The organism is Streptomyces hydrogenans, assembly GCF_014656075.1.
In the GTDB taxonomy this organism is placed as follows: Bacteria; Actinomycetota; Actinomycetes; order Streptomycetales; family Streptomycetaceae; genus Streptomyces; species Streptomyces hydrogenans.
This window is the reverse complement of record NZ_BNBS01000046.1, coordinates 1-55462: the sequence shown is the minus strand read 5'-3', so window position 1 is coordinate 55462 and position 55462 is coordinate 1. Positions and strand designations below refer to the sequence as shown.

Annotated in this window: 55 protein-coding genes (1 of these 55 cut by a window edge); 24 read left to right on the top strand and 31 right to left on the bottom strand. The window is 73.9% G+C overall.

What is annotated here, in order from left to right; translation table 11 throughout:
• The 5 genes from IE321_RS20600 to IE321_RS20580 form a co-directional block, all read right to left on the bottom strand.
• On the bottom strand, positions 1 to 1367 hold the start of the coding sequence (locus tag IE321_RS20600; protein WP_190224036.1) for an SDR family oxidoreductase. The gene continues 4399 nt to the left of window position 1, outside the view; the window shows 1367 of its 5766 coding nt (coding positions 1–1367); its start codon is at positions 1365 to 1367; the stop codon falls past the left edge of the window.
• The gene (locus IE321_RS20595) at positions 1364 to 2749 is read right to left on the bottom strand and encodes an acyltransferase domain-containing protein (RefSeq protein ID WP_229916478.1); all 1386 of its coding nucleotides are present in this window, start codon (positions 2747 to 2749) and stop codon (positions 1364 to 1366) included. The genes IE321_RS20600 and IE321_RS20595 overlap by 4 nt, the downstream gene beginning before the upstream one ends.
• 317 nt (positions 2750 to 3066) lie before the next feature.
• Positions 3067 to 3354 (bottom strand): hypothetical protein, encoded by a 288-nt coding sequence (locus IE321_RS20590; protein WP_043225281.1) that lies wholly within the window; start codon positions 3352 to 3354, stop codon positions 3067 to 3069.
• Positions 3351 to 3941 (bottom strand): GNAT family N-acetyltransferase, encoded by a 591-nt coding sequence (locus IE321_RS20585; RefSeq protein WP_190224034.1) that lies wholly within the window; start codon positions 3939 to 3941, stop codon positions 3351 to 3353. The genes IE321_RS20590 and IE321_RS20585 overlap by 4 nt, the downstream gene beginning before the upstream one ends.
• 7 nt (positions 3942 to 3948) lie before the next feature.
• Positions 3949 to 4824 (bottom strand): class I SAM-dependent methyltransferase, encoded by an 876-nt coding sequence (locus tag IE321_RS20580; RefSeq protein ID WP_229916476.1) that lies wholly within the window; start codon positions 4822 to 4824, stop codon positions 3949 to 3951.
• 138 nt (positions 4825 to 4962) lie between these two features.
• Here IE321_RS20580 and IE321_RS20575 point away from each other — a divergent pair, with 138 nt between their 5' ends.
• Positions 4963 to 5394 carry a hypothetical protein gene (locus IE321_RS20575; protein ID WP_190224033.1) on the top strand — a complete coding sequence of 144 codons (432 nt, stop codon included), beginning with the start codon at positions 4963 to 4965 and terminating at the stop codon, positions 5392 to 5394.
• A 19-nt stretch (positions 5395 to 5413) separates the two neighbouring features.
• Here IE321_RS20575 and IE321_RS20570 read toward each other — a convergent pair whose 3' ends face one another.
• Positions 5414 to 6250, bottom strand: a complete 837-nt coding sequence (locus IE321_RS20570; RefSeq protein WP_190224032.1) for an NAD-dependent epimerase/dehydratase family protein — start codon at positions 6248 to 6250, stop codon at positions 5414 to 5416.
• A gap of 107 nt (positions 6251 to 6357) precedes the next feature.
• Here IE321_RS20570 and IE321_RS20565 point away from each other — a divergent pair, with 107 nt between their 5' ends.
• A complete protein-coding gene (locus IE321_RS20565) occupies positions 6358 to 7095 on the top strand; it encodes a hypothetical protein (RefSeq protein ID WP_043225286.1) in 738 nt (245 codons plus the stop codon).
• Positions 7096 to 7103: 8 nt separating this feature from the next.
• Here IE321_RS20565 and IE321_RS20560 read toward each other — a convergent pair whose 3' ends face one another.
• The 3 genes from IE321_RS20560 to IE321_RS20550 form a co-directional block, all read right to left on the bottom strand.
• The gene (locus IE321_RS20560; protein WP_043225287.1) at positions 7104 to 7613 is read right to left on the bottom strand and encodes a cupin domain-containing protein; all 510 of its coding nucleotides are present in this window, start codon (positions 7611 to 7613) and stop codon (positions 7104 to 7106) included.
• A gap of 9 nt (positions 7614 to 7622) precedes the next feature.
• Positions 7623 to 8915 carry a hypothetical protein gene (locus IE321_RS20555; protein WP_190224031.1) on the bottom strand — a complete coding sequence of 431 codons (1293 nt, stop codon included), beginning with the start codon at positions 8913 to 8915 and terminating at the stop codon, positions 7623 to 7625.
• A gap of 128 nt (positions 8916 to 9043) precedes the next feature.
• Complete coding sequence (locus IE321_RS20550; RefSeq protein WP_190224030.1) at positions 9044 to 9637, bottom strand: helix-turn-helix domain-containing protein; 594 nt, start codon at positions 9635 to 9637, stop codon at positions 9044 to 9046.
• Positions 9638 to 9733: 96 nt separating this feature from the next.
• Between IE321_RS20550 and IE321_RS20545 the strand changes: the two genes are divergently transcribed.
• On the top strand, positions 9734 to 11182 hold the full coding sequence (locus IE321_RS20545; RefSeq protein WP_190224029.1) for an MFS transporter: 1449 nt from the start codon (positions 9734 to 9736) through the stop codon (positions 11180 to 11182).
• Positions 11183 to 11223: 41 nt separating this feature from the next.
• Here IE321_RS20545 and IE321_RS20540 read toward each other — a convergent pair whose 3' ends face one another.
• Positions 11224 to 12156 carry an NADP-dependent oxidoreductase gene (locus tag IE321_RS20540; RefSeq protein ID WP_190224039.1) on the bottom strand — a complete coding sequence of 311 codons (933 nt, stop codon included), beginning with the start codon at positions 12154 to 12156 and terminating at the stop codon, positions 11224 to 11226.
• 95 nt (positions 12157 to 12251) lie between these two features.
• On the opposite strand from IE321_RS20540, the gene IE321_RS20535 reads away from it, so the two are divergent.
• On the top strand, positions 12252 to 13208 hold the full coding sequence (locus IE321_RS20535) for a GlxA family transcriptional regulator (RefSeq protein ID WP_190224028.1): 957 nt from the start codon (positions 12252 to 12254) through the stop codon (positions 13206 to 13208).
• 62 nt (positions 13209 to 13270) lie between these two features.
• Here IE321_RS20535 and IE321_RS20530 read toward each other — a convergent pair whose 3' ends face one another.
• Positions 13271 to 14215 carry an SMP-30/gluconolactonase/LRE family protein gene (locus IE321_RS20530; RefSeq protein ID WP_190224027.1) on the bottom strand — a complete coding sequence of 315 codons (945 nt, stop codon included), beginning with the start codon at positions 14213 to 14215 and terminating at the stop codon, positions 13271 to 13273.
• Between the two features lie 124 nt (positions 14216 to 14339).
• Between IE321_RS20530 and IE321_RS20525 the strand changes: the two genes are divergently transcribed.
• Both IE321_RS20525 and IE321_RS20520 read left to right on the top strand, forming a co-directional pair.
• Positions 14340 to 14792 carry an Lrp/AsnC family transcriptional regulator gene (locus tag IE321_RS20525; RefSeq protein WP_043225297.1) on the top strand — a complete coding sequence of 151 codons (453 nt, stop codon included), beginning with the start codon at positions 14340 to 14342 and terminating at the stop codon, positions 14790 to 14792.
• Between the two features lie 32 nt (positions 14793 to 14824).
• Complete coding sequence (locus IE321_RS20520) at positions 14825 to 15475, top strand: HAD family hydrolase (RefSeq protein ID WP_190224026.1); 651 nt, start codon at positions 14825 to 14827, stop codon at positions 15473 to 15475.
• A gap of 56 nt (positions 15476 to 15531) precedes the next feature.
• Here the strand turns inward: IE321_RS20520 and IE321_RS20515 are convergent, their stop codons facing one another.
• A complete protein-coding gene (locus IE321_RS20515; protein WP_190224025.1) occupies positions 15532 to 16143 on the bottom strand; it encodes a TetR/AcrR family transcriptional regulator in 612 nt (203 codons plus the stop codon).
• Positions 16144 to 16210: 67 nt separating this feature from the next.
• Between IE321_RS20515 and IE321_RS20510 the strand changes: the two genes are divergently transcribed.
• Positions 16211 to 17632, top strand: coding sequence for a DHA2 family efflux MFS transporter permease subunit (locus IE321_RS20510; protein WP_190224024.1), 1422 nt, complete (start codon positions 16211 to 16213; stop codon positions 17630 to 17632).
• Complete coding sequence (locus IE321_RS20505) at positions 17629 to 18417, top strand: SGNH/GDSL hydrolase family protein (RefSeq protein ID WP_190224023.1); 789 nt, start codon at positions 17629 to 17631, stop codon at positions 18415 to 18417. The genes IE321_RS20510 and IE321_RS20505 overlap by 4 nt, the downstream gene beginning before the upstream one ends.
• Positions 18418 to 18599: 182 nt before the next feature.
• On the opposite strand, the gene IE321_RS20500 is transcribed toward IE321_RS20505, so the two are convergent.
• Complete coding sequence (locus IE321_RS20500) at positions 18600 to 19556, bottom strand: ankyrin repeat domain-containing protein (RefSeq protein WP_190224022.1); 957 nt, start codon at positions 19554 to 19556, stop codon at positions 18600 to 18602.
• Between the two features lie 219 nt (positions 19557 to 19775).
• Between IE321_RS20500 and IE321_RS20495 the strand changes: the two genes are divergently transcribed.
• Entirely contained in the window at positions 19776 to 20171 is a 396-nt protein-coding gene (locus IE321_RS20495; protein ID WP_229916474.1) for a hypothetical protein, read from the top strand.
• 204 nt (positions 20172 to 20375) lie between these two features.
• Here the strand turns inward: IE321_RS20495 and IE321_RS20490 are convergent, their stop codons facing one another.
• The gene (locus IE321_RS20490; protein WP_190224020.1) at positions 20376 to 21101 is read right to left on the bottom strand and encodes a dienelactone hydrolase family protein; all 726 of its coding nucleotides are present in this window, start codon (positions 21099 to 21101) and stop codon (positions 20376 to 20378) included.
• A gap of 338 nt (positions 21102 to 21439) precedes the next feature.
• Between IE321_RS20490 and IE321_RS20485 the strand changes: the two genes are divergently transcribed.
• Positions 21440 to 22201 carry a hypothetical protein gene (locus IE321_RS20485; protein ID WP_190224019.1) on the top strand — a complete coding sequence of 254 codons (762 nt, stop codon included), beginning with the start codon at positions 21440 to 21442 and terminating at the stop codon, positions 22199 to 22201.
• A 5-nt stretch (positions 22202 to 22206) separates the two neighbouring features.
• On the opposite strand, the gene IE321_RS20480 is transcribed toward IE321_RS20485, so the two are convergent.
• From IE321_RS20480 to IE321_RS20465, 4 genes are all read right to left on the bottom strand, one after another.
• On the bottom strand, positions 22207 to 23139 hold the full coding sequence (locus IE321_RS20480) for an aminoglycoside phosphotransferase family protein (protein WP_190224018.1): 933 nt from the start codon (positions 23137 to 23139) through the stop codon (positions 22207 to 22209).
• Positions 23140 to 23194: 55 nt separating this feature from the next.
• On the bottom strand, positions 23195 to 23701 hold the full coding sequence (locus IE321_RS20475; protein ID WP_190224017.1) for a DinB family protein: 507 nt from the start codon (positions 23699 to 23701) through the stop codon (positions 23195 to 23197).
• 76 nt (positions 23702 to 23777) lie between these two features.
• A complete protein-coding gene (locus IE321_RS20470; protein WP_226652925.1) occupies positions 23778 to 24644 on the bottom strand; it encodes a PaaX family transcriptional regulator in 867 nt (288 codons plus the stop codon).
• A 65-nt stretch (positions 24645 to 24709) separates the two neighbouring features.
• Complete coding sequence (locus IE321_RS20465; protein WP_190224016.1) at positions 24710 to 26056, bottom strand: MFS transporter; 1347 nt, start codon at positions 26054 to 26056, stop codon at positions 24710 to 24712.
• A 190-nt stretch (positions 26057 to 26246) separates the two neighbouring features.
• Between IE321_RS20465 and IE321_RS42870 the strand changes: the two genes are divergently transcribed.
• Positions 26247 to 27815: an ankyrin repeat domain-containing protein gene (locus IE321_RS42870; protein WP_264202516.1), complete on the top strand. Its 1569-nt coding sequence runs from the start codon at positions 26247 to 26249 to the stop codon at positions 27813 to 27815.
• 270 nt (positions 27816 to 28085) lie between these two features.
• Here the strand turns inward: IE321_RS42870 and IE321_RS20455 are convergent, their stop codons facing one another.
• On the bottom strand, positions 28086 to 28664 hold the full coding sequence (locus IE321_RS20455; RefSeq protein WP_190224015.1) for a TetR/AcrR family transcriptional regulator: 579 nt from the start codon (positions 28662 to 28664) through the stop codon (positions 28086 to 28088).
• A 178-nt stretch (positions 28665 to 28842) separates the two neighbouring features.
• Here IE321_RS20455 and IE321_RS20450 point away from each other — a divergent pair, with 178 nt between their 5' ends.
• From IE321_RS20450 to IE321_RS20440, 3 genes are all read left to right on the top strand, one after another.
• Positions 28843 to 29658, top strand: a complete 816-nt coding sequence (locus IE321_RS20450; protein ID WP_190224014.1) for an SDR family NAD(P)-dependent oxidoreductase — start codon at positions 28843 to 28845, stop codon at positions 29656 to 29658.
• A 198-nt stretch (positions 29659 to 29856) separates the two neighbouring features.
• Positions 29857 to 30231 (top strand): FKBP-type peptidyl-prolyl cis-trans isomerase, encoded by a 375-nt coding sequence (locus IE321_RS20445; protein WP_043225318.1) that lies wholly within the window; start codon positions 29857 to 29859, stop codon positions 30229 to 30231.
• 161 nt (positions 30232 to 30392) lie between these two features.
• Positions 30393 to 31061 carry a hypothetical protein gene (locus tag IE321_RS20440; RefSeq protein ID WP_190224013.1) on the top strand — a complete coding sequence of 223 codons (669 nt, stop codon included), beginning with the start codon at positions 30393 to 30395 and terminating at the stop codon, positions 31059 to 31061.
• A 259-nt stretch (positions 31062 to 31320) separates the two neighbouring features.
• On the opposite strand, the gene IE321_RS20435 is transcribed toward IE321_RS20440, so the two are convergent.
• Positions 31321 to 31980: a TetR/AcrR family transcriptional regulator gene (locus tag IE321_RS20435; RefSeq protein WP_190224012.1), complete on the bottom strand. Its 660-nt coding sequence runs from the start codon at positions 31978 to 31980 to the stop codon at positions 31321 to 31323.
• Between the two features lie 188 nt (positions 31981 to 32168).
• Here IE321_RS20435 and IE321_RS20430 point away from each other — a divergent pair, with 188 nt between their 5' ends.
• Positions 32169 to 33287, top strand: coding sequence for a serine hydrolase domain-containing protein (locus IE321_RS20430; RefSeq protein WP_226652924.1), 1119 nt, complete (start codon positions 32169 to 32171; stop codon positions 33285 to 33287).
• A 157-nt stretch (positions 33288 to 33444) separates the two neighbouring features.
• Here the strand turns inward: IE321_RS20430 and IE321_RS20425 are convergent, their stop codons facing one another.
• Entirely contained in the window at positions 33445 to 34437 is a 993-nt protein-coding gene (locus tag IE321_RS20425) for a GlxA family transcriptional regulator (protein ID WP_190224011.1), read from the bottom strand.
• Between the two features lie 52 nt (positions 34438 to 34489).
• On the opposite strand from IE321_RS20425, the gene IE321_RS20420 reads away from it, so the two are divergent.
• Positions 34490 to 34906 carry a cupin domain-containing protein gene (locus IE321_RS20420; RefSeq protein WP_043225324.1) on the top strand — a complete coding sequence of 139 codons (417 nt, stop codon included), beginning with the start codon at positions 34490 to 34492 and terminating at the stop codon, positions 34904 to 34906.
• Positions 34907 to 35016: 110 nt separating this feature from the next.
• On the opposite strand, the gene IE321_RS20415 is transcribed toward IE321_RS20420, so the two are convergent.
• The gene (locus IE321_RS20415; protein ID WP_190224010.1) at positions 35017 to 35430 is read right to left on the bottom strand and encodes a DUF4345 domain-containing protein; all 414 of its coding nucleotides are present in this window, start codon (positions 35428 to 35430) and stop codon (positions 35017 to 35019) included.
• A 92-nt stretch (positions 35431 to 35522) separates the two neighbouring features.
• On the opposite strand from IE321_RS20415, the gene IE321_RS20410 reads away from it, so the two are divergent.
• Positions 35523 to 36152, top strand: a complete 630-nt coding sequence (locus tag IE321_RS20410) for a TetR/AcrR family transcriptional regulator (RefSeq protein ID WP_190224009.1) — start codon at positions 35523 to 35525, stop codon at positions 36150 to 36152.
• A gap of 11 nt (positions 36153 to 36163) precedes the next feature.
• On the opposite strand, the gene IE321_RS20405 is transcribed toward IE321_RS20410, so the two are convergent.
• On the bottom strand, positions 36164 to 36811 hold the full coding sequence (locus tag IE321_RS20405; protein WP_190224008.1) for a CoA transferase subunit B: 648 nt from the start codon (positions 36809 to 36811) through the stop codon (positions 36164 to 36166).
• Positions 36811 to 37587: a CoA transferase subunit A gene (locus tag IE321_RS20400; RefSeq protein WP_190224007.1), complete on the bottom strand. Its 777-nt coding sequence runs from the start codon at positions 37585 to 37587 to the stop codon at positions 36811 to 36813. The genes IE321_RS20405 and IE321_RS20400 overlap by 1 nt, the downstream gene beginning before the upstream one ends.
• Positions 37588 to 37902: 315 nt before the next feature.
• Between IE321_RS20400 and IE321_RS20395 the strand changes: the two genes are divergently transcribed.
• From IE321_RS20395 to IE321_RS20370, 6 genes are all read left to right on the top strand, one after another.
• A complete protein-coding gene (locus IE321_RS20395; protein WP_190224006.1) occupies positions 37903 to 39360 on the top strand; it encodes a tannase/feruloyl esterase family alpha/beta hydrolase in 1458 nt (485 codons plus the stop codon).
• Positions 39361 to 39475: 115 nt separating this feature from the next.
• Entirely contained in the window at positions 39476 to 40270 is a 795-nt protein-coding gene (locus IE321_RS20390; RefSeq protein WP_043225335.1) for a 3-hydroxybutyrate dehydrogenase, read from the top strand.
• Positions 40271 to 40329: 59 nt separating this feature from the next.
• Entirely contained in the window at positions 40330 to 41700 is a 1371-nt protein-coding gene (locus IE321_RS20385) for an MFS transporter (RefSeq protein ID WP_043225336.1), read from the top strand.
• Positions 41701 to 41848: 148 nt separating this feature from the next.
• Positions 41849 to 43819 carry a helix-turn-helix domain-containing protein gene (locus IE321_RS20380; RefSeq protein ID WP_190224005.1) on the top strand — a complete coding sequence of 657 codons (1971 nt, stop codon included), beginning with the start codon at positions 41849 to 41851 and terminating at the stop codon, positions 43817 to 43819.
• 124 nt (positions 43820 to 43943) lie between these two features.
• Positions 43944 to 45422 carry an extracellular catalytic domain type 2 short-chain-length polyhydroxyalkanoate depolymerase gene (locus tag IE321_RS20375; protein ID WP_190224004.1) on the top strand — a complete coding sequence of 493 codons (1479 nt, stop codon included), beginning with the start codon at positions 43944 to 43946 and terminating at the stop codon, positions 45420 to 45422.
• Positions 45423 to 45520: 98 nt separating this feature from the next.
• The gene (locus IE321_RS20370; RefSeq protein WP_190224003.1) at positions 45521 to 46153 is read left to right on the top strand and encodes a flavin reductase family protein; all 633 of its coding nucleotides are present in this window, start codon (positions 45521 to 45523) and stop codon (positions 46151 to 46153) included.
• Between the two features lie 15 nt (positions 46154 to 46168).
• Here the strand turns inward: IE321_RS20370 and IE321_RS42865 are convergent, their stop codons facing one another.
• The 7 genes from IE321_RS42865 to IE321_RS20335 form a co-directional block, all read right to left on the bottom strand.
• On the bottom strand, positions 46169 to 47659 hold the full coding sequence (locus IE321_RS42865; protein WP_190224002.1) for a hypothetical protein: 1491 nt from the start codon (positions 47657 to 47659) through the stop codon (positions 46169 to 46171).
• 40 nt (positions 47660 to 47699) lie between these two features.
• Positions 47700 to 48107 (bottom strand): type II toxin-antitoxin system PemK/MazF family toxin, encoded by a 408-nt coding sequence (locus IE321_RS20360; protein ID WP_190224001.1) that lies wholly within the window; start codon positions 48105 to 48107, stop codon positions 47700 to 47702.
• A gap of 101 nt (positions 48108 to 48208) precedes the next feature.
• Positions 48209 to 48553 carry a hypothetical protein gene (locus IE321_RS20355; RefSeq protein ID WP_190224000.1) on the bottom strand — a complete coding sequence of 115 codons (345 nt, stop codon included), beginning with the start codon at positions 48551 to 48553 and terminating at the stop codon, positions 48209 to 48211.
• Between the two features lie 177 nt (positions 48554 to 48730).
• A complete protein-coding gene (locus IE321_RS20350) occupies positions 48731 to 51124 on the bottom strand; it encodes a beta-xylosidase/alpha-l-arabinosidase (protein WP_190223999.1) in 2394 nt (797 codons plus the stop codon).
• Positions 51121 to 51939: a carbohydrate ABC transporter permease gene (locus IE321_RS20345; protein ID WP_190223998.1), complete on the bottom strand. Its 819-nt coding sequence runs from the start codon at positions 51937 to 51939 to the stop codon at positions 51121 to 51123. Before IE321_RS20345 ends, IE321_RS20350 begins: the two co-directional genes overlap by 4 nt.
• Positions 51939 to 52886: a carbohydrate ABC transporter permease gene (locus tag IE321_RS20340; protein WP_190223997.1), complete on the bottom strand. Its 948-nt coding sequence runs from the start codon at positions 52884 to 52886 to the stop codon at positions 51939 to 51941. The genes IE321_RS20345 and IE321_RS20340 overlap by 1 nt, the downstream gene beginning before the upstream one ends.
• Positions 52887 to 52903: 17 nt before the next feature.
• Positions 52904 to 54208 (bottom strand): ABC transporter substrate-binding protein, encoded by a 1305-nt coding sequence (locus IE321_RS20335; protein WP_190223996.1) that lies wholly within the window; start codon positions 54206 to 54208, stop codon positions 52904 to 52906.
• Between the two features lie 153 nt (positions 54209 to 54361).
• Here IE321_RS20335 and IE321_RS20330 point away from each other — a divergent pair, with 153 nt between their 5' ends.
• Positions 54362 to 55381 carry a LacI family DNA-binding transcriptional regulator gene (locus tag IE321_RS20330; protein ID WP_190223995.1) on the top strand — a complete coding sequence of 340 codons (1020 nt, stop codon included), beginning with the start codon at positions 54362 to 54364 and terminating at the stop codon, positions 55379 to 55381.
• Positions 55382 to 55462: the final 81 nt, after the last annotated feature.

Below are 55462 nucleotides of genomic sequence, written 5' to 3'. Positions count from 1 at the left end.
GCGGTGGGCCAGTGCGCCGCGAGGCCCTCGGCGGCGGCTTCGGCCAGCAGGCTCTCCTCGACGTGCTGGGACCCCTCGCTCCACGCGCCGACGAAGCAGGCCGCGCGGGCACCGGCGGCGGAGCCGAGTGCGACGGCCCCGCACTGGACGAGGGCGGTGTGCGTCCAGGCCGTCAGGAAGTCCTCGCCGTCGGGCGGCACCGGCCGGACGTAGCCGGCGACCCGGCTGTACGTACGGTCCGGCGCGTCCCGGTCCGACCAGAAGTGGTCGAGCCCGAACCTCTCTCCCGGTTCGCCGAACTGCGGCACGCCCTCCACCAGCCGCCGCCAGAACGTGTCCGGTCCGTCCGCCCCGGGCGCGACGAGCCCCATGCCGACGACGGCGACGGTCCGGTCCTCGGCGGGGGGCGCGGAGCGCGTCCGGGGCACCGGGACGGGCGGGAGCACGGGCCCGGACGGGGGTGGCACGGGGGAGGGCTCGGGGACCGGGCCGGCGGCCGGCGTCGGAGGCGGGCCGGCGGGTGGCGCGGGGGAGGACCCGCGGACCGGACGGGCGGCCGGGCTCGGGGTGAGCATGGCCCGTCCCACCGAGAGGCCGCCGTCCGCGAGCAGGCACTGTCCGGAGATCCACTCCGCCTGCGGCGAGGCCAGGAAGGCGACGAGCCGGGCCAGGTCCTCCTCGGTGCCGAGGCGCCCGAGGGGCGAGGCCGCCCGGCAGGTGTCCCGCAGCTCGGCCGCTCCGGGGAACAGCGCGGCGGTGGGGTTGTCCAGCAGACCGGCGGAGGCGGTGTTCACCCGGATGCCCTGGGGGCCGAGGTCGGCGGCGAGGTAGCGGGTCATCGCCTCCAGCGCGGCCTTGCAGACGCCCACCAGCAGGTAGTTGTCCATGGCCAGGCCCGCGCCGATGGACGAGACGTTGACGATGGCCCCGCCGCCGCGGGCGGCCATGAGCGGCGCCGCCGCGAGGGCGCACCACCGGGCCCCGTGGAGGTTGGTGTCCAGGGCCCGCCGCCATTCCACGTCGGTGAGGTCGTCGTAGCGGGCGAAGACGCCGCGGGCCGCGTTGTTCACGAGGACGTCCAGACCGCCGTGCTCGTCGGCGACGGACGCGAACAGCGCCTCGACCTGCTCGCGCTTGGCCACGCTGGCCCGTACCGCCCGGGCGAGCCCACCGGCCCGGCGGATCGCGGCGACGGTGTCCTCGGCGGCCCCCGACGAGTGGAAGTGGTTGACGACGACGTACGCGCCGCGCGCGGCGAGTTCCCGGCTGATGGCCGCGCCGACGCCCTTGCCCCCGCCGGTGACGACGGCGACCTTGCCCCGCAGGTCGGTCGCGGCCGGGGCGCCGGGAGAGCGGTCCCCGCTCATGCCGACACCTCCCGCGTGCCCGCGCCGCGCGCTCCGGCGTCCTGGGCGGGCAGCGTCGCGAGCAGTCCGGCCAGCGCGTCGAGGGTCGTGTAGCTGGTCAGCCGCGAGCCTTCGGCGGGCAGGGTGCGCCCGTAGCGTGCGGCGGCCTGGGCGAAGAGTTCGGTCTGCTTGATGGAGTCCACCCCCAGGTCGGCCTCCAGGTCCGCGTCCTCGGTCAGCACCTCGGGGGGATAGCCGAGCGCGGTCGCGTACAGGGAGCGCAGCGTCTCGACGACGGCCTCCCGGTCGCGGACGCCGTCCCCGTCGGCCCCGACCCCCGCCCCGGGCCCGCCGTCGCCGTCGCCGTCGACGCGAGACGCGCGCGGGAGCGGCGCGGGGTCCCTCTCCGGCGGCGGGAGCGACACGACGGCTCCGGGGAGCGCCCCCGTGCCGGCGAGGGCGTCGGCCACGGACCGGCCCCCCACCCGCCGTCGCAGCGGCGCGACGACCCGCACGCCCGGCACGGTCGTCTCGACGAGATCGCTGAGCACACCGCGAGGCCCGCACTCCACGAACAGGTCCACCCCGTCCGCGTGCAGCCGGCGCACGGCCTCGGTGAACCGCGTGGGCCGCACGAGATGGGCGGCGACCAGATCGGCCACCCCGTCGGGTCCGTCCAGGCGGCGGCCCAGGATCGCCGAGTGCAGGACGTGCCGGGCCTGCCCGGTCCGCAGTCCGGCGGCCCGGCGGGCGAAGTCGTCGGCGACCCCCGCGAGCATCCGGTGGTGGAACGCGTACGGAACCCTCAGCCTGGTCGCCCCGATGCCCAGCGTCTCGGCCGCGGCCCGCACCCGCTCCAGCGCGGCGGCGGGCCCGGAGACCACGCACTGCCGCGGACCGTTGTCCGCGGCGAGGGTGACCTCCCACTCGCCCAGCCCGGTCAGGAGGCCCGCGGCGCGGGACGCCGACACGGCCAGCGCCACCATCCCGCCCTCCCCGGGCGGGCACTCCGCGAAGGCGTCGTCCCGGGCGGCGACCAGCGCCATCCCGTCGTCCAGGCCGTACACGCCGGCGGCGGTGAGCGCCACCAACTCGCCGAAGCTGTGCCCGATCAGCACGGTCGGCCGCAGCCCGTGCCGCTCCGTCAGGAGCCGGAAGAGGGTCATCTCGGCGGCGAACAGCGCCACGTGCAGATCGGCGGGAGACCTGACGACGAGCTCGGCCAGCGACGGCGCGTCCTCGTCGAGCAGCAGCCGCGAGGGGGCGCTCCGCCCCACCCGCCCCGCCGCGCGGTCCAGCACCCGCAGCGTCTCCCGCACCAGTGGCTCGTCCTCGGCCAACGGGGCGAGCGCACCGGGCAGATAGGCGCCCTGCCCGGGAAACATGACAGCGCAGTCCGTCACAGCAAGTCCTCCATGACACACGAGTGATCAGCCGGATCGACAGAAGGCCGTGGTCAGGCGCGCGCGGCGAAGGAGCGTTCCGGCGCGACAGGCCCACGAGTGCACGGTGCGGAGAGGGGACGACGTCGACCCGGGGCGGCACCGCGACGACGCGGCGGCGCACCGGGCCCGGAACAGGGGCGTGAGCCCACGAGCCTCATGGTCTCGTCAGGTCATATGCCCTGTCATCACCCACAGTGACGATAGGGTGGACATCAGTGTGAATCGGCTGCCGGGCGGCGCGGACCACCCGGCAGCCCGCCCGACGCCGGACGGGGTCAGCCGAGCCCGCGGTGCGCGGCCCACAACTCCCCGGCGCGACCGGCCGCCTCGGAGACCAGGGCCGCCAGCTCGGGCTCGTCGGGGACGGGGAAGGACACGTATCCTCCGCGGCCGCCGCCGACGGGACGGCCGTACGCCTTCACCGCGAGCCGGCCGTCCGGCAGGAGCCGTACGTTGAGCGTGGTGAGCGTGAACGTCTCACCCCGCCGCGTGTCCGTCCACCGGAGCGCCTCCGGCACCGTGACGTTGATGGCCAGGGCGCTCACCTCCAGGTCGCCGCTCACGCGGTCACCGTCGCACCCGGGACCGGGCCGAAGCGCGCGTGCAGGTGCCCGTCGAGCGGGAAGGCCGGCGGCGAGGCGGGCAGGATCCGGTCGAAGGCGTACCCGGCCTTCCGCGCCACACCGCACGAGCCCACGTTGTCCGCCTGGTGCAGGAGGTCGAGCCGCTGGAGCCCGTCCCCTCCGAAGGTGTCGAAGGCCCAGCGGGTCATCGCCTCCAGGGAGCGCGAGGCGACCCCCCGCCCGCGCGCGTGCGCGGCGGTCCAGTACCCGACCTCGGCCGAAGCGGCCCCGGCCACCGCCCCCTTGAGCACCACGTTGCCGACCACCGCCCCCGCGCTCCCCGGATCGGCCCGCCCCTCCAGCACGGCGAATCCGAACCGTTCGCCCGAGGCCCAGCCGCGCTCCTGCTCCCGCACCCACCGCACGGCATCGGCCTCGTCCTCCACGGCGGTGCTCGTCCAGTGCCGCAGCGCCGGGTCGCGCCAGATCCCGACGAGCGCGGCGGCGTCCTCCCTCTCCCAGGGGCGGAGGACCAGGGAGGGTCCGGCGGGCGAAGCGTCGGCGGTCAGCAGCACGGTGGCGGTCATCCAGTGATCATAGGACCGTCGTACGGCGCCGCCGCGGGTCGTCGGGCCGGTGTGCGCGGCGCGGTCCGGCCGGATCGGTTCCGCTTTCCGGCCGACGCCCCCGGACCGCCCGGGCCCGGGCCGTGAGCGTGATCGAACCGTCCGGCCGTACGGGAAGGGCCGCCCGGAGCGCCTCGCGCAGCCGGACCCTGGTGTCCGCGTCCAGGGCGGCGACGTAGCCGGGAGCGGGGCCCTGCCCGCTCAGGAACGGCTCCCAGAGGTCCGGGAAACCGCTGAACACCGTGGGCACCTCGATCGGCGCCACCACCACGTCCACCAGTCCCGCCCCCGACCACAGGGCGCGCAGCGGCTCCGGGCGGCAGAGCGGGAACCGGCCCCCCTCGTCCAGCGCGGCGGCCGACGGGTCCACGGCGACCGCCGCGTCCCAGAAGCACCGCAGGAACCCCATGCCCCCGGCGTAGTCCCACACGTACGCCGCGACCAGGCCGCCCGGCCGCACCGCCCGTGCCCACCCGGCCACCGCCGCGTCCGGCCGGGGAAGGAAGTTGAGCGCCAGTCCGCTGACGACCGCGTCGAGCGCGCCGTCACGCACGGGCAGCGCCCCGGCGTCGGCCACCACGAACCCCGCCGCCGCGGGCACGGCGCCGCGGGCCGCCGCCCCGAACCCGGCGGACCGGTCCACCCCCACCACCGCACGGGCCCGGCCATGGGTCGCCGCCGCGGCCGTCAGCGCCCCGGTGCCGCAGCCCGCGTCCAGCCGGTACCCACCGCCGTCCCCCTCCCCGAGCCACTCCACGAACTCCTCGGCGACCAGGCGGCTCCACCGCCCCATGTACCGCTCGTACTCCTCGCCCGCCGTCCACACCTCACGTCGCTCCCGCACCCGACCACGATCGTCCGCCCGGCCCGGCGCGGACGGCCGACACGCGGCCCGGCGCCGTCGACGTCACCCCACGCCGCCGGCGTGCCGTTCGCGGACCCGGCTTTTCCATGATCGCCGGACCGGTCGTACGCTCCCGGCATGACTGACGACTGGTACGTCCTCATCGAGGAGGACACACGGATGACGGCGCGCGCCGACGGCGTGGAGCTGAGACTGCACCACTGGACCCTGGTGGCCAGCCATCCGGTGAGCGGTACGGAGGAGGAGGTGCGCGCCACCGCCGAGGACGCCGCGCTGCACTACCTGCCGGCCGTCCTGGCCCGGCACGCGCGGCGCGGCGACACGCCCGCCCGCCGCGCCTACCGCACCGCGGGCGGCGACTGGCTGGTCTGGGTGAAGCAGAATCACCGCGAGTGCCACCTCCGCGTCAGCACGGCCCGCCTCGTGCACGCCCGCGAGGAGGAGCACGCGCCGGCGAAGTCCCTGAAGGAGAAGTTCCGCACCGCCCTGGAGGGACCCGAACCGGCCGAGGCCCCCTGGGCGCCCAGGGGCCGGCCGTCGGACGGGTGAGCCGCCGCCGCGCCGGACCCTAAGCGCCCTGGTCCACGAACCCGGTGCGCCAGGACGGCCGGGCGGGCGCCCAACCGAGGCCACGCGCCCGGGCGTTGAGCGCGCCGCGCGCCCAGGGGACGCGGCCTTCCGTCCGTGCCGGGGCGGGGACGCCCAGCGCCCTCGCGAGGTGCGGCAACCAGGCGTGGGCGGGGGCGGGTTCGTCGTCCACCACGTTGTACGCCCCCGAGGGCCAGGCCAGGGCCCGTACGGCGGCGTCCGCCGCGTCGGCGACGTGCACGAAGGAGCTCACCGAGGCGTCGGCCGCCGTGCTGCCCAGGAACCGGGCCTCCGCGTCCCCGGCGAGCGCGGCGGCCACCGCGCCGCCCGGCGCGTACCAGGTGCCGGGGCCGTAGAGGATCCCGTACCGCAGGACGACGGCCTCCGGCAGTTCGGCCACCGTGGTCTCCAGGGCCCGCACGCCCGCGACGATCCGGGCCCGGGGCGGCTCGTCCGTCGCGTCGAGCGGTACGGACTCGTCGGCGGGCCCGTCCCCGGGGGCGTACGCCCAGCTGATCGACTGCGCGACGATCCGGCGGACGCCCGCCGCGCGCGCCGCGTCCACCAGGTGCCGGGTCCCCTCGACGCGCACCCGGTTGTTCGCGGCGCCGTCCGCCCCGCCCAGGTCGGTGAGCTGGTGCACGACCGCGTCGGGCGCGGCCTCGGCCACCGCCCGCTCCACGGCTCCGGCGTCCAGCACGTCCACCGGGCGCGGTCCGCGCCGGGAGATGCCCACGACCTCGTGCCCCGCCGCCTCCAGGCGGGGGACGAGCTGACGACCGACGGCGCCCGTGGCGCCCGCGACGAGTACCCGCATGGACCCCACCCTAGAAGATCTTCCTGTCGTACCGGCTGCGTACGATCGGGGACGCCGCTCCGGGGGGAGCGGCACCGGAGGGGAACACGGGGAGGGGCGGACACGCCATGCGTCGACTGCTGCTGTCGGCAGTGCTGTTGTCATCGATCACCGTCGGCTGCGGCGTGCTGGAGAACTCCGAGGACCGCGCGACGGACGCCGCGCGGGACGCGGCCGGAAAGGTGGGCGAGCGGCTCTACGGCCAGCGCCCGCGCACGGCGGAGGAGGTGGGGCGCGAGGCCGCCGAGGTCGAGGGGGTGGAGGTGCTGCGGCTCACCGGCACGTCGACGCACGACGGGGACGGCGTCGACGTGGTCGTCCGCACGTCCGGCTCGGCGTACGACGACCGGTTCGACGCCCAGGAGGTCGTCGTGCGGCGCTGCTTCGCGGTACGGGTGTCGCCCCGGTCGGAATGGCGGGAGGAACCCCGTGACGTGGACTGCCCGGACGGCCCGCCGCTGCGCTTCGCCGCACCGCCCCCGCCCCCCGAGCTGCCGTCCGGGGCGCTGAACGCGAAGCTTCCCCGGGTGCCGAAGGGCGGCCGGGCCGACGAGGCGGAGGTGCGCCGGGTCCTCGCCTCCCTCGACCTGCACCCGGACATCCGCACCGAGGTGGAGACGGAGGGCGCCCGGGTCGGCGTCAGCCTGTCCGTGAAGGGCAACGGCTACGACCCGCAGGACTGCGTGCTCGCCGTGGTCGGCCCCGGTCTCACCGAGGTGTGGGTGCCGCCCCGGATCCAGCGGATGCCCGGCGAGGGCGGCTGCGGCGTGGGCGGCGCCCTGCACCGGCAGCCGCCGCCGCACTGAACCCGGCGCTACTCCGCCGACTCCAGGGCGGCGCGCCAGGCCGGGCTGTCGACGTAGTGGTTGTCGAACCGCTCCGCGGAATCGGCGATCTCCTGGAAGTCCGCCTCGCCGCGCATGACCCGGCCGAGCAGCCGCAGGTAGTCGAAGCGGCCCATGCCGGGGGTGAACACGAAGAGGACGTCCGCCTCGTGGCCGGGGGCGGCGGCGAAGGCGTGCGGGGTGTGCGGCGGCACCGCGAGGAAGTCGCCGGCGTTCAGCACGGTGACCTCCTCGCCGACCAGGACGCGCAGGGAGCCGCTGATGACGAAGAACAGTTCGGTCGCCTTGGTGTGGAAGTGGGCGGGCGCGCCGACCGCGCCCTCGGCGAAGGTGGAACGGTAGCTGGTGAAGCCGTCGGCGGTGGCGTCCGAGTCGGCGAGGAGCGTCATCACGCTGCTCGGATCGGCACAGGTCTCCGCCTCGTCGTGACGGGTCAGCAAGGGCGGGAACGGCGCGGCGGCCGGAGTCTTCTCGATCACGGTGTGACTTTATGATCGTGAAGGCGTCCGTGCCCATCCCTTTCCCCCCGGGTGCGCGGCGAGCCCGTCCAGCGCCTCCCTCCACAGGTCCGGAAGCGTCGCCATCGCCGGGTGGGACCGGTCGTGCGCGACCGTCACGCGGGCGGTGGCCGCCGTCCGCGTGAGGGAGAAGTAGCCGAGCAGGCCGGGGCTGTTGAGGCCGAAGACGCTCGCCCCGAGCGGGGGAGCGCCCAGCACGCGATAGGCGCCGGGGATGTGGATGTGACTGGTGACCAGCCGGAACGCGGGGCGCTCCATCCCCCGGTACAGGAGCGCGGGCGGGACGCGCAGCAGCGCCCTCCAGCCGCCTTCGCGCAGCCCGGAACCCTTGTGCGCGCGCGTCTGCCCGACCACGGCCTCCAGCCGCTCGCCCGGGTCCGTCACCGCGCACGGCAACCGCAGCACCGCCGGCAGCGCCGCGTTCCCCGGCGCGAGCCGGGCCTCGGCCGTCCGGACCGACATCGGCATGACCACCCGCAGATCCCCCGCCCGCGCCCCCTGCCGTTCCTGGAAGGCGGCGAGCGCACCGGTCACGGCCGTGAGGTACACGTCGTTGACGCCCGCCCCCCACCGTGACGCCACCGCCCGCAGCTCCGCGTCCGGGACGTCCGCGTACGCCGTGGCGGGCAGCCCGCTCGGTGCGGCGCCGCACCCCGGGGGCACCGTCTCGTGCTCGGGGAACCTCCCGAACGGCGAGGAGCGCAGCCACCCGAGGGCGCCGCGCCCCGGCACCGGCGGCCGGTAGGGATACGGCCCGGCGCCGGGCTCGTCGGCGAGCAGCGCCGCCACCAGATGCGCCGCGCCGACGCCGTCCACGACCGAGTGGTCGACGCGGAAGCAGAGCCGCTGCACCCGCTCCGTCCCGCAGGTCAGCAGCCGCAGGTCCCAGCCCGGCGAGGGACGGCCGGGCAGCGGCTCGCGCCACACCGCGTCGGTCGCCTCGGCGAGCCGCCCGTCCACCCGCTCCCCGCTGACGTGCGCCGCCGCCCCGGGAGCGGCGGAGGGCGTCCACGCGCGGGCTCCCGGGGTCGCCACGAACCGCAGGGCGTCCAGTCCGGGCGCCCGCTCGGCCACCCGGGCACGGAGCTCGTCGAGCGTGAACGACCCGGCGGGGAAGTCCAGGACGTGCCCGACCACCACGGGCACCGCGCCCCGCGCGTGGAACAGCGCGAACGCCCGGTCCAGCGCGTTCGTCCGCCCGGGCCGGGCCGCCGTCCCGCCCCGCGCCCCGCCGACGCCCTCCGACACCATCCGGACCCGCATGACCCACCTCGTAACCGCTCGACCGAAGACCGCCTATGCGAACGAGACGCCCGGCGCGGGGACACGGCGGCCCGGAGGGGAGCCGCGGCGCGCGTCGGCCTTCCCCGGCGAGACGCGGCGGCGCGGCCCTACGACCCGCCGGACGGCCGGGCGCGGACGACGGCCTGGTCCCCGTGGGGGCCGAACAGGTGCAGGATCTCCACGGCGTTCGTGTCCTCGGGACCGAACCAGTGGGGCTCGGAGGTGTCGAACTCGGCCGTCTCGCCGGGCAGCAGCGTGATGTCCCGGTCCCCGAGGATCAGGCGCAGCCGGCCGGCGAGCACGTAGAGCCATTCGTATCCGGCGTGGGTGACCAGCTCAGGCTCGCGCGGTGCCAGCACCTGCTTGAAGACCTGGACGCGGCCCGGGTACTGGGTCAGCGGGACGAGGACGCTGCCGCGCTTCCTCCGCAGCGGCTGGAGGTGCACCCGGGGGTCGCCGCTGGTGGGCGCCGCCACCAGCTGGTCGAGCGCGACGCGGTGGACCCGGGCGAGCGGGATGAGCAGGTCCAGCGTCGGGCGTCGCTTGCCGGACTCCACCCGGGACAGGGTGCTGACCGAGATCCCCGTCGCGGACGCGAGTGCCTCCAGCGTGAGGCCCCGCTCCCGCCGCAGGCCGCGCAGCCGCGGTCCGATGCCGTCGAGGATCCGCTCCAGTTCGACGTCCCCGGCTTCCGTGTTCATGGCTCCAGTTTTGCAGTGTTCGCAAAACGCGTGGGCCGTGGCCCCCACCGGGGCCGAATCTGGCGGGACTTCGTTCCCGGACATCAGAGGTGGACCGTGACCACGACCCCCGCGCACCAGAACGCGCACCGGAAAGCCGAACAGGACCGACGCCCGCCCGCCCCGCCCGTCGTGTCGAGCGCCCGCGGGCGCTGGGCGGTCCTGGCCGTCTGCTGCCTGAGCATGTTCCTGGTGGGCCTGGACACCACCATCGTCAACGTGGGCCTGCCGTCCATCGGGCGCGGACTCGGCGTCGGCACGCGCGCACTCGAATGGGTCGTGGACGCGTACACCCTCGTCCTGGCCGGTCTGCTGATCTCCTCGGGCGCGCTGGCGGACCGGTTCGGGCGGCGCCGGGTGTTCCGGTGCGGGCTCGCGCTGTTCGGCGTCGCCTCGCTCGGCTGCGCCCTCGCCCCCTCGGTGGGCGTGCTGGTCGCGGCCCGGGCGCTCCAGGGCGTCGGGGCGTCCATGCTCAGCCCCGTGGCCCTGGCGATCGTGGTCAACGCGATGCCGGACCCGAAGGAGCGGGCGCGGGCGATCGGCATATGGGCGTCGGTCTTCGGCCTGAGCATGGCGGTCGGACCCGTCACCGGCGGGTTGCTGCTCACCGGGCTCGACTGGCGGGCGCTGTTCTGGGTCAACGTCCCCGTCGTCGCGGCCGCTCTGCTGCTCAGCGCCGTCTTCGTGCCGGAGTCCCGGGCTCCGCGGGCCCGTCGGCTCGACCTGCCCGGCCAGGCCCTGCTGGCCCTCCTCCTCACGCTCGTGGTGGGCGTCCTCATCGAGGGACCCCGCATCGGCTGGACGTCGCCGACGGCCCTGGCGGGGTACGCCGGCGCCGTGGCGGTGGCGGCGGTGTTCGTCCGGGTGGAGGCCCGCCGCCCGGAGCCGCTGATGGATCCGCGGCTCTTCGCGCGTCCGGTGTTCAGCGGCGCCGTCGTCGGCGCGGTGGCGGTCTTCGTCGCCCTCAACACCGCGCTGCTGCTCAACACCCTCTACCTGCAGCACACCCGGGACTGGTCGCCGGCGGCCGCCGGGGCGGCGACGCTGCCCCTCGCCCTCGGGGCGACCGTCTGCGCCCCGTGGGCCGGCCGCATGGTCGGCCGCAGGGGGTCGCGGACGCCGCTGCTCCTGGCCGGCGCGTTCCTCACGGCCGGCGGCCTGTGCCTGGTCCGGCTGACCCCGCACACGAGCGTGTACCTGCTGCTCGCGGCGTACGGGCTCGTCGGCGTCGGTTTCGGCTTCGCCAACGCCCCGATCACCGACACGGCCGTCGACGGCCTGCCGGCCGCCCGCGCCGGTGTGGCCGGCGCGATCACCTCCACGGCCCGGCAGTTGGGCGCCGCCCTCGGCATCGCCCTCGCCGGTGGCCTGGTGGCGGGCAGCGGACCGGTGGGCCTCGCGCACGCGGCCCGGCCGGGCTGGGCCGTGGTCGCCGCCTGCGGCGTGCTGCTCCTGGCCGTCGCCCGCTTCTCGCCGCGGAAGGAGGCGACCCCGGACGCGGGGTGACGGGCGGAGCGGTCCGAGAACGGGGGTGAGGGGCGCGCCCGCTACGGGACGGTCAGCACGATCTTGCCGGTCGTGCGGTTCGTCTCGCCCAGGGCGTGGGCCTTCGCCGCCTCGGCGAGCGGGAAGACGGCCTCGACGTGGGCGCGCAGGGCGCCGGAGGCGGCGAGGTCGGCGACGGCGTTCATGCCGGCGTGGTCCGCCTCGACGAGGAGCGACTCCACGCGGACCCCGCGGGCCGCCGCCTTCGCGGCCTCGTCGGGGTCGGTCCCGGGCAGGATCGAGACGAGGACGCCGCCGGGCCGCAGGACGTCGAGGGAGCGGGCGCGGGTGTCGCCGGAGAGCGGGTCGAGGACCATGTCGACGTCCTGGACGGCGTCGCGGAAGTCGGTGGTGCGGTAGTCGATCACCTCGTCCGCGCCGATCGAGCGGACGAACTCGTGCTTGGCCGCGCTGGCGGTGCCGATGACGTACGCGCCGCGGGCCTTCGCGATCTGGACGGCGAGGTGGCCGACGCCGCCCGCGGCGGCGTGGATCAGGACGCGCTGCCCGGGGCCGACCGCGGCGGTGTCGACGATCGCCTGGTACGCGGTGAGGGCGGCGAGCGGCAGGGCGCCGGCCTGGACGTGGTCGATGACGTCGGGCTTGGCGGCGAAGGCGCGGGCGGGGCCCGTCACGTACTCGGCGTGGGAGCCGACGCCGTGCGGGTAGGGCAGCATCCCGAAGACCTCGTCGCCCGGCTTGAACAGCGTGACGCCGAAGCCGACGGCCTCGACCACGCCGGAGACGTCCCAGCCGAGGACGAGCGGCAGTCGGCCGAGGAAGAGACCGGCGGCGCGGTGCTTCCAGTCGGTCGGGTTGACGCCCGCGGCGCGGACGGCGACGAGGATCTGGCCCGGGCCGGGGGCGGGGCGGGGGAGCAGGACCTGCTCCAGGACCTCGGGGGTGCCGTGGGTGTCCTGGCTGATGGCGCGCATGGTGGCGGTGGTGGGGTTCGTCATGCCGTCCAGCCTCGCCCGGGGGACCACCTGGGTACCATGGCATGAATGCCAACTTCCGACGGGATCGTGCCATGACTGTCCACCGCGTCGTCGTCCTCGCCCTGGACGGCGTGTACCCCTTCGAGCTCGGCATCCCGAGCCGTGTCTTCGGCGCCCTCCAGGACCGCTACGAGGTCCTGACCTGCTCCGTCGACGGCGGCCCCGTGGCCACGAACGCGGACTTCGCGGTGACGGTGGGCCACGGCCCCGAGGTCCTCGCGACGGCGGACACGGTGCTGCTGCCGCCCTTCGACCTCTCCCGGCTCTCGCGCGCACTGCCGCCCGGGGTGGGCGAGGCCCTCGCGCGCGTCCGCCCCGGCACCCGGATCGTGTCCATCTGCACGGGCGCCTTCGTCCTCGCGGCGGCCGGACTGCTCGACGGGCGGCCCGCCACCACCCACTGGGCGGTCGCCGACGTCTTCCGGTCCTGGTACCCGGCGGTCGCACTGGACCCGGACGTGCTGTTCGTGGACGACGGCACGGTCCTGACCTCGGCCGGCGCCGCCTCCGGCGTCGACGTCTGCCTCCACCTCGTGCGACGGGACCACGGCGCGGCCGTCGCGAACCACGTGGCCCGCGTCTGCGTCGTACCGCCGTGGCGGGACGGCGGGCAGGCCCAGTACATCGAGCACCCCGTGCCCCCGGCGGCCGGGAGCGGCACTTCGGCCACCCGCCAGTGGGCGCTGGAGAACCTCCACGAGCCGCTGACCCTGACCGAGCTGGCCGGGCACGCCCGGATGAGCCTGCGCACCTTCGCGCGCCGCTTCGGCGAGGAGGTCGGGATGAGCCCGGGACGCTGGCTGATCCAGCAGCGCGTGACCCGGGCCCAACACCTCCTGGAGACCACCGACCTGGCCGTCGACGACATCGCCGGCCAGGTCGGCTTCGCCACCGGGACCTCCCTGCGCGAACACCTGCACGCCGCCATCGGCGTCTCGCCGATGGCGTACCGCCGCACCTTCCGGGGGGCCGCGGCGCCGACGGGCTGAACACGCTCCTCAAGGCCCGGGCCGGGTCCGACGGGTCGCAGGCCCCGGTCCCGGGGCGTCGGCTACAGCCAGGGCCGCCGGCCCGGCCCGGTCGGGTGCGTGCCGGTGACGGCCATGACCACCGAGTAGAGGCTGGTCTCCGCCGCGATGAAGAGGCGGTTGCGCTTGGCGCCGCCCCAGGAGATGTTGGCGACCGCCTCGGGCACGTCGAGTCGGCCGATCAGGGTGCCGTCGGGGTCGTAGCAGTGCACGCCGTCGTCCATCGCGGCGACCCAGAGCCGACCGCCTTCGTCGAAGCGGAGGTTGTCGAAGCGGGCCTTCTCGCGGTCGCCGGCCTTCGCGAAGACCGTGCCCTCGGACAGGGTGCCGTCCTCGCGGACGTCGAAGACGCGGACGAAGCCCGCGCGGGTGTCGGAGACGAACAACTGCCGCTCGTCGGACGAGAAGACGAGCCCGTTCGGCGCACCGAAGCAGTCCGCGACCAGCCGCACCTCGCCGGTCGCCGGATCGATCCGGTAGACGTTGTTGGAGCCGATCTCGCTCTGCGCGCGGTACCCCTCGTAGTCGCTGGTGATGCCGAAGTCCGGGTCGGAGAACCAGATCGAGCCGTCGGACTTCACGGCCGCGTCGTTCGGGCTGTTCAGCCGCTTGCCCTGCCACCGGTCGGCCAGCACGGTGACGGTGCCGTCGTGTTCGGTCCGGGTCACCCGGCGGTTGCCCTGCTCACAGGTGATCAGCCGGCCTTCGCGGTCGAGGGTGTTGCCGTTGGTGTGGCCCGCGGAGCGGCGGAAGACGGCGACCGCTCCGGTCTCCTCGTCCCACCGCAGCATCCGGTCGTTGGGGATGTCGCTCCAGACCACCTGCCGCCAGGCCGGTACGTAGACCGGCCCCTCGGCCCAACGGCAGCCGGTGTAAAGGACTTCGAGCGCGTCGTCCCCGTTCATGCACCGGCCGGTCCGGAACCGCTCGTCGAACATCTCGTACAGCCCGGGGCGCTCGCTGCTCATAGGGTCCACTCCTCACGAGAGACATCACATGCCGAACTCAGGCCTGAACTGAATGCCAGTCGGCCCGAAGGGAATATTGCAAGATGAGATATGGTCCTGGCTAGGAGACAGTGAATGGAGAGTTGTGGATCACATTGATCGCGCACTGCTGGCCCGGCTCCAGGAGGACGCCACCCAGCCGTACGCCGCACTGGGGCAGGCCGTCGGGCTGTCCGCCGGCGCCGCCCACGAGCGGGTGCGGAAACTGAAGGAGCGCGGCGTCATCCGGCGCACCACCGTCGACGTGGACCCGGCCGCCGTCGGCAGCGGGGTCCTCGCCTACGTGATGGTCGACTCGACGTCCTGGATGGGGGATTCGGCGCAGGAGTTCGCGGCGCTCCCCGAGATCCTGGAGGCGCACGTCATCGCCGGCAGCGCCTCCGTGCTGGTCAAGGTCAGGACCGCGACCACCGAGCAACTCCAGGACGTGCTGCGCCGGATCTACGCCGTCGACGGGGTCAGCGGCACCCAGGCCACGGTGGTCCTGGAGACCTTCTTCGAGCGGCCGCTGTCACCGCTCGCGGCCGACGGGACGTGAGCCCCGCCCGCCCCGCCGCCTACTCTGCGGGAATGATCAAGCCGATAGAGCTCGTGATATTCGACTGCGACGGCGTCCTGGTCGACAGCGAACGCCTCGCCGTCCGCCTCCAGGTCGCGCTCGGCGCGGAGTTGGGCTGGCCGATCACCGCCGACGAGGTGGTCGAGCGGTTCATCGGGCGCTCCAAGGAGTCGATCGTCGGGCAGATCGCCGAGCGTCTCGGCGCCGAGACGGCGGCACTGTGGTGGAGCCTGCTCGTCCGGCGCCACCGGGACGCGGTCGACACCGGACTGGACCCGGTGGACGGGCTGCCCGAGGCGCTCGCCGCCCTCACCCTCCCGACCTGCGTCGCGTCCAGCGGCTCGCACGCGAAGATGCGCCACACCCTGGGTCGCACCGGGCTGTACGCGCACTTCGAGGGCCGCATCTACAGCGCGAGCGAGGTGTCCCGGGGCAAGCCCGCGCCGGACCTCTTCCTGTACGCCGCCCGCCGCATGGGCGTCGACCCCGCCGCGTGCGCGGTGGTCGAGGACAGCGGTCCCGGCGTCGCGGCCGCCCGCGCGGCCGGGATGCGGGCCTTCGGCTACGCCGGGGGGCCGACCCCCGCCGCGCGGCTCGAAGGCCCGGACACCGTGGTCTTCGGCGACATGCGCGCGTTGCCGGAACTGCTCGCGGGGCGCTGACGCCGGACGGCACGCGGGTGCCGCCGTCCCTCCCGCGGTCGCCCCCCCGGGACGGGTCAGTCCGTCGCCGGGACGCCCAGGAGGGTGCGCATGCCGTGCAGCGCCCAGCCGTCCGCGTGGCGGTCGCCGTGCAGGAGCCGCGCCGGGGTGATCCCCGCGGCCAGGGACTCCAGTCCGTAGACGACGCGGGAGGCGTCCGTCGCGGACGGCAGGTCGCCGGCCGCGACGGCGGCGTCGATGTCGTGGCGCAGGGTGTCCCGCCAGCGGGCGCGCCCCTCGGCGATCCGGTCGTGCACGGAGCCGGTGCGCGCGTCGTAGTCGTACGTGACCTGGGTGAGCAGGCAGCCGCCGGAGTAGCCGGGATCGGCGGCGTACCGCACCCAGGACGCGCAGACGGCGAGGAGCCGCGGCAGCCCCGCGTCGAGGTGGCGCACCGGCAGCCAGACCTGGGTGCGGAAGTCCTCCAGGACCAGCTCCACCGTCTCCAGCTGGAGCTTCTCCTTGCTGCGGAACTGGCCGATCACCCCCGCCTTGCTCATCCCCAGCCGGTCGGCGAGTCGACCGATCGTCACGCTGTCCAGGCCCTCCAGGGAAGCGAGTTCGGCGGCGGCGCGCAGCACCGACCGCCTGGTTTCGAGGGCTGCTTGAGCCGATGCGCGTCCTGCCATGCACCAGAGCTTAGCAAACGACCGTACGCCATTGACGTACGAACGATCGTACTCTTAAATCCTCGCCATGACGCCTCTCGCGACCACCCGCCGCGCCTCCCTCGCGCTGTTACTCGCCAGTGCGGGCACCTTCCTGAGCTTCCTCGACGCCACCGTGACCAACCTGGCCGTGCCGCCGATCGCCGACACCTTCGACGCCTCGCTGACCACCGTCTCCTGGGTCGCCACCGCCTATGTGATCCCCTTCGCCGCGCTCCTCGCCCCGGCCGGCCCGCTGGCCGACGCCGTCGGCCGGGCCCGCCTCTTCCTCCTCGGCGTCGCCGCCTTCACCGCCTCCTCCCTGCTGATCGCCCTCGCCCCCAACCTGCCCGTGCTGCTCGGCGCCCGCGCCGCCCAGGGCCTGGCGGCCGCCCTGCTGGTCCCCGCCTCGCTGGGACTCGTCCTCGCGGAGATCCCCGCCGAACGCCGACGGGCCGCGATCGGCCTGTGGAGCGCCGCGGGCGCCCTGGCCGCCGCCGCGGGACCCGCCCTCGGCGGAGTGGTCGTCGAAGTCCTCGACTGGCGGGCGCTGTTCTGCCTCAACCTGCCCGTCGGCGTCTGGGTGCTGCTCGCCGGCCGGAAGCTGCTCACCGGAGAGACCCGCACCGGCCGCGCGCCCGACCTCGCGGGCAGCCTGCTGCTCGCCGTCTCCGTCGGCGCGGCGGTGTACGGCCTGACGCAGGGCCCCGAGCACGGCTGGTCCTCGGCGCACGTCCTGGCCGCCGCCGGAGTCACCGTCGTCGCGGGGGCCGCGACCGTCGCCAGGGCGCTCCGGCATCCGCGCCCCGCGCTCCGGCTCGACCTCTTCCGCAGCCGGCCCTTCGCCGTCGCGAGCGCCGTCTCCGTCGCGTACGGCGCCGCCCTCTTCGCCACGATGCTCCTGGGCGTGCTCTTCATGACCGACGCCTGGAACTACTCCGCCCTGGAGGCCGGTCTCGCGATGAGCCCGGCGGCACTCGTCACCGCCGTGGTCGGCATCGGCATCGGCCGGCTCTCCCTCACCCTCACCCCGCGCACCATGGTGGCGGCGGGCTCGGCCCTCGTCGCCGCCGCGACCGCCGTCCTGGCCCTGCTCATCGACACCGAACCGCGCTTCTGGACGCTGTGGCTCCCGGCCGGAGCCGTGATGGGAGTCGGGGTCGGACTGGCCACCGTCGGCATCTCCAGCGCCGCCGCCCTCTCCGTGGCGCCCCAGCACTTCGCCGCCGCCACCGGCACGGTCATGGCGGCCCGCCAGATCGGCGGCGGCCTCGGCATCGCCGCCACGGCCGTGATCGTCGCCGAGGTCTCCGGCACGGGCGCGGAGCCGTACGCCGCCGTGTACGGCTTCACCACCGCCGTCAACGTGGCCGCCGCCCTCGGCGGACTCGCCCTGCGCCCCACCCCGCCCTCCGTGCCCCGGCCCTCCACCCGAACCGCCCCCCGCGTCCTCGAAGGAGACCAGCGATGACCCCGCACCCGCACCGCGCCCCCCTCCAGGACCCGCCGGCCGACCACCCCGACCTCGCCGCCGAGTCCTCCGACCCGCACTGCGTGACCGGCCCCGACGTCGCCGCCGAACTCCTCCGCGACCTCCCGTGGAACCGGCTCGCCGTCCTGGGCGACAGCGTCACCGCCGGCGTGATGGACCCCCTCCCCGGCTACCGCGCCCGCTCCTTCGCCGACCGCTTCACCGACGCCCTCGCCGCCACCCGCCCCGGCTTCGCCGCCGTCAACCTCGCCACGCCCCACCTGCTCCTCGACGAGATCCGCGACCGACAGCTGGCCCCCGCCCTGGAGTTCGAGCCGGACGTGGTGATGGTGAGCGCGGGAGGCAACGACGCCTTCCGGAACTTCGACCCCGGCACCCTCCGGGCGAACCTCACCTCGCTCCTCACCCCCCTCGCCGAGAGCGGAGCCCGCGTCATCACCATCGGCCTGTTCGACCTCGCCCGCTCGGGCCTCGTCCCCCCGGAACACGCCCCCGGCATGGCCCGCCGCTTCGACGAACTCGACCGGATCACCGCCGACCTGACGCGCGCCCTGAACGGCATCCACGTCGACACCCACCACCACCCCCTCGCCGCCGACCCCGGCATCTACGCCGCCGACCGCGTCCACGCGAACGCCCGAGGCCACGCCATCGCCTTCGCCGCGATCGCCACCACGATCGCCCGGGACGCCGAGCGGAGGGCTGAAGGGGCGGGAGGGTGCGCGGCAGTGGTGAAGGAGGCGATCCTTCGGACCGGCGGGTGAGGACAGCGGGGCAGGTGGCGTTCGGCCCGTACGGGGTCCCCTACCGATGGATCAGGAGCCCGGCCCTCGACGTGCGGGACCTGGACGTGCTCGAAGGACTCGCGGCCGGGTTCTCCGCCGGACAGGCCCGGACGAGCCCGGACGGGCTTTGGGGCGCGAACCAGAATCCGGTAGGGAGCGGTTCAGCGGGCCCAGTAGTCGCGGTCCGGCAGCTCGATCCACACGTCGGGGGGACCGAGCACGCCGCGGGCGTCCACCGGGCGCAGCCCCGCGAAGGCGCACGCGAAGGCCACCGCCCGATGGTGGTACAGGTAGGAGCGCAGCACCTCCTCCGGGCTGTCGCCTTCGTCGGGCCCGCCGCCGGGGTGGAGGTCCCCCGCCTCCACGGTGCCGTCGCGCGCGACGCTCCCCTGGTTGCCGCTCTTGGGGTTCGCGTACAGGCCGTAGCAGAAGGTCCCGGCGGACAGCCGGGCCATGACCCCCGGCATCTGCGGCGCGTAACCCCAGGGCTGGGTCACCACGCAGCCGCCCGGCACGGACGTCACGCCGACGAACCGCAGGCTCTCGTCCATGTCGTAGTCGTACGGGTCGTCGAGGAACTCCTCCATGACGTCGTCCGGCACCGGCGCCCCGTCGAGACGGCGCACCGCCTCGGCCGCGTCGATCCCCGCCACGCAGGCCAGTCCCAGGCCGTCGTAATAGAACTCGCCCAGCGCCGCGAGGAGGCGACGCGCCTCCTCGGCGGTCGCGCGCTCGCCGGGGCTCAGCCCCACCCCCGCCGGGACGGCGAAGAGCCCGGGAGTCGGCCCCGCGAGGCTCAGCCGCCCCGGCGACCAGCCACCGAGCGACGTCCGCCAGGGATCGGCCCCGGCGACGGCCAGGGCCCGAGCGTTCTCCGGCTTCCCGGCGACGACGGCCTCCCACAAGGCCGTCACCCCGCCCTCCGTCGCGTCCACCTCCGCCACCCGCCCGGCCAGCTCCGCCACGACCTCCGGGGAGCCGAACAACGCCGCGCGGTGCAGGGGCCGTCCCCCGCTCCACCTCTCCGGATCGGCACCCCCGTCCAGACGCCGCCGAATGTCCTCGTGGTCGGTCCAGTCCCACCCCATGCCGTCCCACCCGTCCCGCACGCCGGTCATCCCTCTCCCCTCACGTCGCCCCCCTCGCTCCACGGCTTCCACACGCTCGCACACGGCTCTGACATGGACACCCGTAGCGGGTTCCGGTGGTCGTGGTCACCGCCGGGGCGGCGACCACAGGGCTGGCTCAACCCTCTACCGCATCGCTCCCCACACCCGTCACCATCCGTCCCCGAAGTCCCCTCGATCCTGGGGCGTGACGTCTTGGATGATGGGGCGATGTTCGTCCGCACAGAGAGTCTGCCGCAGACCTCGCAGCAGCACCCGACAGTTCGGGTTCACACCCCCATAGGGTCCGCCGTGGCGCTCTGGCACGGTGATCCACGAGAAGCCGACGGCCGGCACCTCATCGAATGGACGGTCGACGAGGACATCCATTGGGGCCAGAACACCCGGGCAGCTCCTTCCGACGAGCCGGAACTCCGGCAGGAAGGCGACCGGGTGATCATGAGCGGCAGCCTCCACCTGACCGCCGACGCCACCGCCTACCTCCAGATGGGCCACTGGTCCGTGCTGTTCGACCTGGTGCCACCCGTCCCCAGCGGCCTGGAAGGTTCCTGGGTGCAGATCAGCGTCGAGTCGCAGAGCGTCTCCCTGCACCCCTACCAAACCTGATCGGGCCAACTCTCAGCTTCACGGCAGCCTTTGACTGCCAAGAGGAGCATCAGGCCGGCACGGCGGAACGACGTGGACCGCGCCCGACGAAGCGCGGGCCCCACCACCAGGGTGGGGCCCGCGAGGGAGGGGGCCGGCGGAGCGCCCTGGCGGCACCCGTTCAGGAGGGAACCCGGACGGGTGCGTGGCGTTCGCCGTCCGGGATCACTTCAGGTGGCGGTCCAGGAAGCGGCAGCCGTCCTCCAGTTCGAACGCCGGGGTGCCGGTGTGTCCGCCGAGATTGGCGTGCAGCGTCTTCTCCTTGCTGCCGAAGGAGTCGAACAGGTCGAGGGCCCGCTGCCGGGGGTTGCCCCCGTCGTCCCACTGGAGCAGGAACAGCAGGGGGATGGTGACCTGCCGGGCCTCCTCGCGCTGGGCGCGGGGCACGTAGCCTCCGGCGAAGAGGCCGGCGGCCGCGATGCGCGGCTCGGCGACGGCCAGCCGGATGCCGAGAGCCGTCCAGCCCCCGGAGTAGCCGACCGGTCCGCCGATCTCCGGCAGCGCGAGCAGCGCGTCCAGCGTGGTCAGCCAGTCCGGGACGGCGTTCTCGACCATCGGGCCGATGAAGGACTCGAAGATCTCGTCGACCGGTTCGCCCGCCCGCATCGCCCGGCGGAGCTCGGCGCGGGCCTGCTCCTCGGCGGCCGTACGGGGCCGGTCACCGCATCCGGCGGCGTCGATGGTGCCCACCGCGTAGCCGCGCGCGGCGGTGTAGCGGGCCCGGGCGACCAGCCGGGGATCGGCCTGGGGCAGGCCGTTGTTGTGGGCCATGAGGATCAGCGGGACCGGCGTGGTGGACGGGGGCGTCCACAAGGTGCCCGGAATGTCGCCGAGGAGGAACGCACGCTCGACGACGCCGTCGTCGAGCCGCTGTTCGGAAGTGAAGTGCACGGTCGTGCCTTTCGGGAGAGCTGTGGAACGGCGCTCCCGGACGGCCTACCGTCCGACCGTGACCCCGGAGGGGAGCACCCATGTCGACACTGTGTTCACGGGTACCACCTCCTCGTTCTCTCGCACGGCCTCCGGAAACCTAGCAAGGCGCACCGGGTTCGGCCAAACGATTTTCCCGTCCCTTCCCCTGACCCGGGTCGGACCCCCGTGGTCCCCGGCGCGGGTCGTTCGCGGTACGCACGGGGCGGCCGTACTCCCGAGCCGTGAGGCATCCGGTCGTGGCATTCTGCTGCGAGCGGGCCGGGGGGCGTCGGCCGTCTGCGCGGTGGGGGTGCGGGGTGGGATCGATCGGTGTCGTGTGGGTGGTCGCCGGGCTCGTCGGCGCGGGGCTGTTGCGCTGGTGGCCCGCCAGGGGGCGGGTCGACGGCCTGACGGCGGTCGGGGTCGCGGGGGTGCGCGGCGGCTCGGGGGCCGCGCTGGCCGTGGCCGTCGTGCAGTTGCACCTCGCGGGGGTGGTCGAGGTCGGCCCGGCCGGCCGGCTGCGGCGGGTCGTCCACTCCGGACCCGGGCGTGACGTGAGCGTGCTGAACCGGGCCGCGTGGACGGTGCTCGGCCGGGAGCTGTCCGTGGCCGACGCGGCCGCCGCTCCGGCGGTGCGGCGCGCCTGGGAGGAGGTGCGCGCGGACCTGGTCGGGCGTGGCCTGCGCTGCGGGCGGGCCCGACTGGTCCTGGCCGGGGCGCCGGCCCTCGCGGCGGGCGGTACGGCCCTGGCCGTCGCGGTGCAGGGGTCCCCTTGGACCGGCCTGCCCCTGGTCCTGCTCTCGCTCGCCGTCCCGTGCGCCCCGGCCCGGACCCTGGCCGGGCACCGGTTGCTGCGAGCGAAGCGTGACCTCCGTCCCCTCGTGGACGACGGCCCGACCGGGCCGGAGGAGACCGGTCTCCTCGTCGCCGTCCACGGCCGCCGCGCTCTCCGCCTCCTGCTGCCGGGGTTCGCCGCCCGCGCCGGTCTGCTCGGCGCCCGAGCCGCCAGGGAGACCGTCGCCCGGACCGAGGGCGACTCGTACGGGGGGAGCGCCCTGTCCGGGGACGGCAGCCTCTGATCGCGTCACGGGCCTTCGGTGAGCAAGGCGGCCAGGTGGTCGGCGTACTGGGTGACCCGGTCCAGGAGCGGGCCGGTGCGGGCGAGGCGAAAGCCGTGCCGGCGACCCCAGAAGGCGGCCTGGACGGCCTGGAGTTGGGACCATCGGCGGACGCGCTCGCGGTCGAGTTCGGCGGACTCCGCGAAGACGTCCAGGACGCGGCCGACGGCCCCGGCCAGGTCGTCCGAGCCGAGGAGCGTCAGGGCGTGGGACTTCAGCAGGGTGCCGCCGTCGTAGGCGGGATCCCCCACGTACCCCTTGGGGTCGACCGCCAGCCACGGCTCCCGCTCGGCGCGCAGGATGTTCCGCGGGTGCAGGTCGCCGTGGACGAGCGTGTCCGGCTGGTCCCGGCCCAGCTCCCGTACGGTCGCCAGGGCGGCGTCCAGCGTCCGGCGCGGCACGGCGTGCGGGAGCGTCCGGGCGTCCTCGCGCAGCTGCCGCTCCCAGACGTCGGCCTGTTCGCGCAGCCGGGGCAGGCCGGGCGGCGCGGGGACGGCCAGGCGGCGGCTGAGCCGCCCGGCGGCCGTCACCACCGCGTCGCCCTCCTCGACCTGCGCCAGCGTCGACGACCCGACCCGCTCCAGCAGCATCGCGAACCGCGGGTCGTCGCGCTCGTGCAGCAGCACGGCGCCGCGCCCGCCCCACGCGACGAACGCGTCCGGTTCGTGGACGTTGCCGGGATGGGGGAACGACACCTTGAGCACCGCGCGTTCGCCGTCCCGCCGGCGCACCGGAACGATGACGCCGACGCCCCCGTGCATCACCTCGCCGTCCGGCACGCACCCCCAGCGGTCCAGCGACCCGTCGACGATTCCGGGCAGCGCGGCGAGCCACGCCCGACCGGCCTCTCCCTCGCGTTCGACGGTGGTCCGTCGGAACTCCTCGGGCATCGCGATCATCCCGGCACCCTACGTGCCGCGCCCGCCGTGCCACCGCCCCCGCTTGCGCCGGGAGTCATCTGCCGACGGCGCCGTCGGCCTGCTCGCGCAGGATGTCGGCATGGCCTGCGTGGCGAGCCGTCTCCTCGATCATGTGCACCAGCACCCAGCGCAGGGTGGGTACGACGTCCGCCTTGCCCGCGGCCCGGGCGCACGGACGGGTCACGTCGTCGCAGCGCGCGATGATCTCGTTCGACCGCTCGACGGCGGCCCGGTAGGCGGCGAGCAGGGTGTCCGCGTCGTCCTCCGCGGTGAGCTCCATGCCGAAGTCCGGGTGTGCGATGTCGGCGCCCTCGAAGGCCCAGGCGAACCAGTAGAGTTCGGCCGCCGTCAGGTGCTTCACCAGGCCGAGGACGCTGGTGCCGGACGGCACTCCGGGCGTCCGGCCCTTCTCGTCGTCGAGGCCCCGCGCCTTCGCGGCCACGGCGTCCCGGAGGTAGTCCAGGAACGCGGTCAGGGTCGACTTCTCGTCGGAGCCGCTGCCAGGAGGTCCCACATCGCGGCGTTGCTGCGTCTGTGTCACCGGGGCACAGTAGCCCTCGCCGCGGGTGGGCCGCACACGAGAATCCGGCCCTTGTCGCGTCCCGCCGCGGGGTCGGTCAGCGGGCCCGCGTCGTATCCAGGAGCTCCTGCGCCATCCGCCGTGCGGGCTCCTCCGTCCGGGCGGCCACGTGGCGGAAGGTCTCCTGCGCGGGGCCGGCGGGCCAGTCCGGCGGGAGGTGGCGGGCGGGGAGGCGGGGGTCGGTGCGGATGGTCCAGAGCCATTCGCTGACCAGGCGCAGCCGCGTACCGATGGGATCGTCATCGGATCCGGAGCCGGAGCCTGTGTCTGGCTCCGAGGCGAGGTGGGGGGTCCAGCGGGCGTCGAAGGAGGTGTAGCGGGCGGCGATCGACTCCAGGTCCCAGGTGTCACGGATCATCTGGTCGATGTCGGTGAGATCGGCGGCCTGCGCGCGGAAGACCTTGACGTGGTCGGAGAGGTCGAGTTCCTCGACCACCGCCGTCACGTCGACCTCCCCCGGCGCGATCCACAGCCCGCTGTAGAGGGGGCCGAAGCCCGACCAGGTGAGACGCGAGCGCAGGTCGTGCCGCCGGCTCTTCCAGGAGTCGGGGAGGGAGAAGCCGAGCAGGGTCCAGGTGCCGTCCCAGGCGTCGTCGACGGCGCCCCGCGTCCAGATGCGGGCGTGGCCGTCCTCCAGGATGCGCCGCGCGTGGGGGGTCAGGCCGAAGTACATCCTGCGGCCCTCCCGCTGACGGCTCAGCAGCCCGCGGTTGACCATCCGGGTGAGGGTGGAGCGTACGGCCGGCTCGCCGACCCCCACCCGGCCGAGGACGTCGATGACGCTGCCCGAGGACACGCACAGGTCACCCTCCTCCAGCACGTGGTTGCCGAAGAAGGCGAGCATGAGCGACTGGGGCCGCTGCTGCGGGCCCTCCGCCGGGTCCAGGACGTCGTCGTTCTCCACGAGGGCAAGGGTACGGCCGCCCGCCGACGCGCCGGAGGGCGGCCGTCACGCCGTCGCCGTCGGGCCTACGCGGACTGGCGCTCCGCGGCGCGGGCGTCGTCGGGCGCGGTCGCCGCCGCGCCGGACAGGGACGTACGGCTGGTCTCGCGTACGAACCAGACGGTCAGCGCCGTGATGAGCGAGCCGCCGCACAGCAGCAGGGCCACGGGGGTGCCGTCGCCGCTCCCGGCGACGAGGCTTCCGGCGATCATCGGGGAGAAGCCGGCGCCGATGAGGGTGGCGCCCTGGTAGCCGAGCGAGGCACCGGTGTAGCGGACGTGGGTACCGAACATCTCGCTGAACAGGGCGCCCAGCGGGCCGTACATGAGCGACTGGGAGATTCCGTGGCCGATGACGACCGCGAGGATCAGCGCGCCCGGTGACTTCGAGTCGATCAGCGCGAGCACGGGGAAGGCGGTCGCGGCCGAGGCGACGGCACCGACGAGGACGACGGGGCGGCGGCCGACGCGGTCGGAGAGCGCCGAGGCGAAGGGGAGGACGACGAGCGCGACGGCGGCGGACACGGTGAGCGCGGTGAGCACCTGGGGGCGGGCGTAGCCGATGCCCGTGGCGTACGCGATGAGGTAACTGGTCAGCAGGGACTGGGCGGTGAAGGCGCCGATGCCGACGCAGCAGGCGAGCAGGACGGGCCGGGGGCGGCGCAGGACGTCGAGGACCGGCAGCCGGGCCTCGGCCCGTTCCTTCTTCACCTCGGCGAAGAGCGGGCTCTCCACCACCTTGAGGCGGACGAACAGCCCGACGCCGAGCAGCAGGACGCTCAGCAGGAACGGTACGCGCCAGCCCCAGGACGTGAACTCGTCCCGCGGCAGGGTGGAGACGAGGGCGACGACGGCGGCCGAGATCAGGGACCCGAGCGGGGCTCCCATCTGGGTGAAGCCGGACCACAGGCCGCGCCGCCGCTCGCCCGCGTGCTCGACGACCATCAGGGTGGCACCGCCCCACTCGCCGCCGATGGCGATGCCCTGCACGACCCGCAGGGCGATCAGCAGGACCGGCGCCCAGACGCCGATGGCGTCGTACGTCGGGAGCAGGCCGATCAGGAAGCTGGCGCCGCCCATCAGGCCCATGGTGAGCAGCAGCATGCTCTTGCGGCCGAGCCGGTCGCCGAAGTGTCCGAAGAGGATGCCGCCGACCGGCCGGGCGACGTACCCGGCGGCGAAGGTGCCGAACGCGGCGATCGTGCCGACGGCGGGGTCGGCGCCGGGGAAGAACAGTTCGCCGAAGACGAGGGCGGCGACCGTGCCGTAGACGAGGAAGTCGTAGAACTCCACGGCGGTGCCGAGCAGCCCCGAGAGGGCTATGCGGCGGAGTTGGCGGTTCTGCTCGGGTGACGCGGCGGGGGAGGAAGGCATCGCGGGACTCTCTCGGTCGTGCGGGAGGACACCGTGAAGCTAGGCATTCTGTTGACTGTCGTCAAGAGAATGCCCAACATGAAGAGGGCGGACGTCGCAGGCCCGTTCCCTGGCGAGCCGTAAAGGGCGAGCGGTGTCCCGCCCCGCCGACTACGGTCACCGACGCGGGGCGACGAGACGGGAGGCGCGGTTGAGGACCGACGGTGCGGAGCTGGTGGCGGCGGTCCGGCGGGGTGACGCGGAGGCGGTGGCCGCCCTGCTGGAGGCCGGAGCGACCCCCGACACGCCGACGGAGGAAGGCCTGCCGGTGCTGTGCCTGGCCATCGCCGCCTACGACGCCGCCGTCGCGGAGGCGCTGGTCGAGGGCGGAGCCGACCCGGACCGGACGCTGCCGGACGGTACGACCCCGCTGACCCGGGCGGTCGCGGGCGGCTCACCGGCCATGGCGGCGGCCGTGCTGGGGCACGATCCCCGGCGGCTCCCGGACGCCGAGCGGGCGCGTCTGCTCGCCCTGGCCCGGGAATGGTACGAGCGGTGCGCGCGGGACGAACTCCGCGACCGGGCGGACGCGTCACGTCCCGCCGACGCCCGCGGGTCCCGGGTCATGGACGGCGAGTACACCCACGTCTGGCAGGTGATGCTCGAAGCTCCGACGGCCCTGATGGACTCGACGGGTCCGACCGACTTCACGGGTCTGACGGACTCGACCGGACCGACCGATCCGACCGATCCGACCGATCCGACAGGCCCGACCGCCGACTCGACTGCCCTGACGGTCAGAGAGGGGCATGGTGCGATCCTCACGGACCTGGAGTGGGCCTTCCGCGTCCTGACGCCCGTGGAGGAGCTGGTGGCCAGGGCCACCCGACGGCGCGACAGCGATCACGTCGACCGGGCGGCCGCCCGGTGGGTTCTCTCCGAGCGCCGCAGCAGGGAGACGTGGGCGGCCGTCACGGCGTACCGCCACAGCCCGGACCCGGAGCGCCGCCGGTTCGTCCTCGACGTGCTTCACCACCTTCTCGTCTCGCCGCCGACCTGGCGGAACTCCTACGAGAAGGAGACGGCCGATCTGCTCGTCGCCTGGGCGACCGGCGGGGAGGACGATCCCGGCGTCCTCGCCGAGGTGCTGCTCGTCCTGAACGAGACGGAGCACCCGCGACTGAAGGCCGTGGGGCTGAGGCACGCAGGCCACCCCGACCCGCGCGTCCGCGCCCAGGTCCCCGACCTCGTGCGCAGCTGGGACATCCCGCCTCCGCCGCTCGACGCGGACGCCCGCGCCGTCCTGTCGGCACTCGCCGCGGACGAGGACGGGGGAGTGCGCGCCAAAGCCGGCCGGGCGCTGATCGTGGCGCACGAGGGGAGCCCCGACTTCGCGGACGTCATCGTCGGCCTGCTCGGGGACCCGGTGGCCGACGTGCGGGCCTCCGTCGCGGAGGGCGTCGCGCACAGCGCGGACCGTACGCCGGCGATCGCCGACGCCCTCGCGGCGCTCCTGGACGAGGACCTCTTCGACACGCGCCTCAACGCCGCTTTCGGACTCCTCCTCCGCGACGATCCGCGCACCGCCGACGCGATCGCGCGGGTGGGCGCGCCCCCGCATCCCGCCTACGTGCACGACCACCGTCTCAGCCAGATCTGGCGGTGGGAGCGGGGCCACCGCGAGGAGTCCGAGGCGGCCGGACGCGGTCGGGGCCGACCCCGGCCGACGGAGAAGGCCGACGGCGCGGACGGCCCCACCGCCGCGCCCGGCATCCGGTGAGGGGTGCCGGACCCGTGGCTCAGGCGAGCGACTTGATGGTGCGGTCCAGTACGTCGATCATCACGTCGAAGCCCTGTTGCGACTGGTCCAAGGCCGCTTCGGAGGTAGGGACATGACGGTGCACCCTTCGTCGCTGAAGTTGCCTGAGCCTCGGGAACTTGGCGTCGTTTAGCGTCCGGTGTGGGCACTATGGGGACTTCGCCCTCGGAAGGACGGGGTGTCGGACGCCGTGGGCGGCCCGGCGTCGTCGTACGGCTCTCGTGGGGGCGGTCAGGCGCGCGGGCCGGCGCCGTGGAGGAGCGTGTCGATGATGCGGGCCGCGAGGGTGTCGGGATCGGTGTCGGAGTCGTCGCCGCCGTGCAGGGATTCGCCGATGAGCGCGTAGTAGACCCGGCGCACCCAGTCGAGGTCGGCCTTCTCGTCGATGAGGCCGTCGGCCTGAGCGCGTGCCAGGACCGCGACGCACCGGCGGGCGATGTCCAGCTGGAGGGCGGCGGCCTCGCTGTCGGGGTCGTCCCCCTGGCTCAGCGCGAACGTCCAGGCGCCCTTGACCTGGAGGACGTTGGCGGTGATGCGGTGCATCGCGACCAGCGGCGGAGCGGTGTCCGGCCGGCCGTCGTCCACCGCCTGGGCGAGCTGACGGGCCGCGGACGTCGCGAGCGCCTCGATCAACGCCTGCCGGTTGGCGAACCTCCGGTGGATCGTCGTACGGGCGACCCCGGCGGCCACGGCGATCTGCTCCATGGAGGCGCCGGGATCCACGGCGAGGACCCGCTCCGCCGCCTCCAGGATCGCGCGGACGCTGCGCTCCGCGTCCGCGCGCAACGGCGCTGCCGCCTTCTCGACCATCGTGCCTCCCGAGCTGTCACCTGTCTCCACTCACGATACAGCGAGGATGCGAACAACCAGGTAACTGCATCAGAGCTGTTGCATCTTCGATGAAATTAGGTACTGTCCTATCTCAGTTGGTGTCGGTGTCGCCGAAACGCGCCGACACCACCACCCGCTTCGACCGACGGAGGAACGCATGGACAGCACCGCCCTCATCACCGGAGCGTCGTCCGGCCTCGGCGCCGAGTTCGCCGAGCAGCTCGCGGCCCGCGGGCACGACGTCGTCCTGGTGGCCCGCTCCGGCGACCGCCTCGCCGCGCTCGCCGAACGCCTCACCGCCGTGCACGGAGTCCGCGCCCACGTCCTGGTCCAGGACCTCGCCGTGCCGGACGCCGCCCGCCGCGTCGCCGAGGAGCTGGGCGCCCGGGGTCTCGTCGTCGACCTGCTCGTCAACAACGCGGGCTTCGGCACCTGCGGGCGCTTCGAGGAGATCTCCGGCGCCCGCGACCACGACCAGCTGATGGTCAACGTCGTCGCGCTCGTCGACCTCACCCACGAGCTGCTGCCCGGGATGCTGGAGCGCGGCCGGGGCGCCGTCCTCAACGTCGCCTCCAACGCGGGCTTCCAGCCCTCCCCGTACTTCGCGGTCTACGGCGCGTCGAAGTCCTTCGTCCTCAACTTCGGCCTCGCCCTGCGCCAGGAGTGCCGGGGGCGCGGCATCCGCGTGCTCACCCTGTGCCCCGGCCCGGTCGAGACGGCCTTCTTCGAGGCCATCGGCACCCGCGAGGCGGCCGTCACCGGCTCCATGACCACCCCGGAGCCCGTGGTGCGCGCCGCGCTGCGCGCACTGGACCGCGACCGCGGCTACCTCGCCCCCGGGTTCGGCAACGCCCTCGGCGCGCACCTGACGCCCCGCCGCCCCCGGACCCTGGTCGCCGCCCTCGCGGAACGCGTCACCCGCAAGGTCCTGACCCCGTCGGCCCCCGCCGCGACAGGGGAGTATGCCGCGTGAGCGCCGCCCCGCCCCCGGCCCCTTCGGTGTGGCCCCGGCCGTGATACCCGTCTGGACACGGCTCCTCCCTCCGCCCTCAGCCCTCCGCCGCACGCCCGGGTGCGGCACGCTCGGTAGCGTGAGCGTCGGCCGCACGGAGCGGCCGGGTGCCCGGCGGATCCGAGCGAGGACCTCCGGGCGGAGAGTGAAGAGGCAGTGATGAGTGAACCGACGAAGCCCGAGGTCGACGTACCCCAGGGCGACGCCCCCACCGAGCTGACCGTCCGGGACCTGGTCGTCGGGGACGGGGCCGAGGCTAAGCCGGGCATGGTGGCCAGGGTCCACTACGTCGGCGTCACCTTCGCGTCCGGGAAGGAGTTCGACTCCTCCTGGGACCGGGACCAGCCGTTCAAGTTCGCCCTCGGCGGCGGCCGGGCAGTCAAGGGCTTCGACCGCGGAGTGCGGGGCATGAGGGTCGGCGGCCGGCGCGAGATCATCGTGCCCCCGCGCCTCGGCTACGGCAAGCAGTCGCCCTCGCCGCTGATCCCGCCCGGCTCGACGCTGGTGTTCGTCGTGGACCTGCTCTCCGTCTGACGGGGGAGCGGGGAGATCGTGTCGGTGCGGCGGGCGACGGTCCGCCCTTCCCTTCCACTCTCTGTCAACCACCCGGTGAAGACAAGACTGCAGTTTTCGCTCCCGACCCCGGACACTGATCACCGGGCGGAGTTCCGGGCCCTTCCGACGGGAGGACGCTGATGGCAGAGATCTGGGATCCGCACGGCAGCCTGCGGCGCACGCTGTGGATCGGCGGCGCACAGTGGTCCGGCAAGACCACCGTGGCGGAAGCCATCGCCACAAGGCACGGCTTGACGGCGTATCACTACGACTACCACGACGCCCGGGGCCACCAGGATCGCCGGATCGCGCGCCGGGTCGCCCTGGGCGAGCCCGTGGGGGACCCCGGCCCGGAGCGTGTCTGGGTGGAGCGGAGCCCGGAGGAGATGGCCGCCGACGCGCTGGCCGGCTTCCCGGTCCGCTTCGAGTGGGCGTTGGACGACCTGCGCGCGTGGTTCACCGCCCGGCCGGTGATCGCCGAGGGGTGGGGCCTGCGACCGGAGCTCGTCGCGCCGCTGCTCGACTCACCCCGGCGCATGGTCGTCCTCGTCCCCACCGAGGACTTCCGCCGCCACCAGCTCCGCACCCTTCCGCGCGCGGGCGCCCTCGACGTCCCGGTCACCGACCCGGCCCGCGCCCAGGCCAACCGCGTCGCCCGCGACCGGCTGATCGCCGAGGACGCGGCGGAGAACGCCCGCAGCCTGGGCATCCGCGTCATCGAAGTCGACGGCACCCTCGACGCGACGGCGGTGGCGGCGGAGGTGGCCGACCACTTCGCCCCCTACCTGGGCGCGGAGCCCGCCGCGTGAAGCGCGCGGGTTGCCGGTTCTCGGCGGTGGGACGGAGACACCCGGCCTGAGCATCGTGAGCGCAGAGCGCAGAGCGCAGAGCGCAGAGCGCAGAGCCCGGTGCGCCGTGGCGCCTTCGGTGCGTCGGGCCGCGCGCCCGGCACGTCCCTGGCCGGGTGCCGGGTGCCGGGTCGCAGGTGGGCCCGCGGGCCGTGCCGCCGGCCGCTCCCGAGGCGGGCTGAACGCGTAGGTCTGCTGGCCGAGTCGCCGCCTCCTCCGCCTACCCCGCCTGGATCGCGTGCTCGATGGCGGCGAGCTGGGCGGCGAGGAGTTCCTCGAAGGCGGGGGAGCGGTCGGCGCCGAGGGGGCGGATGTCGCGGGCGAAGTGGGCCAGGGCGGGGAAGCGGTCGGGGTCGGCGCCCAGGACCGCGACACGGAACAGCTCCATGCCCTGGTCGTACTCCTCCGGGGTCATGGTGCTGACGCCCGCCTCGGAGGCGATCAACGCGGAGATGAGGACCGCGAGGCGGTGGTAGCGCGCGGGGATCTGCTCGTCGGGCAGCCCTGAGGCGCGCAGGGCCTGGAGTACCTCCTCCATGACCAGCCGGGAGCCGGCGCCGCCCGACGCGTACCGCCCCCAGACCGCGGCGAGTTGGGGCTGCCGGCCGAACGCCTCCCGCAGGCGCAGGGCGAGCGCGGTGATCCGCTGCTTCCAGTCGCCCTCGGGGCGGTAGCCGTCCATGGAGGCCAGGAGGATGCGGTCGGCGACGGCGCGCAGCAGTTCGGTCTTGCTGCGGAAATGCCGGTAGAGGCTGGAGGAGTCGGTGCCGAGCGTCGCCGCGAGCTTCCGCACGCTGAACGACTCCGTGTCGCTCGTGACCAGCAGCTCCGCTGCCGCGTCCAGGATCTCCTCGGTCGACCAGCGCCTGCGGCCCGCCATGTGACTCCCCTCGTCGACTCCGAGCCTAGCCTATGCACTTGGCGTTGCACGCACCGCGTGCATAATGAGGACAGAGGTGTGCCGAACCGTCCGGCCGCGGTCGGGTCGAAGCGCGGCGCACGTCCGTTCACCCAACTCCCGTCCGAAGGCGTTCCGTTCGACCGACGCCATCCGAAAGGACGTACAGCGTGAGGAACTTACTGGACCGTGCGGCGCTGGACGCCGCTCTGGAGAACGTCCACCACGCCGGAATGCCCGGCCTGTTCGCCGAAGTGCGCGACGGCGACGAGGTCTGGCGCGGCGCTGTCGGGGTCGCCGACGTCGCCACCGGACGTCCCGTCACCGTCGACATGCGCCACCGCGTCGGCAGCATCACCAAGACCTTCACCGCCGCCGCGGTCCTGCGGCAGGCCGAGCGCGGCCGGATCGGGCTCGACACTCCGATCGGCCGGTACCTCCCGACGCTGGTTCCCGGAGAGCGCGGTGAGGCGATCACCGTCCGGATGCTGATCAACCACACCAGTGGCCTCGCCGAATACCTCCCGTACGCCTATCCCTCCCTCAAGGCGTTCCCCGCCCTCGCGGACACCGGGCCCGAGAGCTTCGACGACCTCCGGCACACCCGCTTCGACCCGGCCGAACTGATCGGGATGGGGGTCGCCGCCCCGCCCGCCGGAAGCCCGGGCGGCTCCCCGGGCCTGTACTCCAACACCAACTACCTGCTCCTCGGCGAGCTCCTGGAAGAGGTGACCGGCCTGACGGCCGACGCGTGCGTCACCCGTGACGTCATCGAACGCGCCGGGCTCCGGGACACGGAACTCCCCGCCGGCCCGGAGCTCGGCGGGCCGCACGCGCGGATGTACGAGGCGTGGTTCGGCATGATCGACCCGCCGCGCGACTACAGCGTCTACGACATGTCATGGGTGAAGGCGGCCGGTTCGCTGGTGTCGACCGTCGCGGACCTCAACCGCTTCTACCGGCTGCTCCTGGCCGGGGAGATCGTCGGCCCGGCGTCGCTGGCGCAGATGCGCCACACCGTCCCGATCATCACCCAGGAGGGCAGGCCGGGGGAGTACGGCCTCGGCCTGTACCCGATGAGGACCGACGGCCGGGCCACGTTCTGGGGCCACGGCGGCACGGTCTGGGGTGCCGGAGCGCTGGCCATGATCCGCGAGGACGGCCGGCGGCAGATGGCCGTCGCGGTGAACCTCCAGCGGTGGCAGCGGATCGACCCCTCGGGAAGGCCGCAACCCGGCCCCCTCGACGAGGCGCTCGACGCCTTCTACCGCCTGGCCATGCACGGCTGACGCACCACAACCCGCCGCCCCATCGGTGGCCCGGGCCGCCCCGGCCGGGCCACCCGTTCACCCCGACCCGACCCGACCCGACCCGACCCGACCCGACCCGACCCGACCCGACCCGGCCAGGCCGGACGATCGCCGGAGCGGGAGGCCGGCAAGGGCGTCACCGTGCCTCCGGACCGAACCGCTGTCTGTACGCCGACGGCGTGATGCCCGTCTCGCGGCGCATCAGCGTGCGCAGGTGGGCGGCGGTGCCCAGGCCGCTGCGCCGGGCGACGACCTCGACGCGCGACTCGCCCCGCTCGATGAGCCGGCAGGCCAGGGCGAGCCGTTCCTTCGTGAGCCAGGCCAGCGGGGTCGTGCCCAGTTGGGCGCGGAAGCGGCGGTGCAGCGTCGCCGGGCTGACCGCCGCGCGCCCCGCGAGGTCGGCGACCGTCAGGGGGGAGGCGAGCCGGGCCTGGGCCCAGGCCAGGACGGGTGCCAGGGACTCGTCGGGCAGGTCGGGCATGGGGCGTTCGACGAACTGGCGCTGCCCGCCGTCGCGGTTGGCCGCGAAGACCAGCCGCCGGCTGACGGCGTTGCCGACCTCGGCACCGTGGTCACGGCGGACCACATGGAGCCCGAGGTCGAGCGCGGCGGCGCTGCCGGCGGCCGTGAGGATGTCGCCGTCGTCCACGAACAGCACGTCCGACTCCAGCCGGACGGCGGGGAAACGGGCACGGAAGGCGTCCGCCCACTGCCAGTGGGCGGTGGCCCGGCGTCCGTCGAGGACCCCGGCCTCGGCCAGGGTGAAGGCGCCGCTGCAGAAGCCGATCAGGCGCGCGCCGCGCGCGTGCGCCCGCCTGATGGCGGCGAGCACGGCGGGCCGCCGGGGCACCTCCACGTCGGGCCGGTTGGGGACGATCAGGGTGTCCGCCTCCTCGGCCGCCTCCAGGCCGGCGACCCCGGTGAGCGTGAAGAACCCGTCGCGCATCAGGGTGGCGGGTTCGGGGGAGCAGAGCCGGAAGTCGTACAGATCGCGTCCGATCTCCGGCCTGCGGAGACCGAAGACCTCCGTGGCGCAGCCGAGTTCGAACGGATTCGAGTTCTGGTCCACGATCACGACCACCCGATGCGCGCCCGCGTCACGGGACCGCTGCGAGGATTCTTTCGACATGTGCGATTCCTAGCACTCACACCGCCCCCGCGTGACCGCCGAGGATGAGGCCATGAGCACCCAGCCGATCTCCCTGCACCAGGCCCTTGCCTCCTTCGACGCCCTGTGGAGCCCCCGCGTCGTCACGCGCGTGAACGACTACGACGTCCGCGTCGCCAAGGTCGAGGGCGAGCACATCTGGCACGCCCACGACGACACCGACGAGTTCTTCCTGGTGCTCGACGGGGAACTGCGCCTCTCCCTGCGCGAACCCGGGGGCGAGCGGACGGTCCTGCTGCCGCGCGGATCCGTGTTCACCGTGCCCGCGGGCACGGAACACCGGCCGTACGCGCCGTCCGGCGCCGCGATCCTCATGTTCGAGCCGACCGGGACGCCGACGGTGGGCGACCGCCACGACGAGATCCCCGCCCACGTGGACGCGACCACCGGTCACGCCCTCGACCTGGAGGGGAGGGACGGAGGCGCCTGAGTCGGGTGCCGGGTGCCGGGTGCCGGGTGCCGGGTGCCGGGTGCCGGGCGCCGGACGCTGGGGCCGGCGGGTGGCGGCCCCGTTCACGTCTCGGAGGCCGGCGACCCCGGTCACGGCTCGACGGGCAGGCTCGTCCTTTCGCCCCGCGCGAGGCGCTCCTCCGCGTCGGCCAGCCAGAACAGGACCGGGGGCAGGGCGAGTTCGATCACCGTGAGGGCGAGCTGGAACCAGTGCGGACGGCCGTGCTCGGCGAGGGAGAGGAGCCGGGCGAGCCCGCCCAGGAGGAAGACGCCGGTGAGCCATCGCACCTCGCGGGCCGGGATCGGGCGCTGTCGCGCGGCCCACAGCCACGCCAGCCCGTACCCCGCGAAGGCGGCGCCCATGAAGCGGCCCCAGCTGTCGACGGTCGGCCCCGCGGAGTCGGCGCCGGGGATCGCCGCGTTGCCGAGCAGTACGTGAAAGAGGCCGATCGCCACGCATGACCAGCCCATCAGCCGGGTGAGCGCGCGCAGAGTCCTTGCCATGTTCCCTCCGAGCCGTGCGGGTGGAGCCTGGTAGACAGATGTCCACCAGAGGATGCGTCGCTAGTAGACACATGTCAACTAAGCTGGCTTCCATGCCTCCGCGCCAACGACTCAGCCCCGCCGGCCGCCGCGCCCAGCTCCTCGCCGTCGGGGCGCGGCTCTTCGCCGCCCGCCCGTACGACGACGTCCTGATGGAGGAGGTCGCGGAAGAGGCCGGAGTCTCCCGCGCTCTGCTCTACCGTCACTTCCCCAGCAAGCACGCCCTCTTCGCCGCCGTGTACGAGCAGGCCGCGGACCAACTGCTCGCCGACACCCGCTTCGACCCGGCCGACTCCCTCGCGGAGCAGCTCGTCCAGGGCATGGACGTCCACCTCGACTACTTCGTGGCGAACCGCAACGCCGTCCTCGCCGCGAACCGGGTCCTCGCGGGCGACCCCGTGATCCAGACGATCATGACGAACGAACTGGACGCCCTCCGCACCCGCCTGCTGGCCGTCCCCTCACTCGCGGACGAGCGCACCCGCGAGGCCGTGTCCGGCGTCCTCAAGAGCTGGCTGGTCTTCGTCCAGGTCCTGTGCGTCGACTGGCTCACCCACGAGACCTGCACCCGCTCGGAACTGCGCGACGTCTGCGTCGGCGCGGTCCTCGGCGCCCTGCGCCCCCTGCTCGCCGAGGACCCCGCCCCCGACTGGCCGCCCCCGCGCCCCGGCACGGCCGGGTAGGAACGCCGCTCCTACCCGACGACGTCCCGCGCCACGCGCAGCGGTGCCGCCGTGGCCGCGAGCACCTGGTCGACGGTGACGCCGGGGGCCGTCTCGACCAGGACGAAGCCGTCGGAGGCGATGTCGAGGACGGCGAGGTCGGTGATGACGCGCTGGACGACGGCCCGGCCGGTCAGGGGGAGGGTGCAGGTGTCGACGAGCTTGGGGGTGCCGTCCTTGGCGGTGTGCTCCATGAGGACGATGACCCGGCCGGCGCCGTGGACGAGGTCCATGGCGCCGCCCATGCCCTTGACCATCTTGCCGGGGATCATCCAGTTGGCGAGGTCGCCGGCGGAGGAGACCTGCATGGCGCCGAGGATCGCGGCGTCGATGTGCCCGCCGCGGATCATCCCGAAGGACAGCGCGGAGTCGAAGAACGAGGCTCCGGGCAGGGTGGTGACGGTCTCCTTGCCGGCGTTGATCAGGTCGGCGTCGAGTTCGTCCTCGGTGGGGTAGGGGCCGACGCCGAGGATGCCGTTCTCGGACTGGAGGACGACCTCGATGCCCGGCGGGAGGTGGTTGGGGATGAGGGTGGGGAGTCCGATGCCGAGGTTGACGTAGCTTCCGTCGGTCAGTTCCCGGGCGGCGCGGGCCGCCATCTGCTCGCGGGTGAGGGCCATCAGGCGTCGCCTTCCTGTCGGACGGTGCGGCGCTCGACGCGCCGTTCGGCGGCGGGGTCGCCGGGAGCGACCCGGACCACGCGCTGGACGAAGATGCCGGGGAGGTGGACCTCGTCGGGGTCCAGTTCGCCGGGTTCGACGAGGTGGTCGACCTCGGCGACGGTGACCCGTCCGGCCATGGCGGCCAGCGGGTTGAAGTTGCGGGCGGAGGAGCGGAAGACGAGGTTGCCGTGCCGGTCGCCGATGGTGGCGCGGACCAGCGCGTAGTCCGTCGTGATGCCGGCTTCGAGCAGGTGGGGGCGTCCGTCGAAGTCCCGGGTCTCCTTCGGCGGTGACGCGACCGCGACCGAGCCGTCGGCGGCGTACCTCCAGGGCAGCCCGCCCTCGCCGACCTGCGTTCCCGTGCCGGCGGGGGTGTAGAAGGCGGGGATGCCCGCGCCGCCGGCCCGCAGCCGCTCGGCCAGCGTGCCCTGGGGGACCAGCTCGACCTCCAGTTCGCCGCTCAGGTACTGGCGGGCGAACTCCTTGTTCTCGCCCACGTACGAGCTCGTCATCCGGGAGATCTGTCCGGCGGCGAGCAGCAGCCCGAGGCCCCAGTCGTCGACGCCGCAGTTGTTCGACACGACCCGCAGGCCCTCCGTGCCGCGCTGCCACAGCGCGTCGATGAGCGTCCCCGGGATCCCGCAGAGCCCGAATCCGCCCACGGCGAGCGAGGCCCCGTCGGGAATGTCGGCCACCGCCTCCGCCGCGCTCGCGACCGTCTTGTCCAGACCCATGGGGATCCCTTCCCTCAGGCACCCGGACGACCTCGCAGGTCGGAACCGGTGCCGATAGCAGCGACAGGCACGGAGCCTAGGCAGCGGGCGACCGGACCGACCATGGCGACCACCCACACACCACCCCCCTCCGGCATGGCGGAGACCACTGCCCCCGCGCGCCGCTCCGCCAGCGCGCCGCCGCGGCGCGGGGGTGGTGGCGGCGCCCACCGCACGCCTCCGGACGATGGGCCGCGCAGCCATGTCGGGCGGCCCGACGGCGGCATAGCCTCCCGCGAGTCGCTGTCCCGCACTCCCGTCCGGAGGTACCCGCCGATGCGCCCTCGTCCCCCGTTCCGTTCCTCGCCACGCCCCCGGCGCCGAGGCGCGCGGGCGGCCCTCGCCCTGTCCGCGCTCACCGCCCTGACCACCTCCGCCGTCCCCGCGACGGCCGCCACCACGGGGTCCGCCGGTCACTGCGCGCGCCAGGCGCAGCTCCGCGTCCCCGGCGCCGAGCACCAGCAGTCGGCCTGCCTGGACGAGCTGACCACGGCAGGCACCGTCGCCTCGGGCCACACCGACCCGGCCGACTGGGCGGGGCTGACCCCGAAGGACCTGGCGGTCCCCAGCGGGGTGCCCGGGATCCAGGTCGACGGCTACTTCCCCGACACCTCCACCACCAACACCAACCACGGCTGGCAGCACGACGCCCAGTTCGTCATCCGCCTGCCCGACCGCTGGAACGGCGGCCTCGTCGTGGCCGGCACCCCCGGCAACCGCGAGCAGTACGCCAACGACCGGGCCATCGCGGACGCGGTGCTGGCCCGGGGGTACGCGTACGCCGCCACCGACAAGGGCAACACCGGCCTCGCCTTCCACCGCGACGGCAAGGCCCCCGGCGACGCGATCGCCGAGTGGAACGACCGCGTCACCCAGCTGACCCGGGCCGCCCGGGCCGTGGTGGCCCAGCGCTACCACCGTCCCCCGGCCCGCACCCTGGCCACCGGCATGTCCAACGGCGGCTACCTGGTGCGCTGGCAGCTGGAGAACCACCCCGAGCTGTACGACGGCGGCGTCGACTGGGAGGGCACCCTCTGGCGGACCGACGGCCCCAACCTGCTCGACTTCCTGCCGAAGGCGATGCGCGCCTACCCCGTGTACGCCGCGGGCGGCGAGGGCGCCGAGGCGGCCCGGGAACAGCTGCACGCCGCCGGCTTCCCCGCCGGGTCGGAGTTCCTGTGGCCCTACCACCACAAGGTCTACTGGGACCTGACCCAGCGCCTCTACCGCGAGGAGCTGGACCCCGGCTTCGACGGCCCGACCGAGGCGGGCACCCCGTACTGCCTGCCGGGCACCCCCGCCTGCGACGCCGACTACGACTACGCGACCCGCCCCGAAGAGGTCCGGAAGGCCGTGGCGAAGATCGCGCTGACCGGCCGGATCGGCAAGCCCCTGATCACCCTGCACGGCACCCTGGACACCCTGCTGCCGATCGGCGAGGACTCCGACGTCTACGCCCGCATGGTGCGCGAGGCGGGCCGCGGCGCGCTGCACCGCTACTACCGCGTCGAGGGCGGCACCCACACCGACTCCCTCGTCGACGCCTTCCCGGACAGGCTCCGGCCGCTCTCGCCGTGCTACCGGACGGCCTTCACGGCCCTGGAGGGCTGGCTCACGAAGGGCCACCGGCCGCCCGCCTCGGGCACCGTCGCGCAGCCCGCGGGCCAGGACCCCGTGACCCTGGCGAACGTGTGCGCACTCGACACCACGAAGGCCGCCGGCACGCCGTCCTGAACCCCCGGGCCCTCCCGCCGGGCCGTCCTATGGTGTCCGACACCATGGAACGTCCCGGCACTATGGCGGACACGTCCATGGGCCGAGCGGAAGGCCCTCCCTACTGTTTCGGCCCATGACGCACACATTTCCCGCCCCGGACCGGCTGCTGTCACCCGCCACCGCGATCGACCTGAGCGGGCGCACCGCACTGGTGACGGGCGGCGGCAGCGGCATCGGCAGGGCCTGCGTCCTCGCCCTGGCGCGGGCGGGGGCCTTCGTCCACGTGGTGGACCGGGACGCCGACGCGGCGAAGGCGGTCGCCGAGACCGCCGGCGGCCAGGCGCAGGTGGCCGACCTCGCCGATCCGGGCGCGATCGACCTGCTGCCCGCCGGGGCCGACATCCTCGTCAACAACGCCGGCCTCCAGCACGTCGCCCCGCTCACGGAGTTCCCGCCGGACCGGTTCGAGCTGATCCAGAAGGTGATGGTCACCGCCCCGTTCCTGCTGATGCGCAGGACCCTGCCGCACATGTACGCCCGCGGCTGGGGCCGGATCGTGAACGTCTCCAGCGTCCACGGGCTGCGGGCCAGCGCCTACAAGTCCGCCTACGTCGCCGCCAAGCACGCCCTGGAGGGCCTGAGCAAGGTCGCCGCGATCGAAGGCGCCCCGCACGGGGTGACCAGCAACTGCGTGAACCCCGGCTACGTCCGCACCCCGCTGGTCGAGGGCCAGGTCCGCGACCAGGCCGCCGCCCACGGCATCAGCGAGGGCGACGTGCTGACGAACGTGATGCTGGCCCGCTCGCCCGTCAAGCGCCTCCTGGAGGCCGACGAGGTCGCCGCCGCCGTCCTGTGGCTGTGCGGCCCCCACTCCGGCTACCTCACCGGAACGTCCCTGCCGCTCGACGGCGGCTGGACCGCCGGCTGACCCCCGTCCCCCCGCTCCCTTCACCCCCGTCCCCTCCGTACGTGAAAACCGGTGACCCCATGTCTGACACCACCACCCAGCCGAGAGGCCGCATCGGCCGCATCGTCGCCGCGAGCCTGATCGGCACCACCATCGAGTGGTACGACTTCTTCCTCTACGGCTCGGCCGCCGCGCTGGTCTTCAACACCCTGTTCTTCCCCAGCGCCGACCCGCTCGTCGGCACGCTGATCGCCTTCGTCACGTACGCCATCGGCTTCGCCGCCCGCCCGCTCGGCGGCATCGTCTTCGGCCACTTCGGCGACAAGATCGGCCGCAAGAAGCTGCTGGTCCTCAGCCTCCTGATGATGGGCGGCGCCACCTTCGCGATGGGCCTGCTGCCCACCTACGAGTCCATCGGCGTGTGGGCGCCGATCCTCCTCACGGTGCTGCGCCTGGTCCAGGGCTTCGCCCTCGGCGGCGAGTGGGGCGGGGCCGTCCTGATCGTCTCCGAGCACGGCGGCGACAAGCACCGCGGCTTCTGGGCCTCCTGGCCCCAGGCCGGCGCCCCCGGCGGCAACCTGCTCGCCACCGGTGTCCTCTCGCTGCTGGCCGCCGTCCAGTCGGACGCCGCCTTCCAGTCCTGGGGCTGGCGCATCCCGTTCCTGCTCTCCGGGCTGCTCGTCATGATCGGCCTGTGGATCCGCGTCTCGGTCTCCGAGTCCCCGGTGTTCCTGGAGGCGCAGGCCAAGGCGGAGGCCGCCGCGGCGGCGGGCGTCAAGGAGGAGGCCCCGGTCGTCGAGGTGTTCAAGCGCAGCTGGCGCGAGGTGCTGTCCGCGATCGGCACCCGCTTCGGCGAGAACATCTCGTACTACATCCTCACCTCCTTCCTCCTCGTCTACGTCACCGTGCACCTGGAACTGCCCAAGAGCACCGCGCTCAACGCCGTCCTGATCGGCTCGGCCGTCCACTTCGTCACCATCCCGCTGTGGGGCGCGCTCTCCGACCGGATCGGCCGGCGCCCGGTCACCCTGATCGGCTCGGCGGGCATGGCCGTGTGGGCGTTCGTCTTCTTCGGAATGGTCGACTCGAAGTCCTTCGTGGTCATCACCCTGGCCGTCACGGCCGGTCTGCTGTTGCACGGCGCGATGTACGGCCCGCAGGCCGCCTTCATCTCCGAGATGTTCGACACCAAGGTCCGCTACTCCGGTGCCTCCATGGGCTCCCAGCTGGCCTCGATCCTCGCCGGTGCCCTCGCCCCGATCATCGCCGTCGAGCTCCTCAAGGACTACGGGTCCTCCACGCCGATCTCGATCTACCTCTGCGCGGCCGCCGTCATCACCACCATCACGGTCGCCGTCACCCGCGAGACCCTCGGCCGCGACCTCACCCGCAACAAGCAGGACGAGGACCTCGCGCCGGTCCCGGTGGCCGCCGGCGGCGACCGGGGATAGCGGCGGGGCACCCGACCACCGTACGGAGCCGCTTCCGGCCGCCGTCATCACCCGCTGATGACGGCGGCCGGACACGTCGTCCCGCACCCACCGCACGGCCCGTTCCCCGCACCACCCGCACCACCCGCCCCGGCCGCCAGGAGGCCCCATGACCGCCGGCCGTCCCGCCGAATCCCGCAGACCGACCCCCACCGAGGCCGCCGCGCGCCGCGTGCTGGACCTCCTGGCCGCCGGAGCGCCCGGCGAGGAACTCGCCGCGCAGCCCGCCCGTGCCCGGGCCGCCGGGGCCGCCCCCGGCGAGGTCGCCTGGATCGAGGAGACGACCGAGGCCGCGCTGGCGGTGCGGCGGGTCCTCGACCAGTACCGGCGCCGGGAGGCGGAGCTCGTCGCCCTGTACGACACGGCCGGCGACCTCGCCGGACTGCGGGACCTCGACGCCGTGCTGCGCGCCATCGTCCGCCGGGCCCGTACGCTCCTCGGCTCGGACGTCGCCTACCTCACCCTCAACGACCCCGTCGCCCGCGACACGTTCATGCGGGTCACCGAGGGCTCCGTGTCGGCGGCCTTCCAGCAGCTGCGGCTCGGCATGGGGGAGGGGCTGGGCGGCCTGGTCGCGCAGACCGCCCGCCCGTACGCGAGTGCGGACTACCGCACCGACCGCCGCTACCGCCACACCGGCACCATCGACGACGGCGTCGCCGAGGAAGGGCTGCGCGGCATCCTCGGCGTCCCGCTCCGGCTCGGCGAGGAGATCATCGGCGTGCTGTTCGCGGCCGACCGCACCCCGCGCGAGTTCACCCCCGACGCCATCGCCCTCCTCGCCTCGCTCGCCGACCACGCCGCCGTCGCCATCGACAGCGCCCGCCGGCTCGACGAGACCCGCACCGCACTCGCCCGGCTCGAAGCCGCCAACGCGACCGCCCGCGCCCACAGCGAGGCCCTCCACCTCGCCTCCGACGCCCACGACCGGCTCTCCAAACTGGTGCTGCGCGGCGCGGGCACCGACGAGGTCGCCGCCGAGATCGCGGCGCTGCTCGGCGGCGGAGTCGCCGTCCACGACACTGACGGCAGCGAACTCGCCCGCGTCGGCACCGCACCGGTGACCCCCTCCCCGGGCGGCCTGGCGGCCTCGCGCACGGAGGGCCGCGCGGTGCGCGCCGACGGCGTCTGGACCTGCGCCGTCCTCGCCGGGGCCGAACCCCTCGGCAGCATCGTGCTGACCGGCCGGGGCGACCTGTCCGAGGCGGACCGCCGCCTGTTCGAACGCTCGGCGCTCGTCACGGCGATGCTGCTGCTGATCCGCCGCTCGGTCGCCGAGACCGAGGACCGGGTCCGCGGCGAACTCCTCGACGACCTCCTCGCGGACCCCGCCGCCTCGGCCCACCGGGACCCGGGCAGCCTGACCCTGCGCGCCCGGCGCCTCGGCGTCGACCTCGCCCGCCCCCACGCCGTCGCCGTCGTCGACTGCGAGCCCGCCCTCCGCTCCCGGCTCGCCGCGGAGGCCACCCGCGTGGTGCGCGGCCTCGGCGGCCTCGCGGGCACCCGACAGGGCCGCACCGTCCTGCTCGTGCCGTGCGACCGGGCCCGTACCCTCGCCCAGGACCTCGCCGCCGGCCTCGCCCGGGGCCTCGGCGCACCGGTCACCGTGGGCACGGCCGGCCCCGCCACCGCCCCCGACCGGCACGCCGCCCTCCACGCAGAGGCCCTGCGGTGCCTGACGGCCCTGCACGCCCTCGGCCGCACCGGGGAGGGCGCCGACGTCGCCGCCCTCGGCTTCATCGGCGTGCTGCTCGGCGACCGCGCGGACATCGCCGCCCACGTGGACCGCGTCCTCGGCCCCGTCCTCGCCTACGACGCCGAGCGCGGCACCGAACTCGTCCGCACCCTCCACGCGTACTACGACCAGGGAGCGAGCCTCGCCCGCGCCAAGGACGCCCTCCACGTCCACGTGAACACGGTCGTCCAGCGCCTCGACCGCGTCGCCCAACTCCTCGGCCCCGACTGGAACACCCCCGACAGCGCCCTGGAACTCCACCTGGCCCTCCGCCTCCACCAGCTGTCCCGCACGGCTCCCGGGACGCCCGCCCCGGCACCGGGAGCGACCGGCCGGACGGCCTGATCCTTTCGCTTCTATGGCAAGGCGCGACACAACCCCGCCCGTGGAAGTGGTGGGACGACATGTGGGCCGCGACACCGGTCGTTCATCAGGATGTCGCCATCTCTCACCCCTTCTGGAGATGCGAATGAAGATCAGGAAGTTCCTCGTCGCCGCCCTCGCGGCCGTCGGCATCGCCGCCACGACGGTCGGCGGCGCGACGGCCGCCGTCCCGGCGCCGACCACGGGTTCGCTGCAGCGGTACGACATCAGCTCGACCTATGTGAGCGGGCTGTCGTCCGGCGGGTTCATGGCCAACCAGATGCACGTCGCCCACTCCGACGTCTTCGACGGCGCCGGCATCTTCTCGGCGGGCCCCTACGACTGCGCGCAGAACAACCTCAACACGGCCCTGTACGGGTGCATGGACACCTTCATGGCCCGCAAGACCCCCGCCCAGCTGGAGCAGTTGACCCGGGACCGGGCCGCCGCCGGGAAGCTCGACCCGGTCGCGAACCTGTCGGGCGACAAGGTCTGGCTGTTCCACGGCACCAACGACAGCACGGTCAAGGCGCCCGTGAACGACGACCTCGCCACCTACTACCGCGACCTCGGCTCGAACGTCGTCTACAACAACACGTCCGCCTCCGGCCACGCCTGGGTGAGCCCGATCGGCCCCAACTCCTGCACCTCCACCAGCTCGCCGTACGTCAACAACTGCGGCGGCGACCCGGTGAAGGACATGCTGACCCACCTGCTCGGCAGCGTGAACCCCGCGAGCTCCTCCGCCCTCACCGGCAAGCTGGTCCAGTTCGACCAGAGCACCTACACGCCGGGTGGCAGCCCGAGCGCCATCAGCATGGGCAACGAGGGCTTCGCCTACGTCCCCCGGTCCTGCCAGAGCGGCGCCTCCTGCAAGCTGATGGTCACCCTCCACGGCTGCTACCAGTACTTCGGCCTCGTCGGCAACGCCCTCATGGACAAGGCGTACCTCAACGAGTACGCCGACACGAACAACCTGATCGTGCTCTACCCGCAGGCCACCACCATGACCGGCAACCCGCGCGGCTGCTGGGACTGGTGGGGATACAAGTCGGCCGACTACGCCCAGAAGAGCGGCCCGCAGATGACGGCCGTGATGAACATGGCCAAGGCGCTCGGCGCCGGCGGGACCACCACGACCCCGACCCCGACGCTCCCCGCCCCGGCCGGACTCACCGTCACCGGCACGACCGACACCACCGCCTCCCTGTCCTGGACGCCGGTGCCCGGCGCGGTCTCCTACGACGTCTACCGCAACGGCACCAAGGTCAACGGCGCACCGGTCACGACCACCGCCCACACGGACTCCGGACTCGCCGCCGGCACGACCTACGGCTACGCGGTGGCCGCCGTCGACGCCTCCGGCACCACGGGCACCCGAAGCGCCGCCGTCGACGCCACCACCACCGGAGCCGCGGCCGTCTGCGTGACCGCCAGCAACTACGCCCACACCACGGCCGGTCGCGCCCACCAGTCAGGCGGCTACACCTACGCCAACGGCTCCGACCAGAACCTCGGCCTGTGGAACGTCCTGGCGACCAGCACGATCAAGCAGACCTCCCCCGGCTACTGGGTCACCTGCTGACCCGGCCGGCCCCCGCGCATCCGCCGCCGGTCACCGCCGCGACCCGGTCGCCGTCGCTTCGGCGTCCACCGAAGTGTTCCGCGCCTAGCGTTCCTCGCATGACGACGACCGACACCCATCGGGTGATCCGCCCGAGCATCCTCTACTTCGGCACACCGGTGGCCCTGCTCACCACCGAGAACGCTTCCGGGACGTTCAACCTCGCCCCCGTCTCCTCCGCCTGGGCCCTGGGACAGCGCGTCGTCCTGGGCCTCGGCAGCGAGGGCCGGACGGTGCGGAACCTGGCGGAGCGGCCCGAGCTGGTGATCAGCCTCCCCTCACCCGAACTCTGGGAGCGGGTCGAGCGCCTGGCGCCGCTCACCGGCGCCGACCCGGTGCCGGAGGCCAAGCGGGCCGCGTACCGGTACGAGCCCGACAAGTTCTCCGCCGCCGGACTGACCCCACGCCCCTCCCACCTCGTGCGGCCTCCGAGGGTCGCCGAGGCCCCCCTCCAACTGGAGGCCAGAGCCGTCGCGTCGACCCCGGGAGGAGGGGGGAGCTTCTACTCCGTCGAGTGCGAGGTGCTCCGCGTCCACGCGGACGAGCGCATCGTGGTCCCCGGCACGCAGCACGTCGACCCGGGCGCGTGGAGCCCGCTCATCTACAACTTCCGGCACTACCACGGGCTCACGCCCGAACTCGGACACGGCTTCCGCTCCGAGACCCCCAGGACCACCGCACGCACCGGCTGACCGCGGCCCGGTCCGTCACGCGGGGGCGGTCCCGCTCAGGCAGTCGTCGAGGAGGACGTGCATGCGGGCGACGGGGAGCGACGGGTTGGCCGCGGCACCCTCCGCGGTGTCCGGGTCCGCGAGGAGGACCTCCAGGACCCCCGGCGACAGAGCCGGGTTGGCGGCGGCCGCCCGGCGCACCGCCGGGTCGGCGTCCGTCACCGGGGGGTCGGACAGGGCGGGATCGCCCGCGGCCACGGCCCGCACCCGGGGATCCGGGTGGCCGACGAGGTGGGCCGTGCCGGTGCGGGGGAACGCGGGCAGGGTCAGCAGGTGCGGGCGGTGGACGGGGTGGGCGACGAACACGTCCAGGAGGAGGCGCGGCGGCGCCAGGGGGTGGTGGCAGGCCAGCCGGATCCGCACCTCCTCGTCCTCGTCCTCCGCGAGGGGCGCGGCGAGTGCGGCGGGCAGGCCGGGCCAGCTCGCCGCGACCCGCCGGAGCACCGGTTCCCCGGACACCGCGCAGGCGGCGAACCAGTCGGCGGGCGGCTGCGGGACGAACTCGGTGATCGGACAGACGCAGTCCCGGCCGTGGCCGACGATCCTGCCGATCACGTCGTGCTCGGCCCAGGTCCGGGAGAAGGGCTGGACGCGTGCGAGCTCCCGCACCCCCTGGTGCGGGTCCTCCCGCAACTCCGCGACCAGCTCCGGCGCCAGGTCGGGCCGGGTGGCGACCAGGGCGCGGAACCTCGCCTCGGGATGGCGGGCGAGCCGCGCCAACGCGTGGTCCGGGGCGTGACGGTTCCCGGCCAGGGCCGTCAGCCGCAGGTCGTCCCCGAAGCACCGCTCGACCATCGCCGGCGTCAGCGCGCACCCGCCGAACACGAAGCCCCACCCACGCGCTTCGTAGTCCGGGAATCTGGCCTCCACTTCTTCCGGGTCCAGCACCCAGCGGTGGTCCCGCGCCGACCGGCGGACGGCCGGATCCGGATCGTCGAGCAGCTTCGCCCGCTGCTCCGGGGCGAGCGATCCCCAGCTCCAGGTGGCCCGAATCCGCAGCTCGGGGTGGTCGCGCCCGGCCAGGGAATGGCGGAACGACAGCGAGACCTGGCCGGATCCGTCGAGCCCCCCGACGATCTCGCTCGCGGTGACCCTGCCGTCCTCGCCCCCGTCCTCGGCGGTCAGCAGGGTCACGAGGACCTCGTCCGGGAGCGGCCGGACCCGTCGGGGAGCCCGAGGGCGCGGGCCGTCGGCGAGCCACGCGCGGACGAGCCCCGACGGGTCCTTCGCCAACGGGACGATCGCCCGGGGGTCGACGTGGTGGTTGCGGGCGAGGGCGCCGCGGATGGCGCGGTCCGGATGGCGCAGGGCCGCGTCGAGCGCGGCGCCGGGCAGGTCGCGCTCCTGGCACATGGCCGTACCGGTCTCACCGGCCGCCGGGTCCATCAGGCGTATCAGGACGTCGGAGGGCGCCGCCGGATTGAAGGCGACGCCACGCAGCCACAGCGGGCGGAGAGTTGCGGACATCGCGCCATCCTGCCACCTCGGGGGAGGGGGTCTCAGCAGGTCATCCGTCGACCGCTCCGGGACGGAGGGCCGCCCTCATCGCGTCGAACCGGGCCGCCGTCGCCGGCGTCCACTCGCTCGGCCGCGCGGCGCGCCGGAGGGCCGTCTCCACGGCGTCGAGCTCGGCGGAGGACAGCGTGCCGGCCCGCTCGGTCAGGTCGTCGCGGGTCACGGTGGTCGTCCAGGTGCACGGGGTGAAGCCCGGGTGGGGGAAGGCCCATCGCAGCACGCCGTCGAAGGGGAGTCCTTCCGAGGGGCCCACGGGCACCTCGACGCCGAGGTCGCCCAGGTCGACTCCCGCCGGGGCGACGACCTGCATGGCCCGGAAGCCGGACGGCTCCTCGTCCGAGAGCAGGACGACCGGCCGCCGCTCGTCGAACACGGCCCACCAGATCTCACCGCGGCGCATGGGTCCTCCTGGCAGGGGGCTGTGGGCGAACGTCGGCCGGAAGGCGACAGCGTAGCCCCGCGGGCGGCGGCCGATCCGGGATCGGCCGCCGCCGGTGTCCGTCAGGAGAAGACGACCGACCGGACGAGGAGGCGGTCCGAGGCGCCTCCGCCCGGGCGCAGGCTGTAGAAGGCGTCTCCCTGGCAGCCTGCCTCCAGGAAGACGACGGCCGTCGCGTCCGTGCGGTTCTTCGGGGCGTAGCCGGGGGTTCCCGGCTCGGAGCCCGGTCCCTGGAGGTCGATGCAGGTGCCGCTCTCGGGGTTGTTGAGGAAGCCGACCGCCTCGTACCCGTCGGACGTCCGGTACGTGTAGCGGAACTGGCCGTCGGCGGCGGACGCCGATCCGGGGGCGGTGATGAGAAGGAGGGCGGCGCCGGTGGCGGCGGCGAGGGCGGAGCGAAGACGCATGGGGGGTTCCTTGTTCGCACGGATGGGCGGTACGTGCGAGCGCTGCCCCTCGTGACGGCGGGGTAGTCCCGCTGTCACCCGCACGGCCGCTGCGGAATCGATTTGCCCGCCCTCGAACGGCGGGAACGGCTCGGGCCCGCCCGTGGGACGCGGGCGGGCCCGAACCGTTCCGTCGGGTCAGGCGGTGGCCTCCGTCGGACGGGGCGCGAAGGCCGCGTGCAGGTGGCGGGTGTGGTCCGGGGCGCGGACCGGCCCGGTGAGGGTGACGGCGGCGGTGAGGCGGGGGTCGGTGCTGGAGGCGGACAGCCTGAGCTCCAGGGCGCCTGGCTCGACGCGGCGGGTGCCGTCGCGGCCGGTGAAGGAGGCGAGGTCGGCCGGGACCGTGACCTGGAGGCGGCTGCTCTCGCCGGGGGCGAGCTCCAGCCGGTGGTAGCCGATCAGGCGCTGGACGGGCTGGACCACGGAGGCCACCGGGTCGTGGAGGTAGAGCTGGACGAGTTCCGTGCCGGGGCGCTCCCCGGTGTTGCGGACCGTGAGGGCCAGGGTGAACGCCCCGTCCGTGGGCGCGGTGTCGTTGTCGACGGCCAGGTCCGTCCACGCGAACGTGGTGTAGGTCAGCCCGTGGCCGAAGCCGAAGGCCGGCGTCGGGTCGATGCTGGACACCTCGCTCGACTGGCCCAGGCGGGCCGCCAGGTAGGTGGACGGCTGGGCGCCGCGGTGCCGCGGCACGCTGACCGGCAGCCGGCCGCTGGGGTTCGTCCGCCCGCTGAGGACGGACGCGACGGCGGCGGTGCCGGCCTCGCCGGGGAAGAACGCCTGGAGGATCGCGGCGCTCTCGGCGGTGGCCCGGCCGAGCGCGTACGGGCGTCCCGACAGGAGCGTGGTCACGACGGGTGTGCCGGTGTCGAGCAGGGCGTCGAGGAGCGTCTGCTGGACGCCGGGGAGAGCCAGGGACTCGGCGTCGCAGCCCTCGCCGCTGGTGCCCCGGCCGAAGAGGCCGGCGCGGTCGCCGAGCGCGGCGATCACGAGGTCGGCGCCGCGGGCGAGGGCGACGGCCTCGGCGATGCCCGAGGTGTCGGGGTCGTCCACGCCGCAGCCGGGAGCCGTGACGAGGTCGGCGGCCGGGAAGGCGGTCAGGAGGGCGTCGCGGAGGGTCGGCAGGTCGATGCCGAGGGGGACGTCCGGGTGCTGTCCGCCGACGTGGACGGGGAAGGAGTAGCAGCCGAGGACGGCCGTCGGGTTGTCGGCGTTGGGCCCGATCAGCGCGATCCGGCGGGGTGCGGCCGGGTCGAGCGGGAGGGTGCCGTCGTTGCGCAGGAGGACGACCGCCTGCTCGGCGACGCGCGCGGCCAGGGCGCGGTTGGCGGCCGCGTCGAGGTCGATCGTGCCGCGGAGCGTCTCGGGATCGGCGGTGGTGTCGGCGCCTTCGAGGGCGGCGGGGACGGGGGACCAGTCGGGGTCGAGGAGGCCGAGCTCCAGCTTCTGGGTGAGGACCCTGCGTACCGCGCGGTCCACCAGGTCCTGGGGCACCTCGCCCTTCCGGACGGCGTCGAGGAGCGGGGCGCCGAAGGTCTTCACGGTGGGCAGCTCGACGTCCACGCCGGCGGCGAGCGCGGCCGCGGCGGCCTCGCCGAAGGTGCCGGCCACGCCGTGCAGGGTCTTGAGGAAGGCGATGCCGAAGTAGTCGGCGACGACGGTGCCGGTGAAGCCCCAGGTGTCGCGGAGCAGCCCGGTGAGCAGCTCCGCGTCGGCGGCGGAGGGGATGCCGTCGGTGTCGGTGTAGGCGTGCATCACCGACCGGACGCCGCTCTCGCGGACCGCCATCTCGAACGGCGGGAGGATCACGTCGGCGAGCTCGCGGCGGCCCATGCCGACCGGTGCCAGGTTGCGGCCGGCCCGGGAGGCCGAGTAGCCGGCGAAGTGCTTGAGGGTGGCGACGACGCCCGCGGACTCCAGCCCCTGGACGTAGGCGGTGGCGAGGGTCCCGACGAGGTAGGGGTCCTCGCCGATGGTCTCCTCGACGCGGCCCCAGCGGGCGTCGCGCACGACGTCGAGGACCGGGGCGAGGCCCTGGTGCACGCCCACGGCGCGCATGTCCCGGCCGATGGCCGCCGCCATCTCGCGTATCAGCGCGGGGTGGAAGGTCGCTCCCCAGGAGAGGGGGACGGGGTAGGCGGTGGCGCCCCAGGCGGCGAAGCCGGCCAGGCACTCCTCGTGGGCCACGGCGGGGATGCCGAAGCGGTTGGCGGCGGCGATCCGCCGCTGGGTCCGCAGGAGGGACAGGGCGCCGACGGCGGGGTCCACGGGGACGGTGCCGAAGGGGCGGGTGAGCTGCCCGAGGCCGTCGGGGAGGAGCGCGTCGAGGTCGACCGTCTCCTCCATGTCGTGCTGGTGCGGGGCGACTTCGGCGCCCTCGTCGGACGCGCCGACCCAGACGCCGAAGAGCTGGGCGATCTTCTCCCGGAGCGTCATCTCCCCGAGCAGGGCGTCGACGCGCGCCTCGGTGCCGAGCCGGGGGTCGTTCCAGGCGGGGAGCGGGGACTGGGGCTCTGGTGCCACGGTGGCGGTCACTTTCCTCCGACCCCCATCAGACCCTGCACCAGGGCACGACGGGCGAACAGATAGACGAGCAGGATGGGGAGCATGGACAGGACGACGGCCGCCAGGAGGCCCGGGATGTCGACGCCGTGCTCGGTCTGGAAGTCGTACAGGCCCATGGTGATGACCTTGTTCTCCGAGGACTGGGTGAGCACGAGCGGGAAGAGGAAGCCGTTCCACGCCTGGAGCGAGGAGAAGACGACGATCGTCGACAGGCCGCTCTTCGACAGGGGCAGCACCAGGTCGCGGAAGATCCTCCGGGGGGAGGCGCCGTCGACGGTCATCGCCTCGTACAGCTCGGGGGTGATGTCCCGCATCACGCCGGAGAGGATGAGGGTGCAGACGGGCATGGCGAAGGCGGCCGTCGGCAGGATGACGCCGAGCAGGTTGTCGTACAGGCCGGCCTCGTTGATGAGGTAGAACATCGGCACGATCACGGCCTGGGACGGGATGGCCAGGCCGAGGAGGAAGAGCCGGAAGACCCTCCCGGTGGCCTTGCCGTCGCCGCGGACGATGGCGTACGCGAGCGGTGGGACGAGGACCAGGACGATGGCCACCACGGCGACGGTGACGACGACGGTGTTGAGGAAGTACTGGGCGAAGCCGTTGTCGAGGTCGTTGACGTAGTTGTCGAGCGTGAGGTTCCCCGGCAGTCCGAGCGGCCCGTTGGCGGCGTAGTCCGCCCTGCTCTGGAACGTGGCGACCAGCATCACGTACAGCGGCAGGCCGACGACGAACAGCCAGACGACCGAGCCGAATCCGGCGAGGTAGTGGGGGCGCTTCCGCATCAGACGCCTTCCATGGTGCTGCGCATCTTGTCGTAGCCGCTCAGCCGGACCATGACGAGGGAGACGAGGGTGGCGACGAGGACGAGGAGGAGCGCGATCGCGGAGGCCGCTCCGAAGTCGAAGCTCTTGAACGCCTTCTGGTACATGTAGTAGGCGCTGTTCGTGGTGTCGGTGCCCGGACCGCCCTGGGTGAGGATCAGCACGGTGTCGAAGGTCGTGAGTCCGCCGACCACCATCAGGATCGTCGACGTGATGACGGTGTTCCGCAGCTGCGGCAGGGTGATGTGGAAGAACTGGCGGTACCGGCCCGCGCCGTCGATCTGCGCGGCCTGGTAGAGGACCTGGGGGATCGCCCGCGCGGCGCCCTGGTAGAGCAGGGTGTGCAGCGGGGTGAACTGCCACGTGCTGACGAAGACCAGGACGCCGAGGGCGCCGGCCTGTACGCCGAAGAGGTTGCCGTCGCCGAACAGCCACGTCGCCTGTGAGGGGACGCCGAAGTTGGGGTCGAGCACGGCCCGCCACAGGACGGACACGGCGGTGATGGAGAGCAGCAGCGGGACGAAGTAGATCGCGGAGAGGACGGCCCGGTTGCGCTGGTGGCCGGCGGCCCAGACGCCGAGCAGGATGCTGAGGGGGGTTTGCACGAGGACGCCGAGGACGGTGAGGAGCAGGCTCAGCCAGAGGCTCTTGACCATCACGGGGTCGTCGAGGAGCTTGCTCCAGTTCTCCAGGCCGGCGAACTCGGGGGAGCCGAGGCCGTTCCAGCGGGTGAAGGAGAGCACGAGGACCAGGGCGAGCGGGACGATGGCGAACAGGCCGAAGAAGAGGGCGGCGGGCGCCGCCCAGGCGAAGCCCGGGCGGCCCACTCCGGTGCCGGTGCGGCTCGGCCGCCTCCGTGTCCCGGGCTTCTCGACGCTGTCCACGGCGGGGGCTGTGGCAGTGGTCATGTCAGACGTTCCGGTGGTCAGGCCGCGGGCAGGCTCTGCATGGCGGCGATGAAGGCGTCGGTGTCCATCTGTCCGTTGAAGAACTGCTGGACGGCCTGGTGGATCGTGGTCGTGGCGGCCGGCGGGAACGCCTGGTCCCAGGAGAGCTGGAAGGCGGGGGCCTTCTTCACCAGGTCGTACTGGAAGGTGGAGTAGGCGGGGTTCGCGGCGGTGTCGAGGAACTTCGGGGTGTTGGCGGTGGTCGGCAGGTTGCCGACGGCGAGCTGCGCCTTGACGAACTCGTCGGAGTACATGAGCTTCAGGAACTCGGCGACGGCCTCGGGGTGCTTGGTGGTCTTCACCACCGAGTAGAAGTTGTTGGTGTTGCCCGCGATGTTGGCCGGGTCGCCCTTGCCGCCCTCGACGGTCGGGAAGGCGCCGTAGCCCAGGTCGCTCTTCACGAAGTCCGGGTGGGCGTCCTGGAGGGTGGAGTACTCCCACGAGCCCATGAGCTCGAACGCGGCCTTGCCGGTGGCGAGGAGGGCGGGGGAGCCGCCGTCGGTGAACTTCACCGAGTCGTAGTTGCTGCCGAAGGCACCGGCGTCGATCAGCTCCTTGAGCTTGCCCAGCGCCTTCCTGCTGTCCTCGCTCGCCCACACCTCCTTGTCGCCGTCGACGGCCTTCTGGAAGAGCTCGGGACCGGCCACCCGGTCGTAGAGGTACTGGAACCACATCTGGGTCGGCCACTTGTCGCCGCCGCCCAGGGCGATCGGCGTGACGCCCTTGGCCTTGAGGGCCTTGACGGCGGTCAGCAGCTCGTCCCAGGTGCGCGGGGCGCTCACGCCCGCGTCCTTCAGCACCTTGTCGTTGCTGAACAGCAGCACGGGCTGGGTGCCGCGCATGGGGACGCCGTACGGCTTGCCGTCGACGACCGCGGTGTTGAAGACCGACGGCAGGAAGGCGGACTTGAGCTCCGGGTCCTTGGAGACGAAGTCGTCGAGCGGCATCAGGAGGCCGGCGTCGACGTAGGGCTTGATGCTGCCGCCGCCCCAGTTGAAGAACACGTCCGGGGCCTGCTTGCCGCTGATGATCGTCTGCAGCTTCGACTGGTAGTCGGCGCCGGGGATGGTGTCGAGGACCGCCTTGACCTTCGAGGTCTTGTTGAAGGTGTCGACGAGCTGCTTCTCCACCTTGTTCGTCGCGTCGCCGTACACCAGCACGTGGATCGTGCCGGAGCCGCCGGCCGCGTCTTCCGAGCCGCCGCAGGCGGTCAGGAACAGGGTCATGGCCAGCGACGCTCCACCGACGACCGCGGTTCTCAGCAGCTGGACGGGTCGCTTCATCGACTCTCACCTTTCGAAAGAGTTTCGGAAGTGTTTCCGAAACTTCATGCCCGGGACGGTAGGGTCGGGGTCGCGAACGGGTCAACCCTCCGGAGGCGATTTACCGAAGCGTGACCCCGGGGGAGACCCGGGGCCGTGCCTTATGCTGCTGCGATGCGAGAGGACGAGGACATGCGGCGGATCACGCTCGCGGAGGTCGCCCAGGAAGCCGGCGTGTCGCTTTCGACAGTTTCGAAAGTCCTCAACGGACGGCAGGACGTCTCACCGGTCACCCGCGGCAAGGTGGAGCGCCTCCTGGAGGCCCACTCCTACCGGCGGACCACCCGCGCGGCCGGCGAGGCGCCGCTCATCGAGCTCGTCTTCCACGAGCTCGACAGCGTCTGGTCGATGGAGCTGATCCGAGGGGTCGAGAACCTCGCCAAGGCGCACCAGGCGAGCGTGGTCCTGACCGAGAGCGGCACCCGCCACGCCCCGGCAGCCGACTGGATCGAGGGAGTCCTCCAACGCCGCCCCATCGGCGTGGTCCTGGTCTTCTCCGCCCTCCCCGACGCCGTCAAACGCCAGCTCGGCGCCCGGTCCATCCCCTTCGTCATCGTCGACCCGGCCGGCGACCCCGAACCGGACGTGCCGTCCGTCGGCTCGGCGAACTGGTCCGGCGGCGTCGCCGCGACCCGCCACCTCGTCGAACTCGGCCACCGCCGCATCGGCATCATCACCGGGCCCGAGGACATGCTCTGCTCCCTCGCCCGCCTCGACGGCTACCGCTCGGCCCTGAACATGGCCGGCATCACCCCCGACGCCACCCTCGTCCGCTACGGCGACTTCCACGTCGAAGGCGGCTACCGGCACGCCCTGGACCTCCTCGAATCGCCCGACCGCCCCACCGCGATCTTCGCGGGCAGCGACCTCCAGGCCCTCGGCGTCCTCGAAGCGGCCCGGGTCCGCGGCCTGCGCGTCCCCGAGGACCTCTCGGTCGTCGGATACGACGACGTGATGATCGCCCGCTGGTCGAGCCCGGCCCTCACCACCGTCCACCAGCCGCTGCGCGCGATGGGCGAGGAAGCCGTCCAGATGCTGCTCCGGCTGCGCGCCGGCGAACCCTCGGTGACCCGCCTCGAACTCGCGACGAGCCTCGTGGTCAGGAACAGCACGGCACCGCCGTCGGCCGGGTAGGGCGCCCGGCCCCGGCCCCGGCCCGCCCCCGCCCCCGGCCTTGGCCTCAGCCCCGGCCGGCGGTCGCCGGGGAGGCGCGTC

Coding starts and splice junctions, on each gene's coding strand:
- IE321_RS20585 (WP_190224034.1), bottom strand. CDS start 3,941: ATGACCGCCACCGTGCTGCTGACCGCCGACGCTTCGCCCGCCGGACCC.
- IE321_RS20575 (WP_190224033.1), top strand. CDS start 4,963: ATGACTGACGACTGGTACGTCCTCATCGAGGAGGACACACGGATGACG.
- IE321_RS20570 (WP_190224032.1), bottom strand. CDS start 6,250: ATGCGGGTACTCGTCGCGGGCGCCACGGGCGCCGTCGGTCGTCAGCTC.
- IE321_RS20565 (WP_043225286.1), top strand. CDS start 6,358: ATGCGTCGACTGCTGCTGTCGGCAGTGCTGTTGTCATCGATCACCGTC.
- IE321_RS20555 (WP_190224031.1), bottom strand. CDS start 8,915: ATGCGGGTCCGGATGGTGTCGGAGGGCGTCGGCGGGGCGCGGGGCGGG.
- IE321_RS20550 (WP_190224030.1), bottom strand. CDS start 9,637: ATGAACACGGAAGCCGGGGACGTCGAACTGGAGCGGATCCTCGACGGC.
- IE321_RS20540 (WP_190224039.1), bottom strand. CDS start 12,156: ATGCGCGCCATCAGCCAGGACACCCACGGCACCCCCGAGGTCCTGGAG.
- IE321_RS20535 (WP_190224028.1), top strand. CDS start 12,252: ATGACTGTCCACCGCGTCGTCGTCCTCGCCCTGGACGGCGTGTACCCC.
- IE321_RS20530 (WP_190224027.1), bottom strand. CDS start 14,215: ATGAGCAGCGAGCGCCCCGGGCTGTACGAGATGTTCGACGAGCGGTTC.
- IE321_RS20520 (WP_190224026.1), top strand. CDS start 14,825: ATGATCAAGCCGATAGAGCTCGTGATATTCGACTGCGACGGCGTCCTG.
- IE321_RS20515 (WP_190224025.1), bottom strand. CDS start 16,143: ATGGCAGGACGCGCATCGGCTCAAGCAGCCCTCGAAACCAGGCGGTCG.
- IE321_RS20510 (WP_190224024.1), top strand. CDS start 16,211: ATGACGCCTCTCGCGACCACCCGCCGCGCCTCCCTCGCGCTGTTACTC.
- IE321_RS20505 (WP_190224023.1), top strand. CDS start 17,629: ATGACCCCGCACCCGCACCGCGCCCCCCTCCAGGACCCGCCGGCCGAC.
- IE321_RS20500 (WP_190224022.1), bottom strand. CDS start 19,556: ATGACCGGCGTGCGGGACGGGTGGGACGGCATGGGGTGGGACTGGACC.
- IE321_RS20495 (WP_229916474.1), top strand. CDS start 19,776: ATGTTCGTCCGCACAGAGAGTCTGCCGCAGACCTCGCAGCAGCACCCG.
- IE321_RS20480 (WP_190224018.1), bottom strand. CDS start 23,139: ATGATCGCGATGCCCGAGGAGTTCCGACGGACCACCGTCGAACGCGAG.
- IE321_RS20465 (WP_190224016.1), bottom strand. CDS start 26,056: ATGCCTTCCTCCCCCGCCGCGTCACCCGAGCAGAACCGCCAACTCCGC.
- IE321_RS20455 (WP_190224015.1), bottom strand. CDS start 28,664: ATGGTCGAGAAGGCGGCAGCGCCGTTGCGCGCGGACGCGGAGCGCAGC.
- IE321_RS20450 (WP_190224014.1), top strand. CDS start 28,843: ATGGACAGCACCGCCCTCATCACCGGAGCGTCGTCCGGCCTCGGCGCC.
- IE321_RS20445 (WP_043225318.1), top strand. CDS start 29,857: ATGAGTGAACCGACGAAGCCCGAGGTCGACGTACCCCAGGGCGACGCC.
- IE321_RS20440 (WP_190224013.1), top strand. CDS start 30,393: ATGGCAGAGATCTGGGATCCGCACGGCAGCCTGCGGCGCACGCTGTGG.
- IE321_RS20435 (WP_190224012.1), bottom strand. CDS start 31,980: ATGGCGGGCCGCAGGCGCTGGTCGACCGAGGAGATCCTGGACGCGGCA.
- IE321_RS20425 (WP_190224011.1), bottom strand. CDS start 34,437: ATGTCGAAAGAATCCTCGCAGCGGTCCCGTGACGCGGGCGCGCATCGG.
- IE321_RS20420 (WP_043225324.1), top strand. CDS start 34,490: ATGAGCACCCAGCCGATCTCCCTGCACCAGGCCCTTGCCTCCTTCGAC.
- IE321_RS20415 (WP_190224010.1), bottom strand. CDS start 35,430: ATGGCAAGGACTCTGCGCGCGCTCACCCGGCTGATGGGCTGGTCATGC.
- IE321_RS20410 (WP_190224009.1), top strand. CDS start 35,523: ATGCCTCCGCGCCAACGACTCAGCCCCGCCGGCCGCCGCGCCCAGCTC.
- IE321_RS20405 (WP_190224008.1), bottom strand. CDS start 36,811: ATGGCCCTCACCCGCGAGCAGATGGCGGCCCGCGCCGCCCGGGAACTG.
- IE321_RS20400 (WP_190224007.1), bottom strand. CDS start 37,587: ATGGGTCTGGACAAGACGGTCGCGAGCGCGGCGGAGGCGGTGGCCGAC.
- IE321_RS20395 (WP_190224006.1), top strand. CDS start 37,903: ATGCGCCCTCGTCCCCCGTTCCGTTCCTCGCCACGCCCCCGGCGCCGA.
- IE321_RS20390 (WP_043225335.1), top strand. CDS start 39,476: ATGACGCACACATTTCCCGCCCCGGACCGGCTGCTGTCACCCGCCACC.
- IE321_RS20385 (WP_043225336.1), top strand. CDS start 40,330: ATGTCTGACACCACCACCCAGCCGAGAGGCCGCATCGGCCGCATCGTC.
- IE321_RS20380 (WP_190224005.1), top strand. CDS start 41,849: ATGACCGCCGGCCGTCCCGCCGAATCCCGCAGACCGACCCCCACCGAG.
- IE321_RS20375 (WP_190224004.1), top strand. CDS start 43,944: ATGAAGATCAGGAAGTTCCTCGTCGCCGCCCTCGCGGCCGTCGGCATC.
- IE321_RS20370 (WP_190224003.1), top strand. CDS start 45,521: ATGACGACGACCGACACCCATCGGGTGATCCGCCCGAGCATCCTCTAC.
- IE321_RS42865 (WP_190224002.1), bottom strand. CDS start 47,659: ATGTCCGCAACTCTCCGCCCGCTGTGGCTGCGTGGCGTCGCCTTCAAT.
- IE321_RS20360 (WP_190224001.1), bottom strand. CDS start 48,107: ATGCGCCGCGGTGAGATCTGGTGGGCCGTGTTCGACGAGCGGCGGCCG.
- IE321_RS20355 (WP_190224000.1), bottom strand. CDS start 48,553: ATGCGTCTTCGCTCCGCCCTCGCCGCCGCCACCGGCGCCGCCCTCCTT.
- IE321_RS20345 (WP_190223998.1), bottom strand. CDS start 51,939: ATGCGGAAGCGCCCCCACTACCTCGCCGGATTCGGCTCGGTCGTCTGG.
- IE321_RS20340 (WP_190223997.1), bottom strand. CDS start 52,886: ATGACCACTGCCACAGCCCCCGCCGTGGACAGCGTCGAGAAGCCCGGG.
- IE321_RS20335 (WP_190223996.1), bottom strand. CDS start 54,208: ATGAAGCGACCCGTCCAGCTGCTGAGAACCGCGGTCGTCGGTGGAGCG.
- IE321_RS20330 (WP_190223995.1), top strand. CDS start 54,362: ATGCGAGAGGACGAGGACATGCGGCGGATCACGCTCGCGGAGGTCGCC.